46 protein-coding genes and 1 pseudogene (2 of these 47 cut by a window edge) are annotated in these 57,671 nt (G+C 71.0%); 28 read left to right on the top strand and 19 right to left on the bottom strand.

Features of this window, described 5'->3' with window-relative positions; genetic code table 11:
- Positions 1 to 358, bottom strand: partial view of a 2-oxo-4-hydroxy-4-carboxy-5-ureidoimidazoline decarboxylase gene (locus tag P8A20_RS13685; RefSeq protein ID WP_147960408.1) — the 5' portion only. Its footprint begins 203 nt before the window's first position; the window shows 358 of its 561 coding nt (coding positions 1-358); the start codon lies at positions 356 to 358; its stop codon lies beyond the left edge, outside the window.
- Positions 359 to 732: 374 nt separating this feature from the next.
- Between P8A20_RS13685 and P8A20_RS13680 the strand changes: the two genes are divergently transcribed.
- The 5 genes from P8A20_RS13680 to P8A20_RS13660 all read left to right on the top strand — a co-directional run bounded on the left by P8A20_RS13680 (position 733) and on the right by P8A20_RS13660 (position 5,746).
- Entirely contained in the window at positions 733 to 2,319 is a 1,587-nt protein-coding gene (locus P8A20_RS13680; RefSeq protein WP_147959173.1) for a beta-N-acetylhexosaminidase, read from the top strand.
- A 183-nt stretch (positions 2,320 to 2,502) separates the two neighbouring features.
- A complete protein-coding gene (locus P8A20_RS13675) occupies positions 2,503 to 3,009 on the top strand; it encodes a hypothetical protein (RefSeq protein WP_147959174.1) in 507 nt (168 codons plus the stop codon).
- 116 nt (positions 3,010 to 3,125) lie between these two features.
- Complete coding sequence (locus P8A20_RS13670) at positions 3,126 to 3,719, top strand: hypothetical protein (protein WP_147959175.1); 594 nt, start codon at positions 3,126 to 3,128, stop codon at positions 3,717 to 3,719.
- A gap of 267 nt (positions 3,720 to 3,986) precedes the next feature.
- The gene (locus P8A20_RS13665) at positions 3,987 to 4,670 is read left to right on the top strand and encodes an RNA polymerase sigma factor (protein ID WP_147959176.1); all 684 of its coding nucleotides are present in this window, start codon (positions 3,987 to 3,989) and stop codon (positions 4,668 to 4,670) included.
- Complete coding sequence (locus tag P8A20_RS13660; protein ID WP_306103582.1) at positions 4,670 to 5,746, top strand: hypothetical protein; 1,077 nt, start codon at positions 4,670 to 4,672, stop codon at positions 5,744 to 5,746. The genes P8A20_RS13665 and P8A20_RS13660 overlap by 1 nt, the downstream gene beginning before the upstream one ends.
- A gap of 181 nt (positions 5,747 to 5,927) precedes the next feature.
- Here P8A20_RS13660 and P8A20_RS13655 read toward each other — a convergent pair whose 3' ends face one another.
- Positions 5,928 to 6,809, bottom strand: coding sequence for a L,D-transpeptidase family protein (locus P8A20_RS13655; protein WP_147959178.1), 882 nt, complete (start codon positions 6,807 to 6,809; stop codon positions 5,928 to 5,930).
- A gap of 105 nt (positions 6,810 to 6,914) precedes the next feature.
- On the opposite strand from P8A20_RS13655, the gene P8A20_RS13650 reads away from it, so the two are divergent.
- The 3 genes from P8A20_RS13650 (at position 6,915) to leuE (ending at position 9,403) form a co-directional block, all read left to right on the top strand.
- Positions 6,915 to 7,043: a hypothetical protein gene (locus P8A20_RS13650; protein ID WP_261988631.1), complete on the top strand. Its 129-nt coding sequence runs from the start codon at positions 6,915 to 6,917 to the stop codon at positions 7,041 to 7,043.
- A gap of 16 nt (positions 7,044 to 7,059) precedes the next feature.
- Positions 7,060 to 8,640 carry an acyl-CoA mutase large subunit family protein gene (locus P8A20_RS13645; protein WP_147959179.1) on the top strand — a complete coding sequence of 527 codons (1,581 nt, stop codon included), beginning with the start codon at positions 7,060 to 7,062 and terminating at the stop codon, positions 8,638 to 8,640.
- A gap of 103 nt (positions 8,641 to 8,743) precedes the next feature.
- The gene (leuE, locus tag P8A20_RS13640) at positions 8,744 to 9,403 is read left to right on the top strand and encodes a leucine efflux protein LeuE (RefSeq protein WP_147959180.1); all 660 of its coding nucleotides are present in this window, start codon (positions 8,744 to 8,746) and stop codon (positions 9,401 to 9,403) included.
- A gap of 23 nt (positions 9,404 to 9,426) precedes the next feature.
- Here leuE and P8A20_RS13635 read toward each other — a convergent pair whose 3' ends face one another.
- The 3 genes from P8A20_RS13635 to P8A20_RS13625 all read right to left on the bottom strand — a co-directional run bounded on the left by P8A20_RS13635 (position 9,427) and on the right by P8A20_RS13625 (position 15,404).
- Entirely contained in the window at positions 9,427 to 9,885 is a 459-nt protein-coding gene (locus P8A20_RS13635) for a MarR family winged helix-turn-helix transcriptional regulator (RefSeq protein WP_147959181.1), read from the bottom strand.
- A 97-nt stretch (positions 9,886 to 9,982) separates the two neighbouring features.
- A complete protein-coding gene (locus P8A20_RS13630; protein WP_306103581.1) occupies positions 9,983 to 13,351 on the bottom strand; it encodes a LamG-like jellyroll fold domain-containing protein in 3,369 nt (1,122 codons plus the stop codon).
- Positions 13,352 to 13,442: 91 nt separating this feature from the next.
- Complete coding sequence (locus tag P8A20_RS13625; protein WP_147959182.1) at positions 13,443 to 15,404, bottom strand: DUF8189 domain-containing protein; 1,962 nt, start codon at positions 15,402 to 15,404, stop codon at positions 13,443 to 13,445.
- Positions 15,405 to 15,590: 186 nt separating this feature from the next.
- Here P8A20_RS13625 and P8A20_RS13620 point away from each other — a divergent pair, with 186 nt between their 5' ends.
- Both P8A20_RS13620 and P8A20_RS13615 read left to right on the top strand, forming a co-directional pair.
- Complete coding sequence (locus P8A20_RS13620; RefSeq protein WP_306103580.1) at positions 15,591 to 25,127, top strand: LamG-like jellyroll fold domain-containing protein; 9,537 nt, start codon at positions 15,591 to 15,593, stop codon at positions 25,125 to 25,127.
- Complete coding sequence (locus tag P8A20_RS13615; protein ID WP_371934396.1) at positions 25,033 to 25,449, top strand: Imm53 family immunity protein; 417 nt, start codon at positions 25,033 to 25,035, stop codon at positions 25,447 to 25,449. Before P8A20_RS13620 ends, P8A20_RS13615 begins: the two co-directional genes overlap by 95 nt.
- Positions 25,450 to 25,603: 154 nt before the next feature.
- Here the strand turns inward: P8A20_RS13615 and P8A20_RS13610 are convergent, their stop codons facing one another.
- From P8A20_RS13610 to P8A20_RS13600, 3 genes are all read right to left on the bottom strand, one after another.
- Positions 25,604 to 26,752: an acyltransferase family protein gene (locus P8A20_RS13610; protein ID WP_306103578.1), complete on the bottom strand. Its 1,149-nt coding sequence runs from the start codon at positions 26,750 to 26,752 to the stop codon at positions 25,604 to 25,606.
- Positions 26,753 to 26,818: 66 nt separating this feature from the next.
- A complete protein-coding gene (locus P8A20_RS13605; RefSeq protein WP_147959186.1) occupies positions 26,819 to 28,222 on the bottom strand; it encodes a polysialyltransferase family glycosyltransferase in 1,404 nt (467 codons plus the stop codon).
- Positions 28,222 to 29,223 carry a glycosyltransferase family 2 protein gene (locus P8A20_RS13600; RefSeq protein WP_306103577.1) on the bottom strand — a complete coding sequence of 334 codons (1,002 nt, stop codon included), beginning with the start codon at positions 29,221 to 29,223 and terminating at the stop codon, positions 28,222 to 28,224. The genes P8A20_RS13605 and P8A20_RS13600 overlap by 1 nt, the downstream gene beginning before the upstream one ends.
- 208 nt (positions 29,224 to 29,431) lie before the next feature.
- Here P8A20_RS13600 and P8A20_RS13595 point away from each other — a divergent pair, with 208 nt between their 5' ends.
- From P8A20_RS13595 to P8A20_RS13580, 4 genes are read left to right on the top strand one after another with little or no spacing between them, the layout of a single operon-like run.
- Complete coding sequence (locus tag P8A20_RS13595; protein WP_306103576.1) at positions 29,432 to 30,817, top strand: DUF6716 putative glycosyltransferase; 1,386 nt, start codon at positions 29,432 to 29,434, stop codon at positions 30,815 to 30,817.
- 20 nt (positions 30,818 to 30,837) lie between these two features.
- Positions 30,838 to 32,082 (top strand): acylneuraminate cytidylyltransferase, encoded by a 1,245-nt coding sequence (locus P8A20_RS13590; RefSeq protein WP_306103575.1) that lies wholly within the window; start codon positions 30,838 to 30,840, stop codon positions 32,080 to 32,082.
- Positions 32,083 to 32,094: 12 nt separating this feature from the next.
- On the top strand, positions 32,095 to 33,030 hold the full coding sequence (locus P8A20_RS13585) for an N-acetylneuraminate synthase family protein (protein WP_147959189.1): 936 nt from the start codon (positions 32,095 to 32,097) through the stop codon (positions 33,028 to 33,030).
- 11 nt (positions 33,031 to 33,041) lie between these two features.
- Positions 33,042 to 34,091 carry a hypothetical protein gene (locus P8A20_RS13580; RefSeq protein WP_147959190.1) on the top strand — a complete coding sequence of 350 codons (1,050 nt, stop codon included), beginning with the start codon at positions 33,042 to 33,044 and terminating at the stop codon, positions 34,089 to 34,091.
- Between the two features lie 135 nt (positions 34,092 to 34,226).
- Here P8A20_RS13580 and P8A20_RS13575 read toward each other — a convergent pair whose 3' ends face one another.
- Positions 34,227 to 34,916, bottom strand: coding sequence for a macro domain-containing protein (locus tag P8A20_RS13575; RefSeq protein ID WP_147959191.1), 690 nt, complete (start codon positions 34,914 to 34,916; stop codon positions 34,227 to 34,229).
- A 213-nt stretch (positions 34,917 to 35,129) separates the two neighbouring features.
- Between P8A20_RS13575 and P8A20_RS13570 the strand changes: the two genes are divergently transcribed.
- Entirely contained in the window at positions 35,130 to 36,746 is a 1,617-nt protein-coding gene (locus tag P8A20_RS13570; protein ID WP_147959192.1) for an ADP-ribosyltransferase domain-containing protein, read from the top strand.
- A gap of 39 nt (positions 36,747 to 36,785) precedes the next feature.
- On the opposite strand, the gene P8A20_RS13565 is transcribed toward P8A20_RS13570, so the two are convergent.
- Positions 36,786 to 37,250 (bottom strand): hypothetical protein, encoded by a 465-nt coding sequence (locus tag P8A20_RS13565; RefSeq protein WP_306103574.1) that lies wholly within the window; start codon positions 37,248 to 37,250, stop codon positions 36,786 to 36,788.
- A 72-nt stretch (positions 37,251 to 37,322) separates the two neighbouring features.
- A complete protein-coding gene (locus P8A20_RS13560) occupies positions 37,323 to 38,075 on the bottom strand; it encodes a hypothetical protein (protein ID WP_187282129.1) in 753 nt (250 codons plus the stop codon).
- 425 nt (positions 38,076 to 38,500) lie between these two features.
- On the opposite strand from P8A20_RS13560, the pseudogene P8A20_RS13555 reads away from it, so the two are divergent.
- The 10 genes and pseudogenes from P8A20_RS13555 (at position 38,501) to P8A20_RS13510 (ending at position 49,295) form a co-directional block, all read left to right on the top strand.
- A pseudogene (locus P8A20_RS13555) lies at positions 38,501 to 39,568 on the top strand (MarR family transcriptional regulator).
- 166 nt (positions 39,569 to 39,734) lie between these two features.
- Complete coding sequence (locus tag P8A20_RS13550; protein ID WP_147961871.1) at positions 39,735 to 40,949, top strand: amidohydrolase; 1,215 nt, start codon at positions 39,735 to 39,737, stop codon at positions 40,947 to 40,949.
- 205 nt (positions 40,950 to 41,154) lie between these two features.
- Positions 41,155 to 42,210: a BMP family lipoprotein gene (locus P8A20_RS13545; protein ID WP_147961872.1), complete on the top strand. Its 1,056-nt coding sequence runs from the start codon at positions 41,155 to 41,157 to the stop codon at positions 42,208 to 42,210.
- Between the two features lie 261 nt (positions 42,211 to 42,471).
- Entirely contained in the window at positions 42,472 to 44,055 is a 1,584-nt protein-coding gene (locus P8A20_RS13540) for an ABC transporter ATP-binding protein (protein ID WP_306105146.1), read from the top strand.
- Positions 44,055 to 45,173 carry an ABC transporter permease gene (locus P8A20_RS13535; protein ID WP_147959194.1) on the top strand — a complete coding sequence of 373 codons (1,119 nt, stop codon included), beginning with the start codon at positions 44,055 to 44,057 and terminating at the stop codon, positions 45,171 to 45,173. Before P8A20_RS13540 ends, P8A20_RS13535 begins: the two co-directional genes overlap by 1 nt.
- Positions 45,170 to 46,432: an ABC transporter permease gene (locus tag P8A20_RS13530; protein ID WP_147959195.1), complete on the top strand. Its 1,263-nt coding sequence runs from the start codon at positions 45,170 to 45,172 to the stop codon at positions 46,430 to 46,432. The genes P8A20_RS13535 and P8A20_RS13530 overlap by 4 nt, the downstream gene beginning before the upstream one ends.
- Positions 46,429 to 46,827, top strand: a complete 399-nt coding sequence (locus tag P8A20_RS13525; RefSeq protein ID WP_147959196.1) for a cytidine deaminase — start codon at positions 46,429 to 46,431, stop codon at positions 46,825 to 46,827. The genes P8A20_RS13530 and P8A20_RS13525 overlap by 4 nt, the downstream gene beginning before the upstream one ends.
- A gap of 136 nt (positions 46,828 to 46,963) precedes the next feature.
- A complete protein-coding gene (locus tag P8A20_RS13520) occupies positions 46,964 to 48,241 on the top strand; it encodes a thymidine phosphorylase (protein ID WP_147959197.1) in 1,278 nt (425 codons plus the stop codon).
- Between the two features lie 98 nt (positions 48,242 to 48,339).
- Positions 48,340 to 48,930: a Uma2 family endonuclease gene (locus P8A20_RS13515; RefSeq protein ID WP_147959198.1), complete on the top strand. Its 591-nt coding sequence runs from the start codon at positions 48,340 to 48,342 to the stop codon at positions 48,928 to 48,930.
- Positions 48,931 to 48,950: 20 nt separating this feature from the next.
- A complete protein-coding gene (locus tag P8A20_RS13510) occupies positions 48,951 to 49,295 on the top strand; it encodes an STAS domain-containing protein (RefSeq protein WP_306103573.1) in 345 nt (114 codons plus the stop codon).
- An 8-nt stretch (positions 49,296 to 49,303) separates the two neighbouring features.
- Here P8A20_RS13510 and P8A20_RS13505 read toward each other — a convergent pair whose 3' ends face one another.
- From P8A20_RS13505 to P8A20_RS13490, 4 genes are all read right to left on the bottom strand, one after another.
- Positions 49,304 to 49,609: a hypothetical protein gene (locus tag P8A20_RS13505; RefSeq protein WP_306103572.1), complete on the bottom strand. Its 306-nt coding sequence runs from the start codon at positions 49,607 to 49,609 to the stop codon at positions 49,304 to 49,306.
- A complete protein-coding gene (locus P8A20_RS13500; protein ID WP_147959200.1) occupies positions 49,606 to 50,595 on the bottom strand; it encodes a sigma-70 family RNA polymerase sigma factor in 990 nt (329 codons plus the stop codon). The genes P8A20_RS13505 and P8A20_RS13500 overlap by 4 nt, the downstream gene beginning before the upstream one ends.
- Positions 50,596 to 50,684: 89 nt before the next feature.
- On the bottom strand, positions 50,685 to 51,401 hold the full coding sequence (locus P8A20_RS13495; protein WP_147959201.1) for a L,D-transpeptidase family protein: 717 nt from the start codon (positions 51,399 to 51,401) through the stop codon (positions 50,685 to 50,687).
- Positions 51,402 to 51,488: 87 nt separating this feature from the next.
- Positions 51,489 to 52,796, bottom strand: a complete 1,308-nt coding sequence (locus tag P8A20_RS13490) for an MFS transporter (RefSeq protein WP_147959202.1) — start codon at positions 52,794 to 52,796, stop codon at positions 51,489 to 51,491.
- A gap of 62 nt (positions 52,797 to 52,858) precedes the next feature.
- Here P8A20_RS13490 and P8A20_RS13485 point away from each other — a divergent pair, with 62 nt between their 5' ends.
- On the top strand, positions 52,859 to 53,812 hold the full coding sequence (locus P8A20_RS13485; RefSeq protein WP_147959203.1) for a LysR family transcriptional regulator: 954 nt from the start codon (positions 52,859 to 52,861) through the stop codon (positions 53,810 to 53,812).
- Positions 53,813 to 53,830: 18 nt separating this feature from the next.
- Here the strand turns inward: P8A20_RS13485 and P8A20_RS13480 are convergent, their stop codons facing one another.
- Positions 53,831 to 54,589 (bottom strand): alpha/beta hydrolase, encoded by a 759-nt coding sequence (locus tag P8A20_RS13480; protein ID WP_261988633.1) that lies wholly within the window; start codon positions 54,587 to 54,589, stop codon positions 53,831 to 53,833.
- A gap of 103 nt (positions 54,590 to 54,692) precedes the next feature.
- On the opposite strand from P8A20_RS13480, the gene P8A20_RS13475 reads away from it, so the two are divergent.
- Together P8A20_RS13475 and P8A20_RS13470 are read left to right on the top strand one after the other, a co-directional pair.
- Positions 54,693 to 55,847 (top strand): adenosine deaminase, encoded by a 1,155-nt coding sequence (locus tag P8A20_RS13475; protein ID WP_306103571.1) that lies wholly within the window; start codon positions 54,693 to 54,695, stop codon positions 55,845 to 55,847.
- Positions 55,848 to 55,981: 134 nt separating this feature from the next.
- Positions 55,982 to 56,281, top strand: a complete 300-nt coding sequence (locus tag P8A20_RS13470; protein WP_147959205.1) for a hypothetical protein — start codon at positions 55,982 to 55,984, stop codon at positions 56,279 to 56,281.
- A gap of 74 nt (positions 56,282 to 56,355) precedes the next feature.
- Here the strand turns inward: P8A20_RS13470 and P8A20_RS13465 are convergent, their stop codons facing one another.
- The 3 genes from P8A20_RS13465 to P8A20_RS13455 form a co-directional block, all read right to left on the bottom strand.
- Positions 56,356 to 56,559, bottom strand: a complete 204-nt coding sequence (locus P8A20_RS13465) for a PspC domain-containing protein (RefSeq protein ID WP_147959206.1) — start codon at positions 56,557 to 56,559, stop codon at positions 56,356 to 56,358.
- A 91-nt stretch (positions 56,560 to 56,650) separates the two neighbouring features.
- The gene (locus P8A20_RS13460; protein WP_147959207.1) at positions 56,651 to 57,226 is read right to left on the bottom strand and encodes a VanZ family protein; all 576 of its coding nucleotides are present in this window, start codon (positions 57,224 to 57,226) and stop codon (positions 56,651 to 56,653) included.
- A gap of 106 nt (positions 57,227 to 57,332) precedes the next feature.
- Positions 57,333 to 57,671 carry the 3' portion of a hypothetical protein gene (locus P8A20_RS13455; protein WP_147959208.1) on the bottom strand. It continues 309 nt past the right edge of the window, so only the last 339 of its 648 coding nucleotides appear in the window; the start codon falls outside the window, past its right edge; its stop codon occupies positions 57,333 to 57,335.

The following is a 57,671-nucleotide window of genomic DNA, read 5'->3' as shown; positions in this document are numbered from 1 at the left end:
AGATCACGAAGACGTGGCCGAACCGGCTCTCGTACGCGGCGTGCGCGGCGCGCAGCGCCAGATGGGCGGCACGGGGGGCGTCGTGGTGCAGGCACGGGGCGCTCTCCGCGGCGATCGCCTCTGCGATGTCGGCGGGCGCGAGGTCGTATCCCGCCTCGTCGGAGGCGGCGAGCAGCGTCTCCACGTCGGGGTAGGGCCGGTGGGCGGCCAGCCGGTGAGCCCACCGGCGGCTCCCGCAGCATTCCAGCAGGGAGGTCTCGGCGAGGTCCCGGGGCCAGGTGTTGAAGCGCGCGAGACCACTCGAGTGGGCACTCGTGGGTGTACTCACCGACACTGGTTCCGGAACGGTGGCCTCCATGGGGGCCACCCGGAGGGCCGGGGCAGGTCCCCGGTGCTGGACGGGGACCGCCGTCCGGCCTGCCTGCTGCGTCGGCTTCGGCAGGTCGGGGTGCGGCTCGCTGGACCTGGACAGCGGGACTCCTCGGACGAATGACATCTGTGACCCTGGACAAGAGGGCCCGGAGAGCGGCGAGGTTGCGCGGAGTGGGAGTGAGGACTGGTACGTATGTCCCTTCACGCTAGCGAGGCGTGGCGGCGCGCAACCGAATGATGCGAGAACTTCACCCGGACGGGAGAGTTTCGGAACGCTCGATGGACGAATCAGCGGGGGAAATGCCCGACTTTCTCATCTTCTTTGAACTGTTTCTCCCCCGATCCGGAGGTTTCTGACCGATGTCGCCCTCACGTGCACCCCTGGTGGCCGGCGCCGCCGTCGCGGTGGCAGCCGCCGTGACCCTCACCGTCGTGGTCTGGCCCGACGACTCGGGCCCGGGGTCCCAGAACAGCGGATCGGCCTCGGCCCGCACGTCCGCCTCACCGTCACCCACCCGGAGCTATCCGCTCTCCACGACGCCGCGGACCATACCCGCGGTCCGGGAGCACACCGCCGCACGCGGGCCCGGCTGGAAACCGTCGAAGGACAGCGCGGTCGTCGCGGCCGACCCCGCGCTCACCGACGAGGCGAAGCTGCTCGCGAAGGAGCTGAAGATCGGCTACCGGGGCGAGAAGTCCCCCCGGTCCGGTGACGTCCAGCTGGCCCTCGCGGCCTCGGACAAGGGCTCCCCGGAGTCGTACACGCTGAAGACCGAGGGCAACCAGGTCACGATCAGCGGGCCCGGCCAGGCGGGCGTCTTCTACGGGACCCGCACGCTCAAGCAGTCGCTGAACGCCGACAGCACCGTGCCCGAGGGCGTCGTCGAGGACACGCCCGACCGGCCGCAGCGGGGTCTCAACCTCGACATCGCGCGCAAGCACTACACCGCGGGCTGGATAGAGGACCGGCTGCGCGAGATGGCCGACCTCAAGCTCAACCAGCTCGGCCTCCACTTCTCCGACGACCAGGCCTTCCGGATCGAGTCCGACTCGCACCCCGAGGTGGTCTCCGACGAACACCTCACCAAGGCCGAGGTCCGCCGGATACTGAAGCTCGCCCAGAGCCTCCACATCACGGTCGTCGGCGAGATCGACTCCCCGGGACACCTGGGTGCCGTCCTGCGCGCCCACCCCGACCTCCAGCTGCGCAACACGCAGGGCGTCGCACGGCAGGGTGCCATCGACATCTCGAAGGCCGGGTCGGCGAAGATCGTCGACGACCTGCTGAAGGAGTACGCCGAGCTCTTCCCCGGCAACTGGTTCCACGTCGGCGCGGACGAGTACCAGGCGCTCACCGTCAGCAGCCCGCAGGCCTCCTACCCGCAGCTCGCCGCGGCCGCGGTCGAGAAGTACGGCGACGGCGCCACCGTCCAGGACCTGACGGAGGGCTGGCTGAACGACCGCGCCGCAGTCATCCGCAAGGCTCAGAAGATCCCCAAGGCGTGGAACGACGGCTTCTTCAGCGGCGGGACGGTCACCGCGGACAAGGGCATCGAGGTCGAGTACTGGACGGGCAAGGAGATCGGCGCCCGGCCGCCCCAGGACTACCTCGCCGAGGGCCGCAAGGTGGTCAACCTCAACGACGAGTACCTCTACTACGTGCTCGGCGAGCCCAACGACTTCACATATCCGACGGGCGAGCGGATCTACGAACAGTGGACCCCGTTCGTCCTGCGCGGGACCGAGCCCGTCCCCGAGCGTTACTCGAAGCAGATCCTGGGCGGCCGGTTCGCGGTCTGGGGCGACTTCCCGAACGCGCAGACGCAGGCGCAGGTGGCCGAGGGGATCCGGATGCCGCTCAACGCGGTCTCCCAGAAGCTGTGGGACCCGCGCGAGCCGAAGCTGACCTGGGCGCAGTTCCAGCAACTGGCGGACGAGACCGGCTGAGCCGTATCCGCCGTACGTCCCGCACCGCGTGTGCCGCGCACCCCTCTCGGGGGTGCGCGGCACACGCGTTTCCCGTCCCGGCAACGGCCGGACGGGTCCCCGTCCGAGTCGGGTCCCGTTTTCGCGCTTCCCCGCGGCGCCGGGTGGGAAGAATGTCAGCCCGGACCGCGGGGGGAGCGCGACGTGGGTTTCTGGGGCTGCTATCTCGTGGGCCGCAGCGGGGAGCCGCTCATCGGCCACCCCGCGCTGAGGGACGCGCGCGAGCGGCTGACGCTGCGGGAGTACCGCGCGGACGGGTGGCAGGTCTGGTCCCATCCCACGGAGTCCTCGCTCGGCAGCATGACCGCACTCGCCGACGCCGCACGGGCGCCGGTCCTCCTCGGCTTCGTCATGGACGGGGTCTGCGTAGCCGTCGAGGCGGCGGCGCCGCACAGCGGGTCCTGGTACGCCTGCCTCGGCAGGACGCCGATGGCCGAGCGTCTCGGCCCGGACGGCCCGGCGCCGGAGGACCTCTTCCTGTCGCCCGAGGACGCGGCGGCCCGGGCCGTCCGCTGGGCGGCCGAAACCGGCCGCGGCGTTCGCGAGGGGCCCCTCCTCGAACTGCTGCGGATCGAGCGGCCCGAGTGGTCCGGAGAGGAACTTTTCTTCGCTTTCCTGGACCGTCTGGGCATCAAGAGCCTGTCCGACTGAGTCCCGCTGTGAGCTCACGTGTCGGAAGAGTGACGTTTTTCAGCCATCTGGCGCAGTACGCGGTAACGGGAAGCGGTGTGCTCCCGGGGACCGACGGACCGATGGGGGAGGCGTCGATGAGCCTGCTGGAGCTGATCGCTCGTGCCGACGAGCGAGGACTGGCCGCGAGCGGGATCGCCTGCCTGGACCGCTGCCTTCCGCTGCCGGGGGACGGGCACGACCCGGAGCCGCTGCGCCCGCTCTGGGCGGCCTGCGAGAAGGGCGCGGACTGGGCCGCCCGGCTCGACGCCGTGCACGCGGAGCTGGAGGACACCGCCGGGAGCGACATCGTCGTGGCGCGCGTCCGCGTGCTGCTGGGCGCCGCGCCGCGGGACTTCACGGCGGAGCCGCTGCGCGTGTGGGCGGACGCCTGCTCGCTGCTCGCACTGGACGTCCACCGCCTGTACGACTTCCCGGCCGGTGACGACGCGGGAAGCGCCGAGGACTGCCGGGACGGCGGAGCCGCGGGCGCCGGGCCGCTCGTCACCGGGGAACTCCGCCGCCAGGGCGAGATCCTGGAGAGCCTCGCCGAGGCCGCGGGCACGGAGGGCGGCGGGACGGGGCTGCGCCGGGTCCTGGACCTGTCGACCGAGGGCCGGCGGGTGCTCCGCGCGGTGGTGTCCCGCCGCGCCCGGGGCGGTGGCCGGCCCGGCGGCGTGCCCCTGAGGTGACGTCATGAGGGGGAGGGGACGACGACCGGGGCCGCCACCCCCCACAGGAGAGGCCCCGGCCGTCTTCCACAGGGCCGCTGAGCGACCCCGTACTCATCTCTGCGTCACAGGTGCGTTTTCTGTCACACCGCGCTGGGTCAGGGGACAGTTGCAGGTTGTACAAGTCATGGACGGGGCACCGTCCGACCACGTAGCGTGCTGACTCGCGCAGGGTGGCGCAGTAGCGGTGACCAGCTACGATTCCGATCAGCAGGGCGGGTTGAGGGAGTGCTGGGGGACGACGCGGAGTTGACCGCCGCGGTGCTCGCGGCACAGGACGGGGACGAGGACGCCTTCCGTACTGTGTACCGCGCTGTGCACCCACGGCTGCTGGGCTACATACGGACGCTGGTCGGTGAACCGGACGCCGAGGACGTGGCGTCCGAGTCCTGGCTGCAGATAGCGCGTGACATCGACCGGTTCAGCGGTGACGCCGACCGGTTCCGCGGCTGGGCCGCCCGGATAGCGCGCAACCGCTCGCTCGATCACATACGGATGCGGGGCAGGCGCCCGGCAGTCGGCGGTGACGAGAGCGAACTGGAGGGCGAGGCCGCCGAGTCCGACACGGCGGGGGAGGCCCTGGAGTCGCTGGCGACCGGACGGGCCATGTCCCTCATCGCGCAGCTGCCGCAGGACCAGGCCGAGGCGGTCGTGCTCCGCGTGGTGATCGGTCTCGACGCGAAGAGCGCCGCACAGACGCTGGGCAAGCGCCCCGGCGCGGTGCGTACCGCCGCCCACCGGGGACTGAAGCGGCTGGCGGAGCTGGTGGGCGCCGACCCGGGCCCGGAGGACGGCATTCCGGCGGCGGGGGCGGAGCTCGGTGCGGTACCCCCGCAGCGCCCCGGCCGCCAGGGCGCCGCGACGCCCGCCGGTGTGACGCATTCGCGTCCGTGGACGCAGAAGGACATGTGATGGCCGACGAGCAGCACGAGTGGCTTGACGCGGACGCGGCGGAGTCGTTGCTCCGCGGCGAGTCCGTCGAGCCTGTCGACGATCACGCGGTGACAGAGGCCCGGAAGCTGCGGGCCGCACTGCTGGCGCTGCGGACCCCCGCCGCTCCCGACGACGAACTGCCCGGCGAGGAAGCGGCGTTGGCCGCCTTCCGCGAGGCCTCCCGGAACGGGAAGCGGGCCGGTGCGCCCGCCGGACCCGCAGGGGCGCACGACCTGCACGCCGTACGCATCGGGGCCTCGCCCGCGTCCCCGGTCCGGCGGCGTCCGCGCTGGACCCGCCCGGTGCGCTACGGCCTCGCCGTCTCGCTCGCCGGGTGCGCGCTCGGCGGGGTGGCGGTCGCCGGGGGCACGGGCATGCTGGCCGTACCGTTCATCGGCCACGGCTCACCGGTCCCGGCCACGTCCGTCTCGGCGGCCGCGTCCCCCGAGGAACTGGGCGCCGAGGTGCCCGACTCAGGTGAACCCTCACCCGTGCCTTCCGTACCGCCCCGTTCGTCCAGCCCTCCCGCGCCCTCCGACCTCCCGGACACGGGAACGCACGACGGCGACGGGCACACCGGACAGGACGGCGACGGCGCGAGGGACCGTGCCGACGGCGGCGCCCAGGACGACGGCGCCGAGGACAGCCAGGACGGCACGGACGGCCGCCGGACACCCGAGCGCTCCCCGGCCGAGGTGTACAGGAAGTCACTCAAGGCCTGCCGCGCCTACCGCGAGGACACGCTGAGCCGCGAGGAGGAGTCCCGGCTCCTCGAACTGGCCGACGGAGAGACCAACCTCGACCGCTTCTGCGACCGTCTGCTGGGCGTGGACGACCGTGACGGTGACGACGGCCGGAGCGACGACAAGGGCGAGGACGGCGGCAAGGACGGGGACGGCGGCGAGGGCGGTGGGGGCTCCCTCCCCTCGATCACCTTCCGCACGCCGTCCGCGGGGAACGGGCAGGACGACGTGCCGAAGGACCGGGACACCTCGGGGCCGACCAGCGGATCCACGGCGAGCTCATCGTCCACCTACTCGCCCGTAACGCGCTGACCTGCGTGAACGTGCTGACAGTAACGTTCTTCGGCGCTACGGCGCAGTAAGAAGTGCCGACTGGTCATCGGCCGCGCAAGGAGCCGGGGTTCCCCCCGTACCTTCGGCTCAGCGCACCTGGCGCGGGCGGGACACGTTCCCCCGGTCCCGCCCGCGCCCCCAATCGGTCCGGTGGAGCGCCCTACCGGTGGATGACGACCTTGTCGCCGCTGCGCACCTGGCCGAAGAGCGACGCGATCTTCCCCTCGTCCCGTACGTTCACGCAGCCGTGCGACGCGCCGTCGTAGCCCCGCGCGGCGAAGTCCGGCGAGTAGTGAACCGCCTGACCGCCGCTGAAGAACATGGCGTAGGGCATGGGGGACCCGTAGAGCGTCGACACGTGGTGGCGGGACTTCCAGTACACCGAGAAGGTGCCCTCGCGGGTGGGGGTGTACTGCGAGCCGAACCGCACGTCCATCGACGAGAGGACGCTGCCGTCGATCATCCAGGACAGGGTGCGGGTGTTCTTGTCGACGCACAGGACCCTGCCCTGGAGGCAGCGGGCGTCGGGCTTCGCCGCTTCCGCTCCCGCGGCCGGCGGGTCGAGTTCCCCCGACGTCGGCCTTCGCGTCATCGCGAGCAGCCGTTCCCAGGTCACGGTGTCGGTCCGCCCCGTACGGGGAAGGCCCCGCCTGCCCTGGAAGGACCGCACCGACGCGACGGTCGTGGCGCCGTAGTACCCGGTGGGGCTGCGGCCGAAGTGGCCGATCTGACGCAGCCGCGCCTGGAGCTCCCGCACCCGCGTGCTCCGGTCGCCGACGGCCATCAGGGTGCTGGGCGGAGGGCTGGGCCGCGCGCCCGGTGTCCGTGGGGGACTGGCCGCAGGGCTTGCCGGCGTACTTCCCGGCTTGGCGTCGTCCGTGGGGCGCGGGGATGTTCTCGTCGGCAGGGTGGTGGGCTCCGGGGCCCCCACCCGCTCGACCTTGCAGCCCGTCGCCAGGGTTGCCAGCGCGAGCAGGCCGACCGCTGCCGTGGCGGCGGTGCGCGCTCCGAGCCCGTGACCGTTCGTCCGTCCGCGTGTCATTCCGTCCCCTCACCCGCCCGTCGGCGCCGGTCGCTCGTGACCGGCGCGCGGCGCGGACATCTCATGGGACGGATTCCCGTCCTGCCCGGTCGCCGAATCCTGCGCATGATGGGAGACACACGGCCGGGCCGCCGGGCAGGAGCCGTCAGCAGGGTCCCGGCGGAGGGAGACGCGCAGGCCCTGGCGCTGCGACCGGAGTCCGTCGCGCAGCTCGTCACCGAGGAGCAGCTTTGAGTGGGAGGCACAGCAGATGACGCGTGAGTCCGAGTCGGGACTGCCCATCGAGCCGGTGTACGGGCCGGAGACGCTCGACGGCTGGCGGGCCGAGGAGAAGCTCGGCGAGCCGGGCGCCTTCCCTTACACGCGTGGTGTCCATCCCACGATGTACACGGGCAGGCCGTGGACGATGCGGCAGTACGCCGGGTTCGGCACCGCCACCGAGTCCAACGCCCGCTACAAGCAGCTGATCGCCGACGGCACGGCGGGTCTCTCCGTGGCGTTCGACCTGCCCACGCAGATGGGACACGACTCGGACGCGCCCATCGCCTCCGGCGAGGTCGGCAAGGTCGGCGTGGCGATCGACTCGATCGACGACATGCGCGTCCTCTTCGGCGGGATCCCCCTGGGCGAGGTCTCCACGTCGATGACGATCAACGCCCCCGCGGCGCTCCTCCTCCTGCTCTACCAGCTGGTCGCCGAGGAGCAGGGCGTGCCGGCGGAGAAGCTGACGGGCACGATCCAGAACGACGTGCTCAAGGAGTACATCGCCCGGGGCACGTACATCTTCCCGCCCAAGCCCTCGCTGAGGCTGATCGCCGACATCTTCAAGTACTGCAAGGCCGAGATCCCGAAGTGGAACACGATCTCGATCTCCGGCTACCACATGGCCGAGGCGGGTGCCTCTCCCGCGCAGGAGATCGCCTTCACCCTCGCGGACGGCATCGAGTACGTCCGGACGGCCGTGGCGGCGGGGATGGACGTCGACGACTTCGCGCCCCGGCTCTCCTTCTTCTTCGTCGCCCGTACGACGATCCTGGAGGAGGTCGCCAAGTTCCGCGCCGCGCGCCGGATCTGGGCGAAGGTGATGAAGGAGGAGTTCGGCGCGAAGAACCCCAAGTCCCTGATGCTGCGCTTCCACACCCAGACGGCGGGCGTCCAGCTCACCGCCCAGCAGCCCGAGGTCAACCTCGTGAGGGTCGCCGTGCAGGGCCTGGGGGCCGTCCTCGGCGGCACGCAGTCGCTGCACACCAACTCCTTCGACGAGGCCATCGCCCTGCCGACGGACAGGTCGGCCCGCCTCGCGCTGCGTACCCAGCAGGTCCTGGCGTACGAGACGGACGTGACGGCGACGGTGGACCCCTTCGCGGGTTCGTACGTCGTCGAGAAGATGACCGACGACGTCGAGGCCGCCGCCCTGGAACTGATGCTCAGGGTCGAGGACTTGGGGGGCGCGGTCGAAGCCATCGAGCGCGGCTTCCAGAAGAGCGAGATCGAGCGCAGCGCGTACCGCATCGCTTTGGAGACGGACAGCGGCGACCGCGTCGTCGTCGGCGTCAACCGCTTCCGCCTCGGCGCGGAGGAGCCGTACGAGCCGCTGCGCGTCGACCCGGCGATCGAGGCGCGGCAGGCGGCCCGCCTGGCGAAGCTCCGGGCCGAACGCGACCAGGGCGCGGTGGACTCGGCGCTGGCGGAGCTCAAGAGGGCGGCGGAGGGAACGGCCAACGTGCTCCACCCGATGAAGGACGCCCTCAGGGAGCGGGCCACCGTCGGCGAGGTCTGCGACGCGCTGCGGGAGGTCTGGGGCGCGTACGTACCGACGGACGCGTTCTGAGCTGTGATCCAGCACGACCGGCTGCCGGACGGCGACGGGGGCTGGTCCTCCGCGATGTGAACCACCAGGGCGGAGTGTCGTACCCGCGTGCGACACTCCGTCCATGCTAGGTGTCACCGATCTCCCGACCTATCTCGCCGGCCTGGTGCTGATCATTCTGCTTCCCGGTCCGAATTCGCTGTACGTGCTCTCCGTCGCCGCCAGGCGCGGGGTGCGTACCGGCTATGTGGCCGCTGCCGGTGTGTGGACCGGGGACACGGTCCTGATGACCCTGTCGGCGCTGGGCGCCGCCTCCCTGCTGCAGACGACGCCGGTGCTGTTCGCCGTCGTCAAGTACGCGGGCGCCGGGTACCTCACCTGGCTGGCGATCGGGATGATGCGGACCGCCGTGTCGATGTGGCGTGAACGGCATCAGCGGGCCGCCGAGCTGACGGAGGAGAGCGCCGCACCGGCGGGGGCCGTGGAGCACCCTTACCGGCGGGCGCTCGTGGTCAGCCTGATCAACCCGAAGGCGATCCTGTTCCTGATCTCCTTCTTCGTGCAGTTCGTCGATCCCGGCTACGCCTATCCGGCGCTCTCCTTCCTGCTGCTCGGCACGCTGCTCCAGATCGGCAGCTTCCTCTACCTCTCGGCGCTCATATTCGGCGGCACCCGTCTGGCCAACGCGTTCCGCCGCCGTAAGCGGCTGTCGGCGGGGGCCACCACGGCGGCGGGCGTGCTGTTCCTCGGCTTCGCGGCGAAGCTGTCGCTCAGCGGGGTCTGACCGAGCCGGACCGGCGGCAGGGCTCAGTGGTGCCAGGCTTTGCCGCCCACGTTGTGGATCATCCGCTGGAGCACCTTCAGGGCGGCCACGAACTCCTCGTCGGGAATCCCGGCGTGGATCTCCGCGCTCGCCCTGCTGACCCGTTCGAACGCCTCGGCGCGCAGCGTGTGCCCTTCGGGGGTGAGCCGCAGGAGGGCGGTGGCGTCCTGCGTGACCAGGCCCTTGGCGACGAGGGTGTCGATCTCCGGCTCCAGCGAGTCGCCCGCGTCCAGGTAGCCGCGGAGCATCGCGACCACCTCCGCGCGCGGGCGGCCGAGTCCGTCCGCCTCGGTGAGCTGGTTGAGGACCCACCAGGGAGGCTGGGTCAGGCCGTGTTCGGCCAGTGCGGCCCGGATGTGGGTCACGGTCGCTTCGTGGGCGGCCCAGCTCCAGTAGCCGATGGGCTGCCGTGCCAGTCCCGCGTCGTCATGTGAGTAGTCCATGCCCCGGACCGTAGGACCTCAAGCGAAGTTGAGGTCAAGGCCCGCTGTCGGGCGGCGGATGCCGGGCTCCGTGGATCCCGGCACCCCGCCGCCGGCGTCACATGCGGGCGTATCCCGTCGCCGTCACCGTCTCGAAGGGGAGCCGCACCACCGTCGCCGTCCCCGGGTCGGCGCCGAGTGTGCGCAGTGCCGTCAGCTCCTGCGCCGTCAGGGCCCGTCGTACCAGTACGAACTCGTCCAAAGCCCCCTGCAGGTACTCGGCACCGTTCGGCCGGGTCCCCAGGTGGACGCCGGACACCTCGAAGGCGTCGCCGTAGGTCACCGCACCGGAGGGGGCGGCCGCCTCGTCGAGGACGGTGCCGTCCACCGACAGCGTCAGCCGGTCGCCGGACCTCTGGAGTACGACGTGGTGCCACGCCGCGTTCCCGAAGGCCGTGCCCGCGCTCGTGTCGACCGCGTGCAACTCCGTGGTGGCGCTGTCCGTCTGGAGGTGGGCGGTCAGCCGGTCCTGCGAGGGTTTGGCGCGCAGCCACAGCTGACGCTCCGCACCTCCCGTGCCGTACGCCCAGAGCAGCACCTGATCTCCGGTGACCGCGGTGGCCGAGTACTTCCACCACAGGGCGACGGTGAAGTCGTCCGCTCCCAGTGCCTCGTCGGCACCGTAGGGGAGCTCGACGCCGTCGTCCGTGCCGTCGAGCGTCAGGGCGGAGCCGAATCTGCCGTCACCCGTGGCCGCGGAGCCGCGCACGTAGGCGTGGTTGCAGTGGGCGGAGGAGTCCGGTGTCGCCGGGCCGGCCGCGGAACGCTGGATCTGGTGGACCTCGGTGTTGCCCGGCTCCATCGACCACCAGACCCGGGGCAGGTCCGACGGGTAGCCGCCGCTGCCGCCGACCGTCGAGGCCGTGGCGGTGGTCAGCTCGGTCCGCGTCAGTGCCCGGTCGAACAGACGGACGTCGTCCAGCCTGCCGGTCAGCACGTCGGAGCGGTCCGGCTTGGAGCCGACCCGCAGTCCTTCGGCCGCCGCCCCGGTCAGGGAACCGGTGAGGCCGGAGGCCTCCACGGCCGGCGCGCCGTCGACACTCAGACGCAGGACGCCGTCGGCGCGGCTCAGGGCCAGCAGGTGCCAGTCCCCGTCCCCGTAGGCCGTGGACGCGCCGGTGTCCGGCAGGGCGACCTGGACGTGTCCCTCGGGTGTCTGGGCCCAGGCCAGCAGGCGGTCCTGGGCCGGCTGGGTGCGTACCCACAGGGAGGGCTTGCCGGATGTCGAGCCGTAGGCCCACAGCAGAGCCGCGTTGGGAGTCGAGGCCGTGGCCGCGTGGGCGAACCACAGGGTGTACGTGAAGTCCGAGGAACCCACGTCCAGGGCGGGCAGGTACGGAGTCTCGACACCGGGCCGGGTGGCCGACACGCCGATCGCCCCCCTGCCCACGCGTCCCGTCGTCTCTGCGGGCAGTCCGTCGAGCAGGGTGCCGTCGGCGCAGTGGCCGGAGACGTCGTCCTGGATGCCGACGGAGACCATGGCCGGGGCGTCGGCGCGGTCGATCACCTGGAACGGGAGATGCACCGACAGCGTGTCCTCGGCGCCGGGAGCACCGCCCGCGGTGCGCAGTGCCGTCAGCTGGGCGGAGGTGAGCGCGGCCCGGTGGACCCGGAACTCGTCGAGCGCGCCCGCGTAGGAGTCGCTGGCCGTCGCGTCGGCCTTGGCGCCGAGCCGGATTCCGTCGACGCCCCGGTCGAGGGTGTTCGTCAGGGATCCGGTGACGCCGGTCGCCACCGCGGGCGGCCCGCCGTCCACCGACAGCGCGAGTTGGCCCGCTGTGCGCACCAGCGCCAGATGGTGCCACGCCCCGTCCCCGAACGCGGTGGACGCCGTTGTGTCCGGCAGCGCCAGCCCGGTGGTCCCCGATGCGGTCTGGGCCCAGACGTAGAGCCGGTCCTGCGAGGGCTGCGCCCTGATCCACACCTGCGGCTCGGCCGAGCCAGTGCCGTACGCCCACATCAGGGCCTGCTGGGGGCTCGTGGCGGAGGCGGAGTGGCGGAAGAAGAACGAGTAGGTGACGTCACCGGCGCCAGGATCCAGCGACGGAGCGTACGGCAGTTCGGCGTGGTCGCCCGCTCCGTCCAGGACGAGGGCCTGCTGGGAGCGGCCCGGGCCCAGTGTGGCGTCCCCCGCCAGGTAGGCGTCGTTGGTGTCCGGCCCGGTGTCCGGGGTGGTCCGGCCGGCCGCGGGCGTGGGCTGCGGATGGGCCGGGCCGGTGGTCGTGCCGGGCACTCCCACGGAGGAGGGCGTGAACCGGTTGAAGTAGAGGTGCGCGGCGGAGAAGTCCGCACCGCCCTCGTACAGGAGCCCGATCTGGCCGTCCACGAGCTCGGCGAGGTCGGAGTACCCCGCCCGGTCCTCACTGATCGCGCTCCGGGAGGACTGCTGCCAGGTCACCCCCCGGTCGGTCGACCACCGCAACCCCATCTCCTGGCGGTCGGTGGGGTGGGTGGGGGCCGCGAACACGAGCGTGTCACCCGGAGTGCCGCGGTACGTCTGTCGCAGAGCGAGCACCGAACCCTGCACCTGAGGTGTCGTCAGGCCGGTCGCCGGCCGCTGGGCCGGCACGGTGGTCCCCCCGTCCGTGCTCACGGCGCGGGTGCGGTGGACGGGGTCCGTGTTGTTCCGCGCGTTGACGTACACGCTTCCGTCGTCGAGCTCGGCGACGGCGGGCTCACCCGGCTTGACGGTGTCCTTCACATGGGAGTTGGGGGTGGTGGACGCCTGCCAGGTCTCGCCGCCGTCGTCGCTGTACAGCACACCGACGTACGCGGTCGAGGAATCGGGCTCCTCGTACGCCCCCACGACCAGCCTGCCCCGGTGCGCGCCCCCGGTGAGCTGGATGCCGTGACCGGGGCCGGTGCCGTACCAGCCCTTGTCGGTGCCGGCGAAGCGCGGCAGCGGACGGGCCGCGCCGAAGGTCAGCCCGTCGTCGGTGGAGCGCTGGACGTGCGGTGTCCGCCTGCCGCCGGGCTGTACCGGCTCGGAGGTCGAGAGCAGCAGGACGTCACCCGTGACGAGGTCGGCGACGGGCGCGGGATTGCTCCGGGTCCAGGGTGTGTGCGGATCGTCGGGGCTTCCGGTCGTCACCACCCGGACCGGGCTCCAGGTGCGGCCGTCGTTGGTGGAGCGCCGGACCACGAGGTCGATGGGACCGCGGTCGGCGCAGGAGGGCGAGCGGCGGGCCTCGGCGAAGGCGAGCAGCGCGTTCGTCCTGGTGCGGACCAGGGCGGGGATGCGGAAGCAGCCGTAACCGCCGGTCCCTGACCGGAAGAGGATCTGCTCGGTTCCGGTCAGGGCGTCGGCGGACGGTGCGGTGCCGGAGGCCCTGGCTTCCGGCGCGGCGACCGTGGGCACGGCGAGGCACGAGAGGAGCAGGCCCAGGCCCGCCAGTACCGCTCTCGTCCTGGTGCTGACAACGGGCAAGGGAAGGCTGCCTCTCTCGGCGGCACCGCAGCCGTCCCGGAAGGGGACGACTGCGGTGGGTGGGGATGCGGGGTGTCGTGTCGGCGCGGGGTCAGCCGGCCGGCGGGGCGTTCAGCTCGGTGCCCGTGAACCGGGCCGACGGGCCGGTGGAGCGGGTGGCGAGGGCGCTGAAGTTGGCGTTGAGCTCGTAGATCCAGGTGGCGTTGGAGGCGGAGCGGAAGGTGAAGCCCCAGCGCGGACCGTTGGCGTTGGTGTAGGTGAACGCGGTGGGCTCGGCGGCCGCGCCGTCGGCCACCCGGTCCCAGGTGCGCCAGACTCCGCTGCCCTGCGTGGTCTCGCCCGTGTTGTGGACGCCGCCCGTGGCGTCGCGCACCATGATCTCGGTCAGGCCCGACGCCGGGGAGACCACGGCGGTCGGCGACCCTTCGGCCACCACACCCGCGATGGTGCTCCACGCGCTGTAAGCACCGCCCTCGGTGTCCTGGGTGGTGGTGACGACGTTGCCCTGGCCGTCGTTGGCGAACACGCGGTAGCGGTACCCCGGGTAGACGACGACGGCCGGAGTGCCGGTGACGGTCCGGTCGCCGAGTCCGGTCCAGGACGTGAGGGTGCCGGCCTCGTCGAACCGGGCGGTGACCATCGATCCGGCCGCGTTCCGGCCGAACAGCTGGATACCGTCACGGGCCGGGGCGGCGGTCAGCGGACCGGAGAGGCCGAGGCCGTTCAGCGGCATCCAGGCCATGAACGAGACGTTGGGGCGCTGCTGGATCCGGTACCAGGGCCGTCCGTCCGTGTCGGTGGTGAACTGCACCAGCCTGCCGGTGGCCGTCTTCGTGGTCACGGGGTGCTGGGCCATGGCGCCGCCCAGGGAGAGCCAGGGCTCCCAGTCGGCGGAGGTCTTCGCCTTCTGGTTGAGCTGCCAGATGTCACCCGAGAGGTTGTGTCCCGTGACGACGACCCGGCCGTCCTCGTGCTCCGCGAGAGTCGGACGTCCCGAGAAGGCCTCGTTGCCCGAGACCGTCGCCCACTTCGCCGAGTTGATGTCCGAGGGGTCGGCGATCCTGCCGTGCACGAGGTGGCCGATGTTGTCCGAGTAGGCGATCTCCAGGGAGCCGGAGGAGGACTGCATGATGGCGGCCGGGCTGTACTCCTCCAACCCGGCAGGCACCGATGCCGGGGTGTGGGTGTTGACGATCCGGCACGCGTCGGGCGCACCGGCGACGCTCGTGTAGGCGGCCCAGCCCGAGGCGCCGACCGTCTTCTTGTAGACGGGGAAGTCCCGGATGTTCTCGTCGAAACGGTAGTAGTGCGCGGCTCCGGCCGCGGTGACGCCCATGAGCGTGTCGCCGCCGACCGAGGTGATCCCCTTGGTGTACACGTTCCAGTCGGCCAGGCTCTCGACGACGTGGCGCTCCAGCCAGCGCTGGCTCGCGAAGTCGTAGCGGGAGCGGTACAGACGGCCGTCCGTCGCCGAACGCCCGTACACCACACCCTTGTCGGCCGCCACGATCAGGTTGTACCGCTCCCAGCCCTGGTCGAGGATCTTGCCGCTGTCCGCGGACCAGGCCTCGCCGGCCGAATCGTACGAGAAGGTCCGCAGCACACCCTCGTTGTCCAGCACCCAGATCCGGTCGTCCCGGTCGATGGTGACCTGGTTGCGGTCCTCCGCCTTGGCCAGCCAGCCGAAGTTGTCGCTGATCTTCTTGTGGTGGATGTCCCAGGTGCCCGAGGACCGGTGGCTCAGGTAGAGGCCGTCGGACTTGATCCCGTAGAAGCGTGCCGACTGCCCGGCCAGCATCCTGCCGTACACGTTCCAGCCCGTGTCGATGCTTCCGGCGGTCGGGAGGGTCCCGCCGGTGAGCGGGGTGGGCATGTCGGCGCGCAGCAGTTTGCCCGCCGAGTCGACCGCGTAGGTGGGGCCTGTCGTGGTGCAGGCGGCGGCCTCGGCAGCGTGCGCCGTTCCGGGCAGGGCGACGAGCAGGGGGAACGAGGCGGCCACGGCGGTGGCCGCCGCGATCCACCGAGGAGCGGTACGGGACATGTCTGAGGTCATGCTGCTGGACGCTAGGCGGACGCGGGTGAACGGTGCGGTAGCGAAAGCATGAAGAAGAAACGCTTCAAAATGGCGTGTACATGAACAATGTGTGCCGGTCTCGACACACGGAGATCAGTGGCCCCAGCATCAACAGGTCCGTGGCGTCACGTACTTGGGGGATCCGTGCTGTCGTACCAGAAAATCGTGCGCGGCTTCCTGATGCCCCGACTGGTGCGGGGTCTGTGGGGCAGGACCGTGGCCCTGGCCCTGCTCGTGACGTTCGCGGTGGGCGCGGTGGCCGTGGCGGGGGCGGGTTTCCCGCTCTTCCCCGAACGGCTCCCCGCGGCCGAGGGCCCCGGGCAGCGCTGGGGCAGCGCGGAAGGGCGCAGCCACGAGGCCGACGCCGGGGCCAACACCCGGGCGCCGCGGACGCTGCGCGCCGAGTACCCGGTCACCCCGCCGCCGGCGGCACGTCCTTCCGCCCGCCCCAACGCCGTGAAGGTCACCACGGCACCCACGCCGGAAGTGGAGGGTTTCGACCCGGACACCAGCGAGGAGATCGTCGCCGAACGCGACGCGCACAGCCGCACGTACGCCAACGAGGACGGCACCCTCACCAGCGAGGTGTCCACCTCGCCCGTCAACTACCGCGACAGGGAAGGGACCTGGCAGCCCATCCGGACCGGACTCGCCGAACAGGACGGCGGCTGGACCAACAGGGCCGACGCCGTCGGCCTCGACCTCGCGGACCGGGCGGACGACGAGCGGCTCGTCACCCTCACCCTCGCCTCCGGCGAGCGCTTCGGTTACGCACTCGACGGCGCCGGGGCGGCCGCGGGGAAGGCGGAGGGCAGCCGTGTCACCTACGAGCAGGTCCTGCCGGACACCGACCTGTGGCTCGACTCCCAGGCGGGCGGGGTCAAGGAAACGATCGTTCTGCGGTCTGCCGAAGCCCCCACGCAGTTCGACTTTCCCCTCGCACTCCAGGGCCTGACGGCCCGCACCGAGGACGGCGCGGTCGTCCTCGCGGACACCGAGGGCCGCACGAAGGCGGTCATCCCGGCCGGCTTCATGGAGGACGCAGCAGGCGCGACCTCCCGGGCCGTGCGGTACGAACTGCGGGAGGACGGCGGCCGGCAGACGCTCCGGGTGAGCGCGGACGCCGCCTGGCTCGCCGAACCCGGCCGCGCCTACCCGGTGCGGCTCGACCCCTCCGTCGACGCCACCTCCGCCTCGACCTCGATGTACGTGCGGGACGGCGGGCCGTCCGTCGTCGGGTCGAGCGAGCTCCAGGTCGGCAGGAGCACGACCGGTGCGACGTACTCCTTCCTCGGCTTCCCGGGACTCGACGAGGAGCTGAGCCACCACCGCATCTTCGGCGCCCAGCTCCAGGTCGTGAACTACGACTCGGGATCGTGCCGACCCCGGGCGGTCTCCGTCCACCCGGTCACCGGCTCCTGGACAGAAGGCACAGGCACGGCCTACCCCGGGCCTTCGGTGGCCGGCGCGCTCACCTCCAGGTCGTTCGCCTACGGCCACGTCGCCCTCGGGGCGTCCAGCTCGGCCTGTCCCACCGCCGGTGCGCTCCTCGACCTCGGCAAGGGCGGCCGCGACCTGGTCCAGCGCTGGGTCGACGGCACCCAGCCGAACTACGGCCTGTCGCTGCGCGCCTCACCCACGGACACCCTCGCGTTCAAGAGGTTCACCGGGCACGCCACCGCCAACCCGCCGAAGCTCTTCGTCACGCACTCCCCGTACAGCGCCACCTACTCCTTCCCGAGCCCCGTCCCCGACCCGCCGGTCCTCCAGAACCAGGCCGGCAAGGTCAAGGTCAAGGTCACCAACAAGGGTGCGGAGACCTGGACACCGAGCACCTACTACCTCGCCTACCGGGCCTACGACGCCAAGGGCCACCTGGTCACGCAGCAGCGCACCGCCAACCTGGGCGGCAATGTGGCGCGTGGGTCCACGGCCACGGTGGAGGCGACGATCAAGGCCCTGCCACCGGGCGCGTACATGCTGGACTTCACCATGGTCCGCACCGGCGGCAAGGTGTTCACGGACGAACAGGTGCCGCCCGGAAGGCTCACCCTCCAGGTCTTCGACATCGCCCCCGTGGTCAAGGAGCAGTTCCCGCCCAACGGATACCAGGCACAGACCCTGACCCCGCAGCTGTGGGCGAGCGGTGTCGACATCGATGCCCTGCCCGGGTCGTCCCTCCAGTACAAGTACGAGATCTGCGAGGCGGACAAGGACGGCAAGCCCGTCGCGTGCACCACCTCCGCGTACCAGACGGCCTCTGCCTACCCGGTACCGGCCGGACGCCTGAAATGGGGCACGACCTATCTGTGGCGGGGCTTCGTCAAGGACGCGTCCAACGAGGTGCCCACCGCCCAGGTCGCCCTGATCGCGGCGGTCCCGCAGCCCGAGATCACCTCGCGGCTGTCCCAGGCACAGGGCCAGGAGTTCGATCCGAACGTCGGCAACTTCACCACCTCGGCCGTCGACGCCTCGATCAGCGCCGTCGGCCCCGCCCTCACACTCGTCCGTACGTACAACAGCCTCGACCCCCGGCGCGACCTCGCGTTCGGCGCGGGCTGGACCACCCGGTACGACATGAGGATCACCCCTGACAACGACGGCAGCGGCAATGTCGTGCTCCGCTACCCCGACGGCCAGGACGTCCGGTTCGGCAGGAACGCCGACGGCACCTTCGCCCCGCCGCCGGGCCGCTACGCCAAGCTCACGTACGACGCCACCGCCAACACCTACGCCTTCCAGGACAAGTCGGGGACCACCTACGACTTCTCCACCGGCGGTCTGCTCGTCAGGATCACCGACGCGTCCTCGAACGTCGTCAACTACACGTGGTCGTCGGGCAAGCTGCAGAGCGCCCGCCACGCCCGTAGCGGCCGGACCATGACCTTCACCTGGACCGGTTCCCACGTCACCGGGGTCTCCACCACCGCCGTCGGCGCGGCGGCCCGGACGTGGACGTACGGCTACACCGGCGATGTGCTCGACAGCGTCTGCGACCCGCTCGGCGGATGCACCCGGTACGGCTACGGGAAGGGCAGCCACTACGCCACCGGGGTGCTCGACGCCCGTCCCGAGTCGTACTGGCGGCTGGGTGAGGACGAGGGCACCGCGGCCGGGAGCGCCAAGGAGACGAACCTCGGCAAGGACCGGGGCACCTACAAGGACGTGACGCTCGCCCAGGGCGGGGCGCTGAGCGGTGACACGTCCACGGCGGCCAGGTTCAACGGCACCAGCTCACGTGTGGACCTGCCGGCCGGGACCCTCAAGCGCAGCCGTGACACCGCGGTCGAGGTGTGGTTCAAGACCATCGCCGCGGGGACCGGCGGCCCGCTGATCGGTTATCAGGACAAGGCCCTGGGCACGGCACCGGGCGTCGGTGTGCCCGCCCTGTACGTCGGCAACGACGGGAAGCTGCGCGGCCAGTTCTGGACGGGATCGGTGTCCCCGATCACGGACATCACCAAGAACGTCAACGACGGCCAGTGGCACCACGCCGTGCTCTCCCTGTCCGGCTCCACACAGTCCCTGTACCTCGACGGGAAGCTGTCCGGGACCCTCACGGGCAAGCAGCCGGTCGCCGGCGAGCTCACCCACAACCAGATCGGAGCGGCCCACGCCTCGACCCCGGCCTCCTGGCCGGGCTGGGGCACCACCGGAGCGCGCTCCTTCAACGGCACCATCGACGAGGTGGCCGTCTACCACCACCCGCTGGGAGCCGAGGCGGCCGCCGGCCACTACCGCGAGGCCACCCGCACCGCGGACGTGCTGACCGGGACGACGCTGCCCTCCGGCCGCAAGGCCTCGGAGGTGTCGTACGACGTCTCCCGGGACCGGGTCGAGGAGTACACCGACAGCAACGGCGGGACCTGGAAGATCGGCCGGCCCGCAGTCTTCGGCAACGACGAGGACCTCCGCCGCACGGTCGAGGTCCACGACCCGGCGGACTCCCCGTACTTCTACGAGTACGACGGCCTGACCGGCCAGATGCTGCGCTACGGCACGCCGTTGGGGCTGGGCGTGCCGGAGCCGGGGGAGTCCCCCGGCCCGGAGGACCCGCCGGAGCAGATCTGCACCGAACCGGACCCGGGGGACCCGTCGTTCTGCACCAACCCGCCCGGCGACGGCGGCAGTGAGCCGGACTTCATCCGGCACCCCGTCGAAGGCGTCGCGATCCAGAGCTACGAGTACGACGACAAGGGCAACCAGACCGGTGTCGTCAGCGAGACCGGTGACAAGGTCACCCTCGGCTACGACGACCGCTCCAACGTGATCAGCCGGACCACGTGCCGGGCCAAGGACGACTGCCAGACCGCCTGGACCACGTACCCCACGCCCTCCGGCGACCTGGACCTGCGGGCCGACCAGCCGTCCGAGACACGGGACGGCCGCTCCACCGGCCCCACGGACAACCGCTTCCGCACGCAGTACAAGTACGACGCCCGCGGTCTGCTCACCCAGCAGGTCTCCCCGGACAACGGCACCGTCAGGAACACGTACACGACGGGGGCCGAGCCCGCGGTCGGCGGCGGCAACACGCCCACCGGTCTGCCGCTGACGTCGACCGACCCGCGGAGCAAGGTCACCCGCTACCGGTACTTCAGCAGCGGCGACCTGGCACAGATCACCGAACCCTCCGGCCTGGTCACCTCGTTCACGTACGACGCGATCGGCCGCAAGCTGACCGAGACCACCGTCTCCGACTCCCGGCCCGCCGGCGAGACCGTGACCATCACCTACGACGCGCTGAACCGCACCGTCTCCACCACCGAACCGGCCACCACCAACGTCGTCACCCTGCGGAAGCACCAGCAGCGCACGACCACCTCGTACGACGCCGACGGCAACGTCGTCGGCACCGAGGTCAGCGACGTGCTCGGGGGAGACGAGCCGCGCTCCATGACGTTCGAGAACGACGAGCACGGGCGTCCGGTGACGGTGACCGACGCGGAGGGCAGCGAGACGGCCTACACCTACGACGCGCTCGGCAACCGCGCGTCGATGGTCGACGCCAACGGCAACCACTTCGACTACGCCTACACCGCGCGCAGCTCGATGGCCGAAGCCCGGCTGCGCGACTGGGACGACGACGGCGGGGACGACGACTACACGGTCCTGCAGTCGTACGCGTACGACATGGCCGGCCGCGTCGCCCGGCACACCGACGCGATGGGCCGCACCATCGCCTACGGGTACTACGGCGACGACCTGGTCAAGTCGGTGACGCTGGAGGACTTCCACGACCCCGACGGCAGCACGCGGGACATCGTCGTGTCGGCCAACACCTACGACGGCGCGGGCAACCTCCTGGAGGAGAAGGGCAACAACGGCAGACTCGTCACCGCGTACACCTACGACTCGGTCGGCCGCACCACGTCGGAGGTCACCGACCCCGACGGCCTGGCCCGCCGCACCACGTACACCTACGACCTCGCCGGAAACGTGCAGACCGTCGCCAGCGGCGGCGCCGCCTCCAACGTGCCGTGGCCGGTCAACGCGACGCCGGAGACCGTCCGCTACACCTACGACGACGCCGGCAACGCCGAGCAGGAGACCGTCCAGGGCGTCACCGAGAGCCGGACCACCGTCTACGACTACGACCAGCGCGGCCTGGTGTCGTCCGTGACCGACCCGGGCGGCAACCGGACGGACTACGCCTACGACGAGATCGGCCGGCCGCTGTCCACCACCGCGCCGGAGGTGCTGACGGAGACCGCCGCCTCCACCCCGACCATGTCCCGCCCCACCACCTACACCGGGTACGACACCTTCGGGGCGGTCACCGAGTCCGTCGACGCGCTCGGCAACGTCAACCGCACCACCTACGACCGGCTGGGCCGGACATCCACCGCGACCGCTCCCGACTACCTGGCGCCGGGCGCCGCACGGGCCGTCACCCCCCGTGTCGGCTACGCCTACGACGCCCTGGGCAACACGGTGGAGTCCACCGACCCGCGCGGCGCCGTCACCAGCTACACCTACGACCGGCAGAACAGGCTCACCTCGAAGAAGGTGCCCGTCGGCCAGGACGACGAACGCGGCGAGTGGTCGTACACGTACACCCGCACCGGTCAGCTCCTGTCGGTCACCGACCCGACGGGCGCGCGGGCGGAGACGACCTACGACGACCTGGACCGGCCGGTCACGAGCACGGAGATCGAACGCAAGCCACAGCCGGGGGCGTTCACGACCCGCAACACCTATGACGACGCGGGCAACGTCGTCCGGCAGACCCTGCCCGGCGGCGGCGACAGCACCTTCGTGTACGACGGGCTCGGACAGCTGGTCCGGGCCACCGATCCGGGCAACGTGGTCAGCCACCTCGGCTACGACATGAGCGGACGTGAGGTCCGCACCACCGACGGCCAGGGACGCACCTCGGCCAAGACGTACGACACCCTGGGCCGGCTCGTCGAGGACTCCGACCTCGACGCCACCAACAGCCCGATCCGCGAGGTCACCTACGGATACGACGCCGGCGGCAACCTGACCTCGGCCACCGACCCGCTGGGCGGCGTCACCAGCTACGAGTACGACGCCCTGGGCCGGCTCACGAGCCAGCGCGAACCGGTGACCGACGAGAAGTCGATCACCACGTCCTTCGGTTACGACGCGCTCGGCAACCGCACCCGCTACACCGACGGGCGGGGCAACGCGACGCTGTACACGCTCAACACGCTCGGCCTGACCGAGTCCGTGACCGAACCCGCCACGGAGAGGGACCCGGGCCTCGCGGACCGTACCTGGACCACTTCGTACGACGTGGGAGGCCTGCCGGTGAAGGTCGTGGCCCCGGGCGGAGTCGTCCGGGAACGCACCTACGACCGGGCCGGGCTGCTCGTGGGGGAGACCGGCAGCGGCGCAGAGTCCGAGACCGCGGCCAGGACGTTCCGGTACGACGCGGCCGGCCGCCTCACCCGGGCGTCCGCGCCCGGGGGCGACAACACGTACACGTACGACGACCGCGGTGCGCTGCTCGAGGCGGCCGGCCCCTCGGGGGACGCCACCTACGCGTACAACAGCGACGGCCTGCTCGTCTCCCGCACGGACGCGGCCGGTACGGCGAGCTTCGGCTGGACCAGCCGGCAGCTGACCTCCGCGACCGACCCGCTCACGGGCAGCACCCAGAACTACGGGTACGACAGTTCGGGCGCGGTCGATCGGATCGACTACGGTGCGGGCCAGTCACGCGAGTTCACGTACGACGAACTGGGCCGCCTGGACACCGACACGGTGTCCACGTCCACCGGTGCGCCCATCGCCTCGACCGATTACGGCTACGACAGCGACGACCACCTGACCAGCAAGAAGACCGCCGGTACGGCCGACGCGGGTGAGAACACCTACGGCTACGACGACGCCGGCCGGCTGACCTCCTGGACCAGCGAGGGCACCACCACCGAGTACGGCTGGGACGACAGCGGGAACAGGACCGGGAACGGTGAGAAGGCCGCCACCTTCGACGAGCGCAACCGGCTGCTGTCGGACGGGGACTACACCTACGACCACACGGCCCGCGGCACCCTCGCCTCCCGGACCAGCTCGGGCCTGACCGAGGAGTTCGCCTTCGACGCCTTCGACCGGATGACGACGGCGGGTGAGTCGGGTACCGAGTACACCTACGACTCGCTGGACCGCGTCGCGTCCCGCAACGGCGCGGACTTCAGTTACGCCGGTCTCACGCCTGACCCGGTCAAGGACAACAACTCCACCTACGGGCGCGGGGCCTCGGACGAGATCCTCTCCGTCCTGGAGGGCACCGGAGACGCGCAGCTGACCGTCACCGACAAACACGGCGACGTCGTCGGGGACATGTCGGCGACCGACGGTACGGCCTCCGCCCTGACGGCGTCCACGGTCTACGACCCCTTCGGGGAGACGGCCGGCGACACCACCGGCAACGCCGGCTACCAGGGCGACTGGACCGACCCGGACACCGACCAGGTCAACATGGGAGCCCGCTGGTACGACCCGGGCACCGGGGCGTTCGATTCGCGCGACTCCTACACCTACGCCTCCGGCAGCTCGATCCTGGCCAACCGGTACACCTACGGCGCCGGATCGCCCATGGACTACAGCGACCCTGACGGGCACTGGCCGAGCTGCGGGTTCTGCTCGAAGGTCATAAAGAAGATCAAGAACAACAAGTACGTGAAGAAGGCGTACAAGACCGCCAAGAGGGTCAAGGACGCGGTCGTCTACGCGGTCCGCAACCCCCGTGCCGCCCTCAGCAAGGCCCTCGACTTCGCGGGGAGGGCGGTCAACTACCTCTACCGGAAGTCCGGCCTCAAGACGATCGTCGACTACGGGAAGAAGATCTACCGGTCCGCCGAGAAGCAGACGCGCGAGTGGGCGAGAGAGAAGGCCGCACAGGCCAGACAGGCGTACCACGCGGCGAGAGCGGCGGTCACCAAGAAGGCCAGACAGTTCGCCGCCCAGGTGGCGAAGCACAATCCGATACCGGCCATCACCGCCGCGATGAAACCGCTGATCACGATCGGCGTCGCGATCGTCACGGCCGATCCCAACCTTCCGGCGATGCTGGTCAACGCCGCGGCGGACGTGATCCAGGACGTCGCGAAGGCGACCGACGCGCTCCGTGACGCGGTGGCCCAGCAGGTCGGGGCGGTCGTCGAGACGGTCAAGGACGCCGCCGACTGGGGCGCGGTGTGGGAGGGCGTCAAGGACGTCGGCAACTTCGTCGGTGAGGTCACCGGCTTCAACGACATCAAGGCCTGCGTCACCACGGGCGACATGGAGGCGTGTGCCTGGGCCGCGGCCACCGTCGGCGGACTGGTCCTCGGAGGCGCGGGCGCGGGCGTGGTCCGTGCGGCGAAGGCCGGGCGGATGATGTCGAAGGCCGCGAAGTACGCGGACGACATCGGGAAGGCCGCCGACAAGCTGGAGCAGGTCGAGACGGCGGTCGACCGCGTCGAGACGGCCGTCTCCTGCACGAGCATGGCCGCGGACGCCATCGGCAACAGCTTCGTCGCCGGCACCGAGGTGGTGATGGCCGACGGCTCCCGCAGACCGATCGAGGAGGTCGAGGCGGGGGACGAGGTCCAGGCGACCGACCCGACGACGGGGAAGACCTCCGACGAGGAGGTCACGGCCACGATCAGGGGCGAGGGCCTCAAGCACCTGGTCCATCTGACGGTCGACACGGACGGCGACCGGGGGGACGCCACGGACGTCATCACCGCGACCGTCGGTCACTCCTTCTGGGCGCCCTCCCTCGGCGAGTGGGCCACCGCCGGCGAACTCGAAGCGGGCCAGTACCTGCGGACGGGCGGCGGTTCATGGGTCCAGGTGACGAAGGTCGCCGACTCCACGCGCTCGGAGCGGGTCTTCAACCTCTCGGTGGACAGCGTCCACACGTACTACGTGGCTGCGGGTGACAAAAGCGTCCTCGTTCACAATATGGGGCGGAAGCCCGGGCAGCGACCCAACTACGATGCTGAAGGGCCGCACACGACGTTCGTCCGCCACGGCGACACGGGACGAATCAAGAAGTACGCCGAGTGGGCTCCGCAGACGAATCCCCGCAACCCGGCTCCGTTCGAACCCGTGAAGCGGTTCGACCTGGAAGGGCCGGAGCACACGAACGCGGATGGCACAGTCGTGCCGACCCCTCACATCAACTCACCGAACGGCGGCGACGCGCGTGCACCCGAAGACTGGGAAAAGCCCCTCGGATGCTCCTGAAGGGCATCAGGGAATGCGTTTCATCCCATCCTGGTACGCATCCAACTGCGACGGGGAATGGGAGCACGAATACGGCATCAGAATGGCCACGACGGACAATCCCGGGTGGCACATCGAGATCGACGTGAGCGAGACGGACATGGAGAGCGCGAACGTGGAACGCGTGAGGCGCGATCTTCCAGGGGGAGGGTGGATGATCGCTTGGAACGACGGAACCGTCTTCCACGCGGCCTGCGACCCACTCTCCCTCCACGAGGTGGACGCGTTCTTCGAGGAGCTGGCCGGACGAACCGCTCCTGGCTCCGGAGAGCCTTCGCTCTGAGAGATGCCTGCGCCGAGGACCGTGGGTGCAGGGCAGGTCCGGGCGGCCGGGGGGCGGACGTGAACACCGTCGGGCGGTAACCGACGCCCTGCGAGTGGCTGTGGTCCGTGTACGGCCGCAGCGGGTGCCGCGTTCCCCGGCTCCGCTCCGGCCCTCAGCCCACCCGCTCCCGCAGCCGGACCTTCGCCGCCTGGGCCGCCATCGCCCGCTTCAGCCGGGGGCCGAACGGCTTCTCCACGAAGCGGTGCAGCAGGTAGGCCAGGACGAGCATGGACGCCACCGCCGCGACCACCGTCACCTGCGGCGGCAGGTGCAGCGCGCGGTTCATGATGCGGATCGCGAACCAGCCCAGATGTTCGTGCAGCAGGTAGAACGGGTAGGTGAGCGCGCCGGCGACCGTCAGCCAGCGCCAGTTCGCCCAGCCGAGCCGGCCCGTGGCCACCGCGGCCACCGCGACGAACGCCAGCGTCACGATCGCCTGGATGACGTACGGGGAACGTACGAAGTCGCCCTCCATGCCGGGGTGCCAGAGGGCCGTGACCGAGTAACGCTGGCCGAGGAGCCAACTGGTCAGCACGATGCCCCACAGCAGCAGGTCGCTGCCGTAGCGGTGGATCAGATAGAGGGCCAGGCCGCCGATGAAGTACGGGGCATGGTCCCGCATCACCAGGACGTCGGTGAGCGGGCTCTGGACGACCCGGGCGAACACGGACGCGAAGATCCAGCCGATGCAGAAGACGACCACCCGGCGGTAGGTCACACCCCGCCAGACCACGAACACGGCGAAGAGCAGGTAGAACCGCATCTCCACCCAGAGGGTCCAGCACACCCCGAGTACCCGGTCCACCCCCATCGGCTGCTGCAGCATGGTGAAGTTGACGAGGAGCTCGTTCAACGGCAGCGGCCGGACCACCACCGGCAGCAGTACCGCGGCAGCGGTGATGATGACGATCGCGGCCCAGTAGGCGGGGTAGAGACGGGCGACGCGGGAACGGAAGAAGTCCCCCGGGCCCCTGCCCCAGCTGCTCATGCAGATCACGAAGCCGCTGATGATGAAGAACAGCTGCACCCCGAGACTGCCGTACGTCGCGAACGACGACAGCGTGGGGAACTTCAGCGCCGGCGACTGCCCCCAGGCCTCGGCCACCGGGCCGTTCTTGCCGGCGTAGTGGTACAGGCAGACCATCAGGGCGGCCAGGATGCGCAGCCCGTCCAGGGCACGCAGGCGGCCCCCGCGTTCGGCGGGGCGGGGTTCCGGGCGGTCGATCGGTGCCTGGGCAGGCAGGGGCGGCGCGCTTGTCACTTCGGTGGTCCTTCCACGTCTTCCACGGTCTTCCCCCCCCGGGAAGACGGACGGTCGTGCGTGACTTCAGCTGCCGTTGACCCGGCCCGCCCCCGGCAGGCGGCGGCTCGCCGCACGCTGCCAGGTCCTGGCCTGCCGTGCGAACCTGCGCACGGTGGGGTTACGGGGGAGGAAGTCGAACTGAGGAGGCAGCGCTCCGGGCAGGGCGAGTGCCGTCAGACGGCGGCGCCGGAAGTAGCGGTTCCGGCCGGACGCGGACTGCTGGGCCAGGAACGCCTCGGCCGCCGGGCGCAGCTGCGGGTAGATCTTCGGCTGCATCGCGAAGCCGACGGCGGTGACCAGTCCGGTGAACTCCCGCCGGACGCCGTTCTCGTCCGGCAGGGCCCACGCGGAGACCTCCGCCGGGTCCTCCAGATCGGGCAGCAGGGCGTCGACGATGGTCAGCGGTACCCGGTTGCTGTTCTGGTACGGGGTCAGACCGCTGAGCAGTGTGTCCGTGCCGATCCGGGCGACGGGGATGCCGTAGAAGGAGGCGGCGGTCAGCAGAGCCGTCGAGAACGCGCCGACGACGAGCGCCGGGTTCAGCCGCTGATAGACGACCTCGGCGATGACGGGAGCGTCCAGGACGGTCAGTTCTGCTCCCAGTCGCTCCGCCTCCATCTCCAGCGCGCGTGACCAGCCGGCCGGCGCGGAGGGGTGCGGCTTGAAGACGATCCGGCGGTGTCCGAGCTCGACGGCTCCGCGCACCATCCGTACATGGAGGTCCTCCTCCTCCGCGGGCGTCAGGACGTCGATGGCCGACAGGTACTGACCGAGCAGCAGCGCCGGAGCGTCCTGTTCCCGCTGGGCGGTGAACGCCGGTGCGGCATCGGACAGTTCTGACAGCACCTTGAGGAATTCGGCCGTGGGGACGATCTCGGGCGCGACGTCGAACTCGGACAGCAGCAGGGGCCTGAGGCCGGGTACCAGATCCAGGTGGAGGAGCCGCTGGACACGGGTGCCGATCAGCGGGTCGATCTTGCTCCGCGTCGGGCCGTAACTCATCAGCCCGTCGGCGTAGACGTGGACGGGGCTCTCGCTGAAGATCTTCGCGACGGCGCTGGACGGATTCGCCTGGATGGACTCGCAGGCGATCTCCACCGGCCCGTCACCGAGGTCCCAGGCCAGACGCAGATACCGCTCCCAGAGCAGGGTGTCCTGGTCGCGCGGGAACCAGCCCGCCGGGTGGAAGGGGCTGATGAAGTCGTTCCAGGAGATCACGGTGTCGAATTCGGGCCGCAGGCACTCGAATCCGTCCATCCGGTCGAGCGGGGTGCCCACTTCCGGGGCGTAGGAGGTGTCGCTGACGACCAGCAGCCGACGGTGTTCGTCGCGCGGGCCGAACAGGCCCGCCCGGATCGCGGCGGTGACCGTGGCGGCCGCGTACTGCGAGCAGGCGAAGAAGAGCTGGGTGGAACGGCGGCCGGACATCAGGTGGAGGCTCCTGTGGTGACGGAGGGGGCGGTCCCCGCGGGGACCGGACGGCGTCGGACTCGGCGGAGCCGCGCCGCCCGCTGGTCACCGAGCGAGTCCAGGGTGTCGTTGAGGAGGTCCTGCGGGAGCCGCTGGAGTGCCGCCGCGCTCATGGAGCGCAGCTTGCGTGCGACGGCCGGTTCGAACCGCTCGATGGAGTCCAGGTGGTGCGCCATGACGGCCGCGTAGGTACGGACGGCCTTCGGCAGCAGCCTGTCCGCCTCGGGATCCCGCGCCGTCTCCTCGATGACCTGGTCGAAGGCCCGGATGAAGTCGAGCTGACGCACGTCGCCGATCTGGGTGAGCGAGGAGGCGACACCGCGCCGGTAGAACACGCCGAGCAGGCCGACCGCGGCGAAGCTCTCCGCCTCCCGGTGCAGCCGCCAGATCCACGGCCGGTCCTCGGCGGTCCGCAGTCCGTGGGTGAAGTGCAGCAGCCCGCGGTCGACGAGGCGGCGGTGGTAGATGCCGGCCCAGGCGTACGGGTAGTCCACCGACGTGGTGCGGTCGGCCGGAAGGATGGCGTCCCGCGGGCTGAAGGGAACGCCCCGCAGCCCGTGCGGCACCCGGTGCACTGTCCTGGCCCTGCCGGTGACCTGCACGTGGTCGGCCCGTACGAAGTCGCACCCCAGGTCCTCGGCGGCGGCGAGCAGCCGCTCGTAGTAGCCGGGAGCCAGCCAGTCGTCGCCGTCCAGGAAGGTGAGGTACTCACCCGTGGCGGCATCCAGACCGGTGTTGCGCGCGGTGGCGAGCCCGCCGTTCTGTTCGTGTCTGATCACGACCGCCCCGGGGATGTCGTCCCGCGCGCGGCGCAGGATGTCGAACGTCCCGTCCGTGGAACAGTCGTCGACGAGGATGAACTCGAAGTCCTCACGCGCGTTCGCGCGCAGGCTTCTGAGGGTGTCGGGCGCGTATGTCTGCACGTTGTAGAACGGCACGATGACGGAGAGCTTAACCACGGGCTTCACGCTAGGCGGCGGCCTGTCATGCGGCTTGTCCCCCGAAAGGACAAGGGATGAACGGGCCGTGTCGGCTCCGTTAACCTGCCCGCCCCACCTGGCCGAAGAGGCCCTCGGAGGGACCGATCCCCAAGCGTCGGCGGGCTGTTAACCATCTGTTGCCCCCGCGTTGGGCCGCTCCTCGTTATGCCTTCCTAGCTTCTTGGACGTGCCTCCCCGTACCGATGAAACGGCCGCTCCGGCCGATACCCCGACAGCCGGCCGTGCGGCCCTCCGCATAGCCGTGCTCGCCGACTCCGACACCCGCTGGAAATGGGGCGCGCTCACCGCGCGCCGTCTCTCAGGGGCCGCGGAGTCCGGCGCGACGGAGCGTCCCGTCGAGATCAGCGGGCTGCTGCTGCGCGGCCGGGCGACACCGACACCCCGCCAGCTCGCCGAGGTCGGCGAGGTCGGGGTCGACTCCGGCCGGGTCCGTGAGGTGACCGCCGTAGAGTTCCTGCACACGGTGCGGGACGAGGCGTACGACGTCGTCGTCCTCGCCCTCGTCGGCGGCGCGGTCCAGGCGATGCTGCACGGCCTGGCCGCACTCGAACTGCCCCGCAGGCCCGTCGTCGTCACCGGCTACGTCGGAGTCGTCTACGAGAAGCTCGCCGACGGACTCCTGCTGCGCCACGGCGCGGACGTCGTCCTCGCCAACTCCCGCCACGACGCCGCGCGCTTCCGCGCCGTGTACGAGGGCGTCGGCGCCGACGCGTCGTCCGTCACCGAGGCGGCCCTGCCGTTCCTCGGCGGGGAACCGCACCGCGCGCAGGAGGGGCGCGACACCGTCGTGTTCGCCGCCCAGCCCTCCGTGCCGGCGTCCCGCGCCGACCGCATGTATCTGCTGCGCCGGCTCGTCGAGCACGCCAGGCTGCACCCCGGCCGCGAGGTGCTGCTGAAACTGCGCTCCAAGCCGGGGGAGCACACCACACACATCGAGGAACTCCCCTACCAGCGGCTCACGGAGCGCCTGCCCGGCGGCCTGCCGCCCAACTTCAGCCTCGTGTACGGACACATGGGCGAGGTCCTGGACCGCACCGACCTGCTGGTCACCGTGTCCTCGACCGCCGCACTGGAGTCCCTGCACCGGCGGATCCCGACCGCGGTCCTCTCCGACCTCGGTGTCCGCGAGACCCTCGGCAACCACCACTTCGTCGGCTCGGGCCTGATCACGTCCTGGGACCACCTCGACGGCGGCATGCGCCCGGAGCCCGACGAGGAGTGGCTCGCCGGCCAGGGTGTCGCCGCCGACGGCACGTACGCCTCCGCCTACGACGCGGCCCGCGGCCGCGTCCAGGCACTGCTGGCCGCCGGGCCGCTTCCCCGCCTCGCCCCCTACTACACACCCGCCACCGCGCCCGGATACCTCCCCGGCATCCTCGCCCGCCACCACCTGGGCCCCGACGGCCACCCGCTTCCCGGCGCCGTCACGCCGAAGGAGACGGGCCGGGTCCGCGGCGCGGTCCGCGAAACCGTACGCAACGCGGCGCGCGGCGCCTACCGCCACGGCGTCCAGCGGGTCGCCCCCGTGATCCGTCGGATGGGCGAGCTGTGACCACCGATCCAGGAGCAACCATGACCCCGTCCCCCACCGTGCTCGCCGTGATCCCCGCCCGCGGCGGATCCAAGGGCGTGCCCGCGAAGAACCTCGCCCGGGTCGGCGGCGTACCGCTCGTCGCCCGCGCCGTCCGCGCCTGTCTCGCCTCGCCCGAGGTCACCGACGTCGTCGTCACCACCGACGACCCGGCGATCGCCGCGGCGGCCCGAGCGGCGGGGGAGGCGCTCGGGGAGGACGCCCGGCTGCACTGCGTCCAGCGCCCCGCCGCCATCGCCGGTGACACGGCGACCAGCGAGGACGCCGTCCTGCACGCCCTGCACGCCTACGAGGCGACGGCCCACGGCCGCAAGGCCGACGTGGTGCTCCTGGTCCAGTGCACGAGCCCCTTCATCACCCGCGCGGACATCGACGGCGTCGCCACCGCGGTCGCCCGTGACGGCGCCGACACCGCCGTCACCGTGGCCCCCTTCCACGGCTTCGTGTGGCGCGACGGAAGCGCGGTCGAGGACGACACCTACGGCGTCAACCACGACAAGTCCGTACGCCCCCGCCGCCAGGACCGGCCCCAGGACTACCTGGAGACCGGCGCCGCCTACGCCATGGACGTCGAGGGCTTCCGTACCCACCGCCACCGCTTCTTCGGTCACACGGCGCTCGTACGGACCGACCCCGCCCGGGTCCTGGAGATCGACGATCCGCACGACCTGGCCCGTGCCCGCGCCCTCGCACCGCTCCTGGACCCCTCGCCCTACCCCACCCGGGCGGACGTCGACGCCGTGGTCCTCGACTTCGACGGCACCCAGACCGACGACCGCGTCCTCATCGACTCGGACGGCCGCGAGATCGTCGCCGTGCACCGGGGCGACGGTCTCGGGACCGCCGCCCTGCGCCGGGCCGGCCTGCCGGTCCTGATCCTCTCCACGGAACAGAACCCGGTCGTCGCCGCCCGCGCCCGCAAACTCCAGGTCCCCGTCCTGCACGGCATCGACCGCAAGGACCTGGCGCTCAAGCAGTGGTGCGAGGAGCAGTCCATCGCTCCCGACCGCGTGCTCTACGTCGGCAACGACGTCAACGACCTGGCCTGCTTCGGCCTGGCGGGCTGGCCCGTCGCCGTGGCGAACGCCCACGACTCGGTACGCGCCGCCGCGCGCGCCGTGACCACCAACCCCGGTGGCTCCGGGGCCATCCGCGAGATCGCGGCCTGGCTCCTGGGCCCCACGCTCACCCCCTCCACCGAAGTCCCCGCGACCCCCACCAAGTAAGGAAGCACCACCATGAGCAACACCTCCCGCCTGCGCACCTTCGGCACCCGTACCGCCGGCCCCGGCCACCCCGTGTACGTCACCGGCGAGATCGGCATCAACCACAACGGTGACCTCGACAACGCCCTCGCGCTGATCGACGTGGCCGCCGAAGCCGGCTGCGACGCCGTCAAGTTCCAGAAGCGCACCCCGGAGATCTGCACCCCGCGCGACCAGTGGGACATCGAGCGCGACACCCCCTGGGGCCGGATGACGTACATCGACTACCGCCACCGCGTCGAGTTCGGCGAGGCCGAGTACACCGCCATCGCCGAGCACTGCGCGAAGCGCGGCATCGACTGGTTCGCCTCCCCGTGGGACACCGAGGCCGTCGCCTTCCTGGAGAAGTTCGACGTCCCCGCCCACAAGGTCGCCTCCGCCTCCCTCACGGACGACGAGCTGCTCCGCTCGCTGCGCGCCACCGGCCGCACGGTCATCCTCTCCACCGGCATGTCGACGCCGAAGCAGATCCGTCACGCGGTCGAGGTCCTCGGCAGCGACAACATCCTGCTCTGCCACGCGACCTCGACCTACCCCGCGAAGGCCGAGGAGCTCAACCTGCGCGTCATCAACACCCTTCAGCAGGAGTTCCCGAACGTCCCGATCGGCTACAGCGGTCACGAGACCGGCCTGCAGACGACCCTCGCCGCCGTCGCGCTGGGCGCCACGTTCGTCGAGCGTCACATCACCCTGGACCGCGCCATGTGGGGCTCCGACCAGGCCGCCTCCGTCGAGCCGCAGGGTCTCACCCGCCTCGTCCGCGACATCCGCACCATCGAGGCGTCCCTCGGTGACGGCGTCAAGAAGGTCTACGAGTCCGAGCTCGGCCCGATGAAGAAGCTCCGCCGGGTCGCGGGCGTCGTCGCCGAGGGCGAGAACGCGCCGGCCGCCGAGCCGGTCGCGGTCTGACGGGCCGACCGGTGAACCTCGCCTTCGTCGAGAGCCCGGTCCAGCTCCTGAACGTCCTGGAGTGGACCCACACCCGGGGAGGAACCGACACGACGATCGTCGTCCTCCCCCCGGTCGACCCGATGTCGCGCGGACAGCTGCGCAGGATGGCGGAGCTGGCCCGCGACGAGGGCATCACCGTCCGCTGGCAGGAGGCGCGCGGGGACACCGGCGCGCCTCTCAAGGCCCTGCGGGCGCTGACCGGCCTGATCCGCAAGGCCGACCGCATCGTCATCGGGGACCCGTTCTCCCGGTATGTGCAACTGCTCCTCAGCCTGGTCCGCGCCCGCCGGATCACGGTCGTCGACGACGGCACCGCCACCATGGAGTTCATCGCCCAACTGGCACGCGGCGAGCGCCTGGTGAGGTGGCACCGCAGGGGGAGCGGGGGCCCGCGCGAGCTGCTCCTGGCCCCGGTGACCTCCGCGGCCCGCCGCAGCTTCACCCCGTCGGCGTCCCGCACGGTCGAGGTGTTCACCGCCATGCCGGTGGAGGCCCCGGACGGCATCGAGGTCACGGCGAACACCTTCGCCTGGACCCGGGAGCGCTTCGGCCCGCCGCTCATCACCAAGGGCGCGGACCTGGTCGGCACCTCCCTGGTGGAGACGGGGGTGATCGACCCCGTCCCGTACGAGGAAGCGGTCGCCACGCTGGCCCGTGCCCACGGCGCGACGCGGTACTTCGCCCACCGCCGAGAGTCCGCGGACAAGCTCCACGCCCTGGAATCCGCCACCGGCCTGGAGATAGTCCGCCCCGACCTGCCACTGGAGCTCATCGCCCGCAGAGGCCCCATCGGTCATACGGTCCTGAGCTTCCCGTCCACCGTCGTCCACACCCTTCCCCTGGCCCTGGTGGGCACGGGAGTGAAGGTCGCGGTGTGCGACATAGCGCCGGAATGGCTCCGCGACACGGCGTCACCGCGGGCCCAGGGCTTCCTGAGCGGCGTCACGGAGACGGCCAAGGACGTGCACCGTCTGGCGCCGTGGCGGGCCACGGCTGTCACCGCGGTCACGGAGGGCTGAGGACCGGGCGCCGGCGGCCCACGCACGGTGCGGTGCGACCCGGCGCCGCACCACGGCAGGCAGGACGACGGGTGTGCGTCCGGGCTCGGTGAGGAGGCTCCGGAGAGCCGTCCGTCCTCCGGCCACCGATGCGGTTCATCGCGTCCGTGCGCCACTCGCACCGCGCCTGGACGGGTCGATGCGGACCCGCTGTGTGGCCGGTGCGGCCTCCAGGTCGTCGAGCTGGGCGGTGATCGTGCTGCGCAGGTCGTCGAAGTCCTCGAACCGGTGGTCGTTGAACAGGGTGTAGCCCGTCCACATCAGATTGGCGCACACGCGCGCCGGGACCCTGCCGGTGCGAGCGCCCATGCCGACCAGCGCCACCGACTCGATGCTGCCCGGTGTCCTCGCGTTCTGCTGATGGATCGCCTGGAACGCGGCGGCGCAGGCCAGAGCCACATTGAGCGTCCCGCTGACGTTCTGCGAGGACTCCTGCATCGTCGGCGTCGGTATGAGGAACTTCGGCGTGACCGCTCCGGACGGAACGCACACCGCGCTCCCCACGGGGAGGTTTCCGCCGAACCCGTCGCGAATCGCGCGCTGGACACGCAGCTGGATGCCGGCACCGAGGTGCCGCTTGACGGCCGCGTCGGTCCCACCGTCCATGCGCCCACGGGAGTTGGTCGGGTTCACCCACGCGTCGGCCTTCTCGTCGAGGATCGACCCCTTGCGGATCTCGATGTCCGGGGTGTCGGCGAACGCGGCGCGCCAGGCCTCCACGACGCCCGCGTCGAGGTCGGTCAGAACCACCCGGAGAGGCGGCTGCGTCAAGCGGTTCGCGGTCATCGTCCACTCCGATCGAGAGGTGTCTCCTCCACTGCTCAGAACGCTATCGGGCACCACTGACAGCGCCCCGGAGAGCCGGAGTTGAGCGACGTCACGCTGTCAGTGGCGAGGTGTAGAACTCGTCACACGCGGGGGCTCGGCGCGCAGGATGCCGGACCCGCGACGACCCTGTCCTGCCCCCGGCACGGACCGACACCGCGGAGCGCCTCCACCATGAGCGATGCCAACACCCCGGACCAGCCCGCCCCGAACGACCCGCTGGCCCTCGCCGACCTGTTCCAGGGCGGCGGCGAACCGTGGCTCCCGCTGCTGAAGCCGGTCATCGAGGCACGTGCGGACGCGGCAGACTTCATCGGGCCTGCCCGCGGACCCGGCGTCGTCCCCGTACGCGAACTCACCTTCCAGGCGCTCAAGCCCCATCCGCCGCACAAGTGGAAGGTGGTCGTCTTCGGGCAGAACCCCTACCCGCGGCCGGAGAGCGCCACCGGCATCGCCATGTTCGACAACACCTTCCACGACTGGAAGGACAGCCAGTTCGGCCGGACCGTGAGCATCCGCTGCATCATCAAGGCGGCGGCGATGTGGAAGTACGGCATACCGAAGAAGACCCCGATCGCCGACGTGCGCAAGCTCCTCGCGGACCAGGACACCGTCCAGCCGCCCGAGTGGTTCCAGGCGATGCTCACCCAGGGCGTGCTGCTGCTGAACGCGGCCCTCACCGCCAGCAGCGACGGGGCGATGGCGACCGACCAGCACACCAGGTTCTGGCGCCCGGCCGTCGAGCGGATCGTCGAGGAGATCCTCAGGGCCAAGCAGGACGCGCAGGAGGAGGACCGATACGTCGTCTTCGCCTGGTGGGGGGCTCACGCGCGCAGCCTGAAGAACGTCGTCGTACGGCTCCAGAAGAAGTACCCGGGGGTGGAGGTCCGGCACATCGACCACGCCAACCCCGCTGCGCAGGGCGACATCTTCTGCGAGGGCGAGCACTTCGGGACGGTCAACGCCGCCCTCTCCGCGCTGGGTGCCGACGAGGTCGACTGGCTGCCGGGCAAGGGGTGGAACACGGCCGAGGAAGGGTCCGGTGGAGCGGATGGCGGGGTCGCCGACCGCATGGGCGCGTTCATCGCGTCGACCATGGAGCTGCATCAGCTGTATCTGGACCGGCTCGCGAGCGTCAAGGACGAGGGCCTCGTCCTGCCGGCCATCACAGGGGTGTTCGACACCCCGATCCTGGACTTCCGGGAGGCCGTCGGTCCGGTCGTCCCCCTGCTGGCCGGTATCGACCGGCACGTCGTGCGGTCGCACGAATTCGGGAAGAGGCGCGCCGACGAGGCGACCGGTGAGCTGTCCGCCGACGCCATCGCCGCGCTCCACCTCTACACCTGCGAGTCCGCGTTCTACCGGGAGATCAACGCCGTGCTGCGCTCCCCGGACCGGGCGAAGGTCGCCCCGTACCTCCCCTATCTGCGGCTGCTCTTCTCCGCGGTGTCCAGCCTTCCCGCCCACACGCAGCCGTTGTGGCGCGGAGTGTCCCTCGACCTGCGCGCGCAGTACCCGCTCGGCCGGACCGTCACCTGGTGGGGCGTTTCCTCCTGCACGTCGGAGCTCGGCGTGGCCCGGGCGTTCCTCGGAGGCCGCGGCAAGCGGACGCTCTTCGAGGTGACCCCCGTCCGGGCGGTGGGCATCCGCCGCTTCTCCGCCTTCACGGGCGAGGAGGAGTTCATCCTCTCGCCGGGCACCCAGCTCAAGGTGACGGGCGTGAAGGCCGAGCGCGGCGGCCTGTGCACCGTGAAGCTGACGGAGCTGGAGGAGCAGACCCTCGTGTCCTGAGGCGGGGTGAGGGCTCCGCCGGCACGTCTCGTGCGCCCTTCAGTCCGGCAGACGGTCCTGCGCATCCCCGGAGTGCGTACCGGGGACGCGAAGGCCGGAGGGGCGCAGGCTCCAGACCACGTCGCGGATCGCCGACACGCCCTCGTCGTCCTGGTGCCGGTCGGCGATGACGCGCGCGCACTGCACATGGCCCGTGGCGCCGCCGCGGGATCTCAGGCGGACCACGAGTCGGGTGTCCCGCCACCTCTGCGGGACGCCGGATTCCTCGTAGACGCGTGAGAACTCCGAGTCGGTGACCGTGTGGAGTTCGAGCCCTTCATAACTCGTCACCAGCCGCATGGACTCGACCGCTTCGAAGTGGAGGTCCAGCCGGGTGTCCTCCACGCCGTCCTTGCGGGAGCGGAGCAACAGGTGGGAGTGGCCCACGCCGTACTGCCAGACGCGGAAGTTCCGGTCGAACCGATGGAGGAGGGTGGACGGAGTACTGCGGGAACCACTGGTCAACATGGGCCACCTCTGTCGTGGATGTGTGCGCTGACGTCGATGAGTGTGCGGTCGTGGGCGTGTGCGCGCCGGTCAGCGCGTGTTCTCCCGGTCGGGCTCCGGGGAGACCGCCGGGCCGGTCCCGTGCCGCACCGCTCTCGACTCCGCGCGCCTGCGCCGCAACGCGAGGGCGAAGCCGACTCCGGCCAGCAGCGCCGGAGCGGCGGACTGCGCCGTCAGGGACGCCAGCCAGCTGTGGTTCAGGGGCTCAGTGAGGCCGCTGGTGAACTGGCAGGTCGCCTGCGGAGGGAAGAAGCTGTGATCCAGCGTCCTCGGCGCCTGGTCGCCCCAGTCCCCGCCCGCCGAGCAGGCCTCGGACGGCCCCGCGAGCAGCCTCGAGCCGGCCAGCGCGTACAGCAGGAGGAACGTCGAACCCGTGACGGTGAACGCCGTCCCCGTACGGCGGACCTTCTCGGTCGTGGACATCGGTGTCACCAGACGGCCGCCCGGCCGCGGATCGAAGCACTCCGCGAGCAGGGCCAGGGCCCCGCACACGACCACGACCAGCAGGCTGACCCGGAGCAGCGGGCCGAGCACCTCCCGGCCGCCGACGGACATGACGTCCCCGCCCTGGAACTCGCAGACGGTGGCCGGTGGAAACGCCTGGTACCGCACCTCCTGGAGACGGCCCGGACCCGACACCAGCCCGTGCATGCACCGCTCGTCGAACTCCAGCATCCCGAAGAGGGCGAGGAACAGGCACACGGCCAGTGCCCCGAAGGCGATACCTGCCGCTGCCCACAGGCCCCCCGTCCGGTAGCCGCCATGCGTGCGCTCGTGTGACATTCGTGCACAGTATTCGAACGCAACGGCCTTGCCGCTGCGGCGCTTTGAGTTTGTCGACAACCTGTGGCGAAGCCGGTCCCGGAGCTCGGATCCCGAAGCTCGGCCTCCGAGCTCCGGAACCATCGGTTCACTCGTCCGAGGGATAGCCACGCGGTGAGGGCCCGACGCTTGAGCTTCGGGATCCGAGGGCCGGGATCCGAGGGCCGGGAGTCGAGACGTGCAGTCATCCGGGTGGGAAAAAGAAGGGTGGGGGAGAAACCTCCCCACCCTCCCGAACCTGTCACGGCCAGCAAGTATGACTAATCGTGACCGACTTGCGGCGCAGAGTCGCGGCTGCTTACGGTGCGCAGAACTGAACGACCCCGACGCGGTGTAGAAGCACCAGGCCGGGGTCTCACCGCAAGATCGCACCCTGGGACGATCCCGTGGCTGTCCAGCACCCTAGCTCCGCCCCGTGCGCACCCGCACCCTCCCGCCCGTACGCGAGGGCCAACCCCGGCTACGGCAAGCGCTCCGCGCCGGACCAACAGGCATCCCGCCCCGACGACTTCGCCCTGCTGCCGGAGCGTGAGCGGTACGTCGCCGGTTACGTGGACCACCTGCCCGAGGGTGCGGCCATGGACATCAAGTCGCTGGCCAGGAGCTTGCCGCTGTGCGGCCAGATGGCCGTCGGCAGCGCCCTGCGCGCCCTGGGGGTGGCCGGACATCTGCGCCACGTACGGGTGCCCGCCGATGCGGGTGGAGGCCAGGTCCGCTGGATCACCCGCACCTACTGGTCCCGTACGGCCCGGGACAACGAGTGGTGGACCGCGTTCCTCACCGGGGCGCCGGGCTGCTCGGGCACCTCCGGCTCCGCACCCGCCGCCTCCGGCTCCGCACCCGCCCCCGTTCCTCCCGCCGCCTCCGACACCCCCGCCCTGCCACCGGTGCCGCAGCAGCGCACCGAGGAACCGGGCACCGAAGAGCAGCGCCCGGCGCCCGCCGAGACCTCCGGTGCCTCGCCCGCGTACCTCGTGCTCGCCCGTCTCGGCCGGGCCGACGCCCGTCTCGCGCTCTCCGCCGCCGACTGCGCCGCCCTGGAGGGCCTGGCCGCCGCCTGGCTCGCTCGGGGCGTGGGAGCGGAGTGCATGGTCCAGACCCTCACCGCCGGGCTCCCCGCCGCCGTCGCCTCCCCGGTCGGCTTCGTCAGGCGGCGGCTCCGCGACAGGGTCCCGCCCGAGATGCCTGTCGCACCCGCGCCCGAAGCGTCCGGCGCACCCGTGCCGCGCCCGATGGTCGAATGCACGGAGTGCGGCGCACCCGGCCGCCCCGAGGCGCTCCCGGACGGGCTCTGCCGTTCCTGCTGAACCCCCGGCCCGACGGCCACGGCGACGGCCCTCACGGCACCCGAGGTGTCCACAGCACCCACGGCGCCCGGAGCTCCAGTGTCTCCCGCCGAACGCGATGTGAAGGCGTACGTCGGTACGCTCCGTGAACTGCTCAGGCTCCCCTGACCGGAGAGGTGCAGGGGCAGCGCCCCGCATGGCGGTGGAAAGCGGGCGAGTTTACCCATCGGGGCCTTCCGTCACACGCCGCAGCGCCATCTTTTGTTCCTCTAAGCGGCTGAACTTTTGTTGATCTGTGGCCAGTTGTGGGTACCAGGGGCCTACCCTTGGATGGGTGAACCAGTTGAAGTCCCGTGCGCCCCACGCCGAGGCCGTTCTGCCCGGCACCCTGCCCGACGACCTGCGTGCCGAGCTCATCGCCTTCCGCCGTGATCTGCACATGCACCCCGAGCTCGGCAACCAGGAGTTCCGCACCACCGCGGCCATCAAGGCGAGGCTCGAGAAGGCCGGGCTGGAACCGCAGGTGCTGCCTGGTGGCACAGGACTGGTCTGTGACGTGGGGGAGTGGGACGGCGTGACGCCGATGCTCGCCCTCCGGGGGGACATCGACGCGCTGCCGATCCCGGACACGAAGGCGGGCGTCTCCTACAGATCCACCGTGCCCGACCGGGCGCACGCCTGCGGTCACGACGTCCACACGAGCTGTGTCCTGGGGGCGGGTCTCCTCCTGAGCGACCTGGACCGGCAGGGGCTGCTGCCCCGCCCGGTCCGGCTGATCTTCCAGCCCGCCGAGGAGGTGCTCCCCGGCGGCGCATCCGACGCGGTCGCGGCCGGGGTGCTGGAAGGCGTGGGGCGGATCATCGGGGTGCACTGCGACCCCAAGGTGGACGTGGGGAAGATCGGGCTCCGGATCGGGCCGATCACCTCCGCCTGCGACCGTCTGGAGATCTCCCTCGACGGGCCCGGCGGACACACCGCCCGCCCGCACCTCACCACCGACCTGGTCACCGCGGCGGCCCGGGTGGCCACCGACGTGCCCGCGCTGCTCGCCCGGCGCGTCGACGCACGCGCCGGCCTCGCCGTCACCTGGGGGCGGTTGCAGACCGGGCACGCGCCCAACGTCATCCCGCAGCACGCCGAGCTGTCCGGGACGGTCCGCTGCCTCGACCTGGAGAGCTGGCGGCAGGCGCCCGACCTGGTGCACGCGGCGATCGACGAGGTGGCCGCGATGCACGGGGCCAAGACGGTCATCGACTACGTCCGCGGGGTGCCGCCCGTGGTCAACGAGGCCGAGACCATCGGTCTCCTGGACGCCGCGATGACGATCCGTCGCGGATCGTATGCGATCGAGGACACCGAGCAGAGCCTGGGCGGCGAGGACTTCTCCTGGTACCTGGAGAAGATCCCGGGCGCCATGGCGAGGCTCGGGGTCCGGGCGCCGGGCGACACCCGCGGGCTGGACCTGCACCGGGGCAACTTCGACGTGGACGAGGAGGCCATCACGGTCGGTGTGGAGCTGTTCACGGCGGCCGCGCTGCTCGATGTCTGACCTGGTGGAACCGCGAGGCGGTCCGCGCCTGGATGACCTCGCGTTTCCTTCTCGTAACGGCTCGTGACCGGCCAGGACACCTTCTGTTCGCGACGATCCGATAACAGCTTCCGTAGGGGGCTTTATCTGACATCTACGCGCGTTACGATCGCCGCGAAACCAGCGCCGGAAGAGGCGCTTCGGTCAGGTTTGAAGGAGCCTTCCCTTGCGCCGGATCACCAGGATTGCCACCGTGGGCGTCATGTCCGCGGCGCTTGCGCTCAGCGTAACCGCGTGTGGCGAATCGTCGACCTCGTCGTCGGGCACATCGTCCGACTCGAAGGGCGCCAAGACAGCCATCGCGTACGACATCGGCGGTCGTGGCGACCAGTCGTTCAACGACGCCGCCTACGCGGGTCTGGCCCGCGCCGAGAAGGACCTCGACGTCAAGGGCACCGAGGCCGAGCCCTCGGACGGCGAGGCGGACGCCGACAAGGTGCAGCGCCTCACCGCGCTGGCCCGCGCCGGCAACAACCCGGTGATCGGTGTCGGCTTCGCCTACGCCCCGGCCATCGAGAAGGTCGCGCCGAAGTTCCCGAAGATCACCTTCGGCATCATCGACGACGCCTCGGTCACGGGCGACAACATCGCGAACATAGTGTTCAACGAGGAGCAGGGCTCCTACCTCGCGGGTGTCGCCGCCGCCAAGGTCACCAAGACCAAGAAGGTCGGCTTCATCGGTGGTGTCGAGACCCCGCTGATCAAGAAGTTCGAGGCCGGCTTCGTGCAGGGCGTCGCGGACACCGACTCCTCGGTGAAGGTCGTCCCGCAGTACCTGACGCAGCCGCCGAACTTCGACGGCTTCTCCAAGCCCGACCTCGGCAAGGCCGCCGCCCAGGGGCAGCTCGACAAGGGCGCCGACGTGGTCTACTCGGCCGCCGGTCTGGCCGGCTCCGGTGCCATCGAGGCCGTCTCCAAGGCGGGCAAGTGGAACATCGGCGTCGACTCCGACCAGTACGCGCAGGAGGGTCTGGCCGCCTACAAGGAGTCGATCCTGACCTCGGTCACCAAGGACGTCGAGGACTCCGTCTTCAACCTGATCAAGTCCGTCAAGGACGGCAAGCCCGAGTCCGGTGAGGTCCGCTACGGCCTCGACAAGGACGGCGTCGGCCTGGCCACCTCCAACGCGGCCTTCACCAAGATGACCGAGGTCATCGCCGCCGTGGACAAGGCGAAGAAGGAAATCATCGACGGCAAGATCACCGTCAGGACCGCCCCGTAGGGTTCCGGTCGAACGGCTGGTTTCCCGTGGGCCCGGAGCGCGCACCGTCGCGCTCCGGGCCCGTGGGGTGTCCGCCGAGAAGTGCCGAAGCATCGACGTACCGAAGAAGTTGTGCCTCGCAGTGCCCTGCTCGTACCGGCCCGGGAGCCCGAGTCCGGACAAGGTCGTGGACCTACGCCTTACGATTCGGCAGCACTACGCGTGTAGACAGTCCTTGGGCGCGATAACTTCGCCCCGCCCCTGCCCCCTGTGCCCCCGCTCCTGTCCGGCCAAGGAGAGTGCGTCATCAACGCGTCCAGCAGTCCCCCTGCCGTAGAACTGCACGGCATCACCAAGCGTTTCCCCGGAGTCGTGGCCAACCACGACATCGGGATCACTGTCCGTCAGGGCACGGTCCACGCCCTCGTCGGCGAGAACGGTGCCGGCAAGTCCACCCTGATGAAGATCCTCTACGGCATGCAGAAGCCGGACGAGGGCACGATCGCGGTGAACGGCGAGCAGGTCTCGTTCAGCAACCCGGGTGACGCCATCGCACGCGGCATCGGCATGGTGCACCAGCACTTCATGCTCGCGGACAACTTCACCGTCCTGGAGAACGTCGTCCTGGGCGGGGAGAAGCTGCACGGCATCGGATCGGCCGCGCGCAGGAAGATCAAGGAGATCTCCGACGCGTACGGCCTCGGTGTGCGACCCGACGCGCTCGTCGAGGACCTCGGGGTCGCGGACCGCCAGCGTGTGGAGATCCTCAAGGTCCTCTACCGCGGTGCCCGCATCCTCATCCTGGACGAGCCGACCGCCGTGCTGGTCCCGCAGGAGGTCGACGCGCTCTTCGCCAACCTCAGGGAGCTGAAGGCCGAGGGACTCACCGTCATCTTCATCTCGCACAAGCTCGGGGAAGTGCTCTCCGTCGCCGACGAGATCACGGTGATCCGGCGGGGCACGACCGTGGGCACCGCCGACCCGGCGAACACCACGACCAAGCAGCTCGCCGAGCTGATGGTCGGCAGCGAGCTCCCGTCGCCGGAGACGCGTGAGTCGACGGTCACCGATGTCCCGTTGCTGAAGGTCGAGGGCCTCTCCCTCGGTGCGACGGACCCGGACGGGGTCGTCCGCGAGGTGCTGTCCGACATCGGGTTCACCATCCACAAGGGAGAGGTCCTCGGCATCGCGGGTGTCGAGGGCAACGGGCAGACCGAGCTGATCGAGGCGCTCGTCGGCATGCGGTCCCCGGACAGCGGGGTGATCTCGCTGGACGGCGACGACATCTCACGCACCGCCACCCGCAAGCGGCGGGAGAGCGGCATCGGGTACATCCCGGAGGACCGCCACCGCCACGGTGTCCTGCTGGACGCCCCGCTGTGGGAGAACCGCATCCTCGGCCACGTCACGGAGAAGCCCAACAGCCGCGGCTTCCTCCTGGACCCCAAGGCGGCCCGCGCCGACACCGAGCGGATCGTGCGCGAGTACGACGTCCGGACCCCGGGCATCGAGGTCACCGCGGCCTCCCTCTCCGGCGGCAACCAGCAGAAGCTGATCGTCGGCCGGGAGATGAGCCACAATCCGAAGCTCCTGATCGCCGCCCATCCCACCCGGGGTGTGGACGTCGGCGCCCAGGCGCAGATCTGGGACCAGATCCGCGAGGCACGCCGTGAGGGACTCGCGGTCCTGCTCATCTCGGCCGACCTGGACGAGCTGATCGGGCTCTCCGACACCCTGCGCGTCATGTACCGCGGACAGCTGGTCGCGGACGCCGACCCCGCCACCATCACACCCGAGGAACTGGGCTCGGCCATGACCGGCGCCGCCGCCGGTCACCTCGAAGCAGCACCGGAGGACGAGGCCTGATGAAGAAGTTCGACAAGGACCGGCTGATCCTGGGCTTCGCCGGCCCGGCGCTCGCCCTGGTCGTCGCGTTCGCCCTCAGCACCCTGGTGCTGCTCATCTCGAACCGCGACCCGTTCGAGCTGTACCGCCTCCTCTTCGAGCAGGTGTCGTACAGCGACGTACAGGTCCTGATCATCAACCAGGCCGGCACGTACTACCTCGCCGCTCTCGCGGTCGCGGTCGGCTTCAGGATGAACCTCTTCAACATCGGCGTCGACGGGCAGTACCGGCTCGCGGCGATGGTGGCAGCCCTGGTCGGAGCCAGCGTCAGCCTCCCCGGCCCGCTCCAGATCGCCCTGATCGTGATCGTGGCCATGCTGGTCGGCGCGTTCTGGGCCGGCATCGCGGGCATCCTCAAGACGACCCGCGGGGTGAGCGAGGTCGTCGCGACGATCATGCTCAACTCCATCTCGACCTCGCTGATCGCCTGGCTGATCCTGCCCAAGAACTTCGGCGACCAGGCGGCCGGCTCCAACAACCTCACGACCGGCGAGATCCCGGAGGCCGGCTGGTTCCCGGGCCTCCCCCTGAGCCCCGATGCCGGTGAGATCTACGGATTCACCTTCGTCGCCGCGGGCTGCGGACTCGTCTACTGGCTCGTCCTGAACCGCACCCGGTTCGGCTTCGACCTGCGTGCCACGGGCGCCAGCGAGAGCGCCGCCCAGGCCTCCGGCGTGGACGCCAAGAAGATGATCCTGACCTCGATGCTGATCTCGGGTGCCATCGCCGGTCTGGTCGGCATGCCGACGCTGCTGGGCGACACGCACACCTACAGCCTCGACTTCCCGGTGGGCCTCGGATTCACCGGCATCACCATCGCGCTGCTCGGCCGCAACCACCCGGTGGGGATCGCCCTCAGCGCGCTGCTGATCGCGTTCCTGGACAAGGCGTCCTCCCCGCTCGACCAGTTCGGTTTCGAGAAGGAGATCGCCACGATCATGCAGGGCCTGATCGTGATCTCGGTCGTCGTCAGCTACGAACTCGTCCGGCGCTACGGGACCCGCCGCCAGCAGCAGAAGGTCGGCGAGGAACTCGCCGCCGGCCACGCCCTCACCACCGAGAAGGAGGCGGCCCTGTGAGCACCGAAGTCTCCGCCGCACGCGTCGCCCCCAAGAAGGGCGGCGGCCGACGCAGGCTCTCGCTGCCCGTCGTGCTGCTGATCATCGCGGGCGCGCTGGCCCTCGTCTCGCTGGTCCGTCTGATCAGCGGTGCCGACGACGTGACCTCCGTGGGTCAGGTCAGCGGTGCCCTGGAGCTGGCCGTGCCGATCGGTCTGGCCGGCCTCGGCGGACTGTGGGCCGAGCGGGCGGGCGTCGTCAACATCGGCCTCGAGGGCATGATGATCCTCGGCACCTGGTTCGGTGCCTGGGCCGGATTCCAGTGGGGCCCCTGGGTGGGAGTCCTGTTCGGCATCATCGGCGGTGCGCTCGGCGGTCTGCTGCACGCGGTCATCACGGTCACCTTCGGCGTGAACCACATCGTCTCCGGTGTGGCCATCAACATCCTCGCCGTGGGCGTCACCCGCTACCTGTCGAACTTCACCTTCGCCGACGAGCCCGGTGGCTCCTCCAAGCAGTCGCCGCGGCTCGAGGAGATCGACAAGATCACCGTTCCGGGGTTGTCGGACTGGATGCAGGACCTGCAACAGCACCACTGGTTCTTCGTGTCCGACCTCGCCGGCATCATCGGCGGCCTGGTCACCGGGCTCTCGCTGCTGACCGTCGTCGCCCTGCTCCTCATTCCCGCCACGTGGTTCGTCCTGTGGCGCACCGCCTTCGGTCTGCGGCTCCGCTCCTGCGGTGAGAGCCCGGTGGCGGCCGAGACCCTCGGCGTCAACGTCTACAAGTACAAGTACATCGCCGTGACGATCTCGGGTGGTCTGGCCGGACTCGGTGGTGCCTTCCTGGCCATCGTCGCCACCAGCATCTACCAGGAGGGCCAGACCGGCGGGCGCGGCTACATCGGTCTCGCCGCGATGATCTTCGGCAACTGGATGCCGGGCGGCATGGCCCTGGGCGCCGGGCTCTTCGGCTTCACCGACAGCCTCAAGCTGCGCGGCGGCGCCGAGAACGTCCACGCCATGCTGCTGCTCCTGGCGATCCTGCTCGTGGTCGTCGTGTTCTGGCAGCTCTACCGGAAGAAGTACCTGACCGCGCTGATCTCGGCGGCCATCTCCGCCCTGCTGTTCACCTGGTACTTCCTGACGGACCAGGTGCCGAGCCAGTTCGTCGACGCCGCGCCGTACGTCACCACGCTGCTCGTCCTCGCACTGTCCGCGCAGCGGCTCCGCATGCCCAAGGCGGACGGTGTGCCGTACCGCAAGGGCGAGGGCAAGTGACGGCCCCCGCCCCCGTCGACTGGGAGAAGCTGCGCGAGGCGGCTCGGGACGCGATGTCCCGGGCGTACGCCCCGTACTCGGGCTACCCGGTCGGCGTGGCCGCCCTCGTCGACGACGGCCGCATGATCACCGGATGCAACGTCGAGAACGCCTCGTACGGCATCGGCCTGTGCGCGGAGTGCGGGCTGGTCTCGCAACTGGCAGCCACGGGCGGGGGTCGGCTGACCCACTTCACCTGCGTGGACGGCAAGGGCGCGGCCCTGGTGCCGTGCGGGCGGTGCCGTCAGCTGCTGTACGAGTTCGGCGGGCCCGAACTCGTGCTGGAGACCCCGGACGGCCTCCGTACGCTCGACGAGATGCTGCCGCAGGCCTTCGGGCCGCAGAACCTGGGCTAGTTCCCCACCACCGCCACCCCGATCCCCGGACCGGCCCGCCCGGCCCGGGGACCGGGGTGGCGGAACGTCTTCTCTCTATGCGCGTAGAGTCAACGGGACTCTCGCCCACCCCTCCGGCCGGAAGGACTCCCCTCCCATGGACGCCATCTCCGTCATCCGCACCAAGCGGGACCGGGGCGAGCTCAGCCCCGAGCAGATCGACTGGGTCATCGACGCGTACACGCGCGGCGAGGTCGCCGACGAGCAGATGTCCGCGCTGGCCATGGCGATCCTGCTCAACGGCATGAACCGCACCGAGATCGCCCGCTGGACCGCCGCGATGATCGCCTCCGGCGAGCGGATGGACTTCGGCGCGCTCTCCCGCCCCACCACCGACAAGCACTCCACCGGCGGCGTCGGCGACAAGATCACCCTGCCGCTCGCCCCGCTGGTCGCCGCCTGCGGTGCCGCGGTGCCGCAGCTGAGCGGTCGGGGCCTCGGCCACACCGGTGGCACCCTCGACAAGCTGGAGTCCATCCCCGGCTGGCGCGCCCATATCTCCAACGCCGAGATGCTCGACGTCCTGGACACCACCGGCGCCGTGATCTGCGCGGCGGGCGACGGCCTCGCCCCCGCGGACAAGAAGCTGTACGCGCTGCGCGACGTCACCGGCACCGTCGAGGCGATCCCGCTCATCGCCAGCTCGATCATGTCCAAGAAGATCGCCGAGGGCACCGGCGCGCTCGTCCTGGACGTGAAGGTCGGCTCCGGCGCCTTCATGAAGACCATCGAGGACGCCCGCGAACTGGCCTCCACCATGGTCGCGCTGGGCACCGACAGCGGCGTCCGCACGGTCGCGCTGCTCACCGACATGTCCACCCCGCTGGGCCTGACCGCGGGCAACGCCCTGGAGGTCCGCGAGTCCGTCGAGGTCCTCGCCGGCGGCGGCCCCAAGGACGTCATCGACCTGACCCTGGCGCTCGCCCGCGAGATGCTCGACGCGGCCGGGCTCAAGGACGCCGACCCGGAGAAGGCCCTGGCCGACGGCTCCGCCATGGACGTCTGGCGCCGGATGATCTCTGCCCAGGGCGGCGACCCCGACGCGGAGCTCCCCGTCGCCCGCGAGCAGCACGTGATCAGCGCCCCGTCCTCGGGAGTGCTGACGCGCCTGGACGCGTACGACGTCGGCGTCGCCGCCTGGCGCCTCGGTGCCGGCCGCGCCCGCAAGGAGGACCCGGTGCAGGCGGGCGCGGGTGTCGAACTGCACGCCAAGCCGGGTGACACGGTGGCCGAGGGCCAGCCGCTGATGACCCTGCACACGGACACCCCCGAGAAGTTCGAGTACGCGCTGAAGGCGCTGCCCGGCTCCTACGACATCGCACCGGCCGGCACCCCCTTCACCGCCACGCCGGTGGTGCGGGAACGTATCGCCTGACCTGCGGCTTTCCCTTTCGGGTGAACGGGACCGGTGGACCACCACCGGTCCCGTTCGGCATGCTGGACTCGGTGACGCACCGATAAGAGGAGACCGCCATGAGCGCACTCACCGTCGGTCCCGGGCCGGGCCACGGCCAGCACTGGGACGACCTCGTCCGGATCTGGGAGGAGACGGACGCACCCGAGGGCTGCAAGGTGGAGATCATCGAGGGGATCGTCACCGTGTCGCCACCGCCGTCCAAGGATCACAACACCACAGCAGCGCTGCTCCAGCGCAGGCTGTACACCGTCATCCCGGAGGACTGGGAGATCTACCAGACGCTCGGCGTCTCCGTGCCCGGACGCGCGGGGCTGTACATCCCCGATCTCGTCGTCCTGCCGCGGGCGGTCGCCTCCGGGCCCGGCAATCGCGTCCCGGCGGAGGAGGTCCGCCTCGTCGTGGAGATCACCTCGCCGGCCAACGCCAACCACGACCGCATCGGCAAGGCGCACGGGTACGCGAAGGCCGGCATCGAACTGTTCCTCCTGCTCGACCCCTGGCACACGGGCCGCCCGACCGCGACCCTGTACGGGGAACCGAGCGACGGCACCTACCGCCTCCTGGAGGCGGTCGAGTACGGCGAGACGCTGACGCTGCCGAAGCCCTTCGGTCTGGATCTGGACACCGGCGTCCTCCCGGCCGGCTGAGACACGGACCCGCCCGGCCGATGAGTTCCGGGCGCCCCGCCGGTCTCCCTGGTGTGGATGCCATCACTCCGAACGCTCTCGTCGTCACAGGCCGGGTCACCCGCGCCGAGGTGCCGGGGCTCTGCGCCGAGCTGGAGACGCTGCTGGCCGACGCCCCCGACACCGTGGTCGTCGACTGCGACATGGGCGGGGTGACGCACGCCGATCTCGCCCTGGTCGAGGCGATAGCACGGCTGGGACTCGTCGCCCGCAGGGCCGGGGACGTCGAGCTGCGGCTGCGCAACGTCCCGACCGAACTCCGGGCGCTGCTCGACCTGGTGGGACTGAGCGGCGTGGTGGGGAACGTCCGGGCGGTCCCGGAATGATCCGGTGCTCAGCGGACCGTGGCGTGATCGCGAATGACCGTGGTGCAGACGAATTGCTTGTCGGGCCGGGCCCCGTAACGCATCTCCGGAACCTTGGCGAGCGACGCTACGGCGCTCGGCGAGGGTGCTGGTGTCGCCCTTGGGCACGAGCCCTCCGGCTGAGGTCCCGGTTCGGGGTTGTCGGCCGGGACCCCGGCGGCAGGGGCCGGGTCCGGACCCGCCGTGGCGGACGGCTCGCCCAGCCACAGCGTCGCCGCCCAGCCACCCGCCACCAGGAGGGCCCAGGCGATCACCACGGGCCGCCCGGACCTCATACGGCGTCGGCCTCCAGATGGTCCGGCAGCCCGAACAGCGGGAACCAGCGCGGGGTGTCCAGGAAGCAGTGCATCCCGGTGATGGCGCCCTCCGAGATGTCGATGACCTGCACCGCCCACGGCACGAAGCCCGGCCCGTCCGGATTCGGCTTGTAGTGCGCGAAGGCCGGGGTCCCGTTGGCCTCCGTCGCCACCAGCCGGGAACCCGCGCAGCCCGCGCCGATGCTGAGCATGAAGCCGGTGATGTCGTCGTGTCCCTGGAGCCAGAGATCGAACGGCGGCATGGTCATCACGGCGTCCTCGTGGAGAAGCGCCGTCAGCGCCGCCATGTCGTACCCCTCGAACGCCGCCACATAGCGGTCCAGCAGCTTGCGCTGCTCGTCGTCCAGCGGATTCGCGGTGTCCGGGGCCGTGCCCTCCGTGTCCGACAGCGTCGCCCGGGCCCGCTGCAGGGCGCTGTTGACCGAGGCGACCGAGGTGTCGAGCAGTTCGGCGACCTCGCTCGCCTTCCAGGCCAGGACCTCGCGCAGGATCAGCACCGCGCGCTGCTTGGGCGGGAGGTGCTGGAGGGCGGCGACGAACGCGAGGCGCACCGACTCCCGGGCCACGGCCGCCTCCGCCGGGTCGGCGATCGAGGGCAGGACGCGGCCGTCCGGCATCGGCTCCAGCCAGGTGTTCTCCGGGAGGGGGTTGAGCGCGGCCTGGGCCAGCGGCGTCGGGCCGGTCAGATCCACCGGCCTGGCCCGCTTGTTGCCGGCCTTCAGCATGTCCAGGCAGACGTTCGTCGCGATGCGGTACAGCCAGGAGCGCAGCGAGGAACGGCCCTCGAACTTGTCGAAGTTGCGCCAGGCGCGGACCAGCGTGTCCTGGACCGCGTCCTCCGCCTCGAAGGCCGAGCCGAGCATCCGGTAGCAGTAACCGGTCAGCTCGACCCGGTGTCCTTCGAGACGGCTGTCGATGTCCGTCGTCGCTGTCAGATCACTCATCGCTCCACCCCAGTTGCGCTGTGACACCGCTCACTGTGGAAGCTACCGCAGGGCACCGACATCCGGGGCGGGAAGCGGGAAACCGCGGCTCAGGTGCCGGGCTTGCGCCCGTAGACGTAGACGTCGTCACCGTTCTTCAGCAGGTTCCAGTACGACTTCGCGTCCGCCGGGCGCATGTTGACGCAGCCCGCCGATCCCGGGTTGTTGTACATGGACTTGGTGACCGAGTGGAACGCCTGCCCGCCGTCGAAGAACTGGGCGTACGGCATGCTGACGTCGTAGAGCGTCGACCAGTGGTCGATGTTGCGCCAGTAGATCTTCTTGGAACCGGTCCGCGTCTCGTCGCCGTTGCGGCCCGTGCGCACCGGCACCGGGCCGAACTTCAGCTTGGACCCGTCCTGGATCCAGCTCAGCTGCCTGGTCAGGTCCACACAGGCGATGCGCCCCTTGTTCGTGGGGCACTTCTTCGCGGCGTTGGGGTTCTTGCCCGCGGCCTTCTGGGCGGTGATGGTCTTCATCGTGCGCCAGGTGACCGGCCCCGCGTACCCGGCGGCCGGAGTGATGCCCTTGTCGGCCTGGAACGAGCGGATGGCCTTGCAGTCGGCGACCGACTGCCTGCCGTCGGCCGTCCGCTTCAGCCACTTCTCCACCTGCTTCTGGTACGGCCCCTTCGCCGCCGTGCAGGATGCCGCCTGGGCGGCCGTCCCGGTGCTCAGGACCAGGGCCGGTGCGGCCACCAGGCCGGCGACGGACAGAACGGCACCGCGCCGCACCCGTACGCCGGATATCTTCCCCATGATTCTCATGTACGCCTGCTCCCCTTCGCGTTCGCCCAGCGGTGGTCTCCGCTTGTTGGACGCGCGTCGGGGAGCAGCGGTTGTGCCGGGAAGGTCTCAGTTGTGCACCGGTGCGGGGGACGCGGCGCGGAGCCGCTCCGCCCGGGCCGCCCGGCTGCCGAACAGGGTGATCGACAGGACGCCGAGGACCGCGAGGACGCCCAGCGCGACCGTGCCGGCCCAGCCGCCGGCGTGGAAGGCGACGGCGCCGAGCGTGCCGCCCGCGCTGGAGCCCAGGTAGTACGCGGACTGGTACAGGGCCGACGCCTGGGCACGGCCCGTCGTCGCCGTGCGGCTCACCGAGGACGAGGCGACCGCGTGTCCGGCGAAGAAGCCCGCCGTGATGAGGACGAGGCCCGCCAGGATCGCGGCCAGCTGGTCGGCCAGGGAGAGCAGCAGACCGGCCGCCGTCGTGGAGACGGCGAGGTAGAGCGCGCCCCGGCGGCCCAGCCGGGCGACCAGACTGCCCGCGGCGGCGGAGGAGACCGTGCCGACGAGGTAGACGAGGAAGATCGAGCCGACGATGCCCTGCGGGAGGCCGAAGGGCTCGTCGACGAGCCGGTAGCCGATCACGGTGTACACCGCGCCGAACACCGTCATGAACAGGGCGCCGATGGCGTACAGCCGGCGCAGCAGCGGGTCGGACAGGTGGCCGGTGACGGTCTTCGCCAGCGCCTTCGGGTTGAGCGAGGCGGGGCTGAAGTGCCTGGCCCGGGGGATCAGGAAGTGGAAGGCCACCGCACAGGCCACGGCGAGGAGCCCGATCGCGCCGAGTGCCACCCGCCATCCCCACAGCTGGGCGACCCACCCGGCGAGGATGCGACCGCTCATGCCGCCGACGCTGTTGCCCGCCACGAACAGTCCGATCGCGGCCACCAGTGCCTTGGGCCGGACCTCCTCGGCCAGGTAGGCCATCGCGGAGGCCGGCAGCCCCGCCAGTGCCGCGCCCTGGACCGCGCGCAGCGCGATCAGCCACCCGATCGACGGGGCGAAGGGGACGAGCAGTCCGATCACCACGGCGACCGCCAGGGAGGCCGTCATCATCTGGCGCCGCCCGAAGCGCTCGGAGAGAGCGCTCAGCGGCAGGACACAGAGGGCCAGCGCACCGGTCGCCGCGGAGACCGTCCAGCTCGCCTGGCCGGCCGTCGCGCCGAAGGACGCGGACACGGCGGGCAGCAGGGCCTGGGTGGAGTACAGGAGGGCGAAGGTCGCGATCCCCGCCGCGAAGAGCGCGAAGCTCATCCGGCGGTAGCCGGGGCCGCCGGGCGTGAGGCGGTCCGGGACGGTCGGGGAGGCGGCGGCGGGAGACGGCGGAACGGCGGCGTCCAGCATGACGGTGGACGCCCCGGTACTGGCAGGAGGCATACAGCGAACCTAGACCCGCACGTTTCATGCGTCCAATGCATGAAACCCTCATAATCGTTCCCATGGTGCATCAATACAGCTCACAGCCACGGCTGTCACCGAGCGGTTACGAAGAAGACATCCGGGCCGTGCTCGCGCCACGTCTCGCGTACTTCGAGGCGGTGGCCCGCCACGAGCACGTCACCCGCGCCGCGCACGAGCTCGGAGTGCCCCAGTCGACGCTTTCGCGGGCCATGGTGCGGCTCGAACAGGACCTGGGTGTCGCGCTGTTCGCCCGCCGGGGCCGCACCGTCTCGCTCACCCCCGCCGGCCGCACCTTCCTCGGTTCGGCCGAACGCGCCCTGGCGGAGGTGGAGAAGGCGGCCGACTCGGTCCGGGCCGACGCCGACCCCACGGCGGGCAAGGTCGCCTTCGGCTTCCTGCACACCATGGGATCCGAGACCGTGCCCGCCCTGATCCGCGCCTTCCGCGCCGACCATCCCAAGGTCCGCTTCCAGCTCGTCCAGAACTACGGCGAGGCCATGATCGAACGCCTGCGGGCGGGCGGCCTCGACCTCTGTCTCACCTCACCCGTCCCCGACGCACCGGACCTCGTCGCCATGCGCCTGGACGAGCAGCGGCTGCGGCTGGTCGTCCCCGACGACCACCGGCTGGCCGGCCGCCGCCGCATCCGCCTCGCCGAGGCCGCCGACGAAACGTTCGTCACCCTCGAACCCGGTTACGGACTGCGCCGGATCACCGACGACCTCTGCGCCGAGGCCGGTTTCACACCCCGGGTGGCCTTCGAGGGCGAGGAGGCGGAGACACTGCGCGGCCTGGTCGCGGCCGGGCTCGGGGTGGCCCTGCTGCCGCCGCCCGCCGTCGCCCGGCCGGGGGTGGTCGAGCTGACGGTGACCGCGCCGCGCGCGGCACGCGAGATCGGGGTCGCATGGCTCGACGGACACCCGGACACCCCGCCGGTGGCCGCCTTCAAACGCTTCCTGCTGTCGCGCCGGGGCAGTCTGCTGCCCGACTGATCCGGGCCGGCGGACCCCTCAGTGCCTCAGCGACCGCCCGAACCCCGCCGCGAGCGGCATCCGCAGCCCCAGCGGCGGCGGTGCCGCGAACGCGTCGGCGACCGGCCGGGCGTACGGCCGGCCGAACAGCGACCCCCTCACGAAGTCCGCCGCCAGCGCCACCACTTCGGACCGGTGCTGGCGCAGCGCGTGCCCGTCCGAGTGGACCTCGAAGCGGCAGGTGGCCCGGTTGGCCTTCTTGGCCCGCTCGGCCAGCCGGTAGGAGAGCTCGGGGTTCGTCCGCGCGTCGTTCGTGCCGTGCACGATCAGCACCCGTCGTCCCGCCAGGTGCCTGACGGGTTCGGGCCCGGGTTCCGCGCCGTCCGGGAGCCAGGGGGCCATCGACAGCACGGAGCTGACCGCGGTGTGCCCGGCGCCGCGCAGGGCCGCCCGGCCGCCCATGCCGTGCCCCACGAGGCACACCGGGACGTCGCCGTAGCGCCGTACGACCTCGTCGGCCGCCCAGTGGGCGTCCGCCGCCGGATCGGCGTCGGCGTTCCATCCCCTCGTGCGGTAGCGCACGACGTGCACCGCGAGCCCGTCCTCCTGCCCGGCCCGGGCCAGGGAGCGGGCGAACGGCAGCTGAACCGCGTACGAGAGGGTGGAGGGGCGGCGTCTGGAATCGGTCTCGCCGTCCGGGAGCAGCAGGACCACGCCGCTGACCTCGGGTGCTGCTCCGGCCGTGAGGACGGCCCGTCCCAGCCTGGCGGCAGGCAGGGGAAGTGCGCGCTGTGCCATGACAGAACAGTGTCAGAAGGGCAGGTGTATTCCACCTGGCTTCGCGGTCACTGTTACGCATCGGCACCCACCGCTCTACGCGCGTAGGCGCTACAGTGCCCGAATGACGAGCCAGACCCTGAATGTCCCCGGTCCCGACCAGATCCGCCGCGCGCCCAAGGTGCTGCTCCACGACCATCTCGACGGTGGCCTGCGCCCCGGCACGATCATCGAGCTGGCTCTCGCGCAGGGCTACGACGCCTTGCCCGAGACCGAGCCCGACAAGCTCGGCGCCTGGTTCCGTGACGCGGCCGACTCCGGCTCGCTGGAGCGCTACCTGGAGACGTTCGCCCACACCTGCGCGGTCATGCAGACCCGGGACGCGCTGGTCCGGGTGGCGGCGGAGTGCGCCGAGGACCTGGCCGAGGACGGTGTCGTCTACGCCGAGGTGCGCTACGCACCCGAGCAGCACCTCACCGCCGGGCTGTCCCTCGAAGAGGTGGTCGAGGCGGTCAACGAGGGTTTCCGTGAGGGCGAGCGCCGTGCCCGGGCCAACGGCCACCGCATCCGCGTCGGCGCGCTCCTCACCGCGATGCGGCACGCCGCCCGCGCGCTGGAGATCGCCGAACTCGCCAACCGTTACCGCGACCTGGGCGTGGTGGGCTTCGACATCGCGGGCGCCGAGGCGGGATACCCTCCCACCCGCCACCTGGACGCCTTCGAGTACCTGAAGCGCGAGAACAACCACTTCACCATCCACGCGGGCGAGGCCTTCGGCCTGCCGTCGATCTGGCAGGCCCTGCAGTGGTGCGGCGCGGACCGGCTCGGCCACGGTGTCCGCATCATCGACGACATCGAGATCGCCGACGACGGCACGGTGACGCTGGGCCGTCTCGCCTCCTACGTGCGCGACAAGCGGATCCCGCTGGAACTCTGCCCGACCTCCAACCTCCAGACCGGTGCGGCGGCCTCGTACGCCGAGCACCCCATCGGGCTGCTGCGGCGGCTGCATTTCCGTGCCACCGTCAATACGGACAACCGGCTGATGAGCGGGACGAGCATGAGCGGGGAATTCGAGCGACTGACCGAGACATTCGGATACACGCTCGACGACATGCAGTGGTTCACAGTCAATGCGATGAAATCGGCGTTCATTCCTTTCGATGAACGTCTGGCGATGATCAACGACGTCGTGAAGCCCGGATACGCGGAGCTGAAATCCGAGTGGCTGTTCCGGCAGACCGCTGTGACCAGCGGGTCGTCCTCCTTCGCCGGCTGATCGATCAGCCGGGGAAACGGCCGGGAGCGTGGAATCCCGGCCGTTTTCCGTGTCCCGGCATGTTTGCGGGAGGGACGCGCGGATGACTACGTTGCAGAGCCGCTCACATCCCCTTCCCCAAGGATGAATTTCACATGAAGCAGTCTGCTGTCAGGACCCTCGGTGTCGCAGCTCTCGGTGCCGCTTTCGCCGCCGCCGGCGCGGGCAGCGCCTCCGCGGTCGCCGTGCCCGTCGACTCCCTGGCCGGCGCCCTGCCCGCCAACGTCGCGCTCGACTCCGTCACCGACGCGCTTCCCGCCGTGCAGAAGGCGGCCGGCGGTCTGCTCGACCAGCAGCAGCAGCGCGGCGGCGGCGACCTCTCGGCACCCGGCACCAACCTGCTCGGCGGCCTGCCTGCCGGCGGCCTGACCGGTGCCCTGCCCATCGGCCGCTGACCACCGCACCACACACGTGGGGCGCGCACCCGGACCGGGTGCGCGCCCCACGTGCTTTCCCCGTGGCCCGACGGTCACCAGGCCGTCGTGGCCGCGGTCCTCTCCGACGGCAGCAGGATCCACAGCGCCAGGTAGAGCAGGAACTGGGGGCCGGGAAGCAGACACGACACCAGGAAGATGACACGCATCGTCCCTGCGGAGGTGCCGAAGCGCCGAGCCAGCGCCGCGCACACTCCACCGATCATGCGTCCGTCACGGGGGCGGGCAAGTGCGGCCATGGTGAGCTCCTTCGCGAACCGTTTCGGGGAGCAGCTCCGTCGTGCTCCCGTATCTCCACAGTGCCCCCGCGAATGGGTGCGAAGCATCGCTCTACGGGGCGATGCCGACCCTGGTAATCGTCGGGGTGGACCCCTGAGGGCCCTCGACCCGTACCTGCCGGATCCCGTACCCGATCCGGGACAGGTCGCCGGCCCCCGCCCGGTTGCCCCGCCGCAGCCGGGACCGCGACAGCGGTACGACCAGCAGATGGGCCACCGCCACACCGGTGGTGTTCAGCAGCAGCGAGTCGACGTCCACGACCTGGCCCGGCACGCCCGTCTGCGCCAGCTCGATGGCCATGGAGATCAGCGCGCCCGCCGCGACCGTACGGGCCAGTGATGCCCACGGGGAGACCAGCAGCCTGCCGCCGGCCATGGGCAGGAGTATGCCCAGCGGTGCCAGGAGCAGCAGGGCCTCACCGATGCGCCGCGTCGCCTCGGCCGGACCCAGAGCCAGGTCCGACCTGATCCCGGCGAACGGCTGGAGATTCGCGGCCGTCATCCAGGGCACGTCCAGCGGGCGCAGCGTCAGCCAGCAGACGAACAGAAGATGCACGAGGAGGAGGAATACCCCCGCCGCGCGGAAGCGGATGACGGCCGGGCCGTCCGAACTGTGACGCACGTCCACCAAGACGCCACGACCGGCAGGATCGGTTCCGCCCGTTTCCGGGAAGGGTCTGTGACGAGCGGCACGGACACCCCGGGACCCCGCGCGGGGGCGGGCCCGGAGAGCCTCAGGACAGCTCGACCGCGCCCAGGGTGGGTACCTCGCCGGGCCGGCTCTTCGTCTCCGACGTGCACAGATAGCCCCGCGGGGCGTACTTCCCCGGTCCGCCGAGCAGGACCGACCCCCCGGATCCGAGAGGCTCGTTGTCCGCGTAGGAGCACACGACCTGTGCGAGCGCCTCGGCCGGCAGGTCGTCCGGCTGCTCGCTGAGCCGCAGTGTCCCGTCCGGGTCGCCCTCGCGCGCGTCGGAGACCCGCAGTCCCGTCGGCACATCTGTGGAGAAGCCCGCGCGCCGCTCGTCGGAGTCCGGCTCCCGCTGCAACTCGCCCAGGAGGGCCTGCGCGAC

Origin of the sequence: Streptomyces sp. Alt3, from assembly GCF_030719215.1 — a bacterium.
GTDB lineage: Bacteria > Actinomycetota > Actinomycetes > Streptomycetales > Streptomycetaceae > Streptomyces > Streptomyces glycanivorans.
This window is presented reverse-complemented; position numbering and strand designations above follow the sequence as displayed.

Excerpts from the sequence above, each read along its gene's own strand:
- P8A20_RS13560 (WP_187282129.1), bottom strand. The coding sequence starts at position 38,075 with ATGTCACACGAGCGCACGCATGGCGGCTACCGGACGGGGGGCCTGTGG.
- P8A20_RS13590 (WP_306103575.1), top strand. The coding sequence starts at position 30,838 with ATGACCCCGTCCCCCACCGTGCTCGCCGTGATCCCCGCCCGCGGCGGA.
- P8A20_RS13490 (WP_147959202.1), bottom strand. The coding sequence starts at position 52,796 with ATGCCTCCTGCCAGTACCGGGGCGTCCACCGTCATGCTGGACGCCGCC.
- P8A20_RS13615 (WP_371934396.1), top strand. The coding sequence starts at position 25,033 with ATGGCACAGTCGTGCCGACCCCTCACATCAACTCACCGAACGGCGGCG.
- P8A20_RS13495 (WP_147959201.1), bottom strand. The coding sequence starts at position 51,401 with ATGAGAATCATGGGGAAGATATCCGGCGTACGGGTGCGGCGCGGTGCC.
- P8A20_RS13655 (WP_147959178.1), bottom strand. The coding sequence starts at position 6,809 with ATGACACGCGGACGGACGAACGGTCACGGGCTCGGAGCGCGCACCGCC.
- P8A20_RS13520 (WP_147959197.1), top strand. The coding sequence starts at position 46,964 with ATGGACGCCATCTCCGTCATCCGCACCAAGCGGGACCGGGGCGAGCTC.
- leuE (WP_147959180.1), top strand. The coding sequence starts at position 8,744 with ATGCTAGGTGTCACCGATCTCCCGACCTATCTCGCCGGCCTGGTGCTG.
- P8A20_RS13475 (WP_306103571.1), top strand. The coding sequence starts at position 54,693 with ATGACGAGCCAGACCCTGAATGTCCCCGGTCCCGACCAGATCCGCCGC.
- P8A20_RS13585 (WP_147959189.1), top strand. The coding sequence starts at position 32,095 with ATGAGCAACACCTCCCGCCTGCGCACCTTCGGCACCCGTACCGCCGGC.
- P8A20_RS13625 (WP_147959182.1), bottom strand. The coding sequence starts at position 15,404 with ATGACCTCAGACATGTCCCGTACCGCTCCTCGGTGGATCGCGGCGGCC.
- P8A20_RS13635 (WP_147959181.1), bottom strand. The coding sequence starts at position 9,885 with ATGGACTACTCACATGACGACGCGGGACTGGCACGGCAGCCCATCGGC.
- P8A20_RS13570 (WP_147959192.1), top strand. The coding sequence starts at position 35,130 with ATGAGCGATGCCAACACCCCGGACCAGCCCGCCCCGAACGACCCGCTG.
- P8A20_RS13535 (WP_147959194.1), top strand. The coding sequence starts at position 44,055 with ATGAAGAAGTTCGACAAGGACCGGCTGATCCTGGGCTTCGCCGGCCCG.
- P8A20_RS13575 (WP_147959191.1), bottom strand. The coding sequence starts at position 34,916 with ATGACCGCGAACCGCTTGACGCAGCCGCCTCTCCGGGTGGTTCTGACC.
- P8A20_RS13650 (WP_261988631.1), top strand. The coding sequence starts at position 6,915 with ATGATGGGAGACACACGGCCGGGCCGCCGGGCAGGAGCCGTCAGCAGG.
- P8A20_RS13505 (WP_306103572.1), bottom strand. The coding sequence starts at position 49,609 with ATGAGGTCCGGGCGGCCCGTGGTGATCGCCTGGGCCCTCCTGGTGGCG.
- P8A20_RS13660 (WP_306103582.1), top strand. The coding sequence starts at position 4,670 with ATGGCCGACGAGCAGCACGAGTGGCTTGACGCGGACGCGGCGGAGTCG.
- P8A20_RS13470 (WP_147959205.1), top strand. The coding sequence starts at position 55,982 with ATGAAGCAGTCTGCTGTCAGGACCCTCGGTGTCGCAGCTCTCGGTGCC.
- P8A20_RS13480 (WP_261988633.1), bottom strand. The coding sequence starts at position 54,589 with ATGGCACAGCGCGCACTTCCCCTGCCTGCCGCCAGGCTGGGACGGGCC.
- P8A20_RS13645 (WP_147959179.1), top strand. The coding sequence starts at position 7,060 with ATGACGCGTGAGTCCGAGTCGGGACTGCCCATCGAGCCGGTGTACGGG.
- P8A20_RS13510 (WP_306103573.1), top strand. The coding sequence starts at position 48,951 with ATGAGTTCCGGGCGCCCCGCCGGTCTCCCTGGTGTGGATGCCATCACT.
- P8A20_RS13605 (WP_147959186.1), bottom strand. The coding sequence starts at position 28,222 with ATGTCCGGCCGCCGTTCCACCCAGCTCTTCTTCGCCTGCTCGCAGTAC.
- P8A20_RS13680 (WP_147959173.1), top strand. The coding sequence starts at position 733 with ATGTCGCCCTCACGTGCACCCCTGGTGGCCGGCGCCGCCGTCGCGGTG.
- P8A20_RS13670 (WP_147959175.1), top strand. The coding sequence starts at position 3,126 with ATGAGCCTGCTGGAGCTGATCGCTCGTGCCGACGAGCGAGGACTGGCC.
- P8A20_RS13515 (WP_147959198.1), top strand. The coding sequence starts at position 48,340 with ATGAGCGCACTCACCGTCGGTCCCGGGCCGGGCCACGGCCAGCACTGG.
- P8A20_RS13500 (WP_147959200.1), bottom strand. The coding sequence starts at position 50,595 with ATGAGTGATCTGACAGCGACGACGGACATCGACAGCCGTCTCGAAGGA.
- P8A20_RS13465 (WP_147959206.1), bottom strand. The coding sequence starts at position 56,559 with ATGGCCGCACTTGCCCGCCCCCGTGACGGACGCATGATCGGTGGAGTG.
- P8A20_RS13485 (WP_147959203.1), top strand. The coding sequence starts at position 52,859 with ATGGTGCATCAATACAGCTCACAGCCACGGCTGTCACCGAGCGGTTAC.